The 57,279-nt window shown below is 60.7% G+C and carries 50 protein-coding genes (1 of these 50 only partly in view); 21 read left to right on the forward strand and 29 right to left on the reverse strand.

The features are described 5' to 3' along the window. Both rsmD and ACK59H_RS13655 read left to right on the forward strand, forming a co-directional pair. On the forward strand, positions 1-528 hold a 528-nt coding region (gene rsmD, locus ACK59H_RS13650), incomplete at its 5' end, for a 16S rRNA (guanine(966)-N(2))-methyltransferase RsmD (protein WP_409264556.1). A 146-nt stretch (positions 529-674) separates the two neighbouring features. Then, a complete protein-coding gene (locus ACK59H_RS13655) occupies positions 675-1,667 on the forward strand; it encodes a hydrolase (RefSeq protein ID WP_060480085.1) in 993 nt (330 codons plus the stop codon). Positions 1,668-1,680: 13 nt separating this feature from the next. Here the strand turns inward: ACK59H_RS13655 and ACK59H_RS13660 are convergent, their stop codons facing one another. Both ACK59H_RS13660 and ACK59H_RS13665 read right to left on the reverse strand, forming a co-directional pair. Further along, positions 1,681-2,535, reverse strand: a complete 855-nt coding sequence (locus ACK59H_RS13660; protein ID WP_060480072.1) for a sulfurtransferase — start codon at positions 2,533-2,535, stop codon at positions 1,681-1,683. 34 nt (positions 2,536-2,569) lie between these two features. Then, on the reverse strand, positions 2,570-3,235 hold the full coding sequence (locus ACK59H_RS13665) for a TetR/AcrR family transcriptional regulator (protein ID WP_060480071.1): 666 nt from the start codon (positions 3,233-3,235) through the stop codon (positions 2,570-2,572). A 151-nt stretch (positions 3,236-3,386) separates the two neighbouring features. Between ACK59H_RS13665 and ACK59H_RS13670 the strand changes: the two genes are divergently transcribed. The 5 genes from ACK59H_RS13670 (at position 3,387) to ACK59H_RS13690 (ending at position 7,869) form a co-directional block, all read left to right on the forward strand. Further along, positions 3,387-4,817 (forward strand): coniferyl aldehyde dehydrogenase, encoded by a 1,431-nt coding sequence (locus ACK59H_RS13670; protein WP_060480084.1) that lies wholly within the window; start codon positions 3,387-3,389, stop codon positions 4,815-4,817. Continuing rightward, positions 4,817-5,302: a hypothetical protein gene (locus ACK59H_RS13675; protein ID WP_060480070.1), complete on the forward strand. Its 486-nt coding sequence runs from the start codon at positions 4,817-4,819 to the stop codon at positions 5,300-5,302. The genes ACK59H_RS13670 and ACK59H_RS13675 overlap by 1 nt, the downstream gene beginning before the upstream one ends. A 17-nt stretch (positions 5,303-5,319) precedes the next feature. Then, positions 5,320-6,918, forward strand: a complete 1,599-nt coding sequence (locus ACK59H_RS13680; protein ID WP_060480069.1) for a GMC family oxidoreductase — start codon at positions 5,320-5,322, stop codon at positions 6,916-6,918. 111 nt (positions 6,919-7,029) lie between these two features. Further along, on the forward strand, positions 7,030-7,509 hold the full coding sequence (gene coaD / locus ACK59H_RS13685) for a pantetheine-phosphate adenylyltransferase (RefSeq protein WP_060480068.1): 480 nt from the start codon (positions 7,030-7,032) through the stop codon (positions 7,507-7,509). Positions 7,510-7,617: 108 nt separating this feature from the next. After that, a complete protein-coding gene (locus ACK59H_RS13690; protein ID WP_060480067.1) occupies positions 7,618-7,869 on the forward strand; it encodes a YfhL family 4Fe-4S dicluster ferredoxin in 252 nt (83 codons plus the stop codon). 152 nt (positions 7,870-8,021) lie between these two features. Here the strand turns inward: ACK59H_RS13690 and mutM are convergent, their stop codons facing one another. Together mutM and ACK59H_RS13700 are read right to left on the reverse strand one after the other, a co-directional pair. Next, positions 8,022-8,834 carry a bifunctional DNA-formamidopyrimidine glycosylase/DNA-(apurinic or apyrimidinic site) lyase gene (gene mutM, locus ACK59H_RS13695; RefSeq protein WP_060480066.1) on the reverse strand — a complete coding sequence of 271 codons (813 nt, stop codon included), beginning with the start codon at positions 8,832-8,834 and terminating at the stop codon, positions 8,022-8,024. A gap of 3 nt (positions 8,835-8,837) precedes the next feature. Further along, on the reverse strand, positions 8,838-9,656 hold the full coding sequence (locus tag ACK59H_RS13700; protein ID WP_186476459.1) for an HDOD domain-containing protein: 819 nt from the start codon (positions 9,654-9,656) through the stop codon (positions 8,838-8,840). Positions 9,657-9,834: 178 nt separating this feature from the next. On the opposite strand from ACK59H_RS13700, the gene ACK59H_RS13705 reads away from it, so the two are divergent. Continuing rightward, positions 9,835-11,031: a class I SAM-dependent rRNA methyltransferase gene (locus ACK59H_RS13705; protein WP_060480064.1), complete on the forward strand. Its 1,197-nt coding sequence runs from the start codon at positions 9,835-9,837 to the stop codon at positions 11,029-11,031. A 270-nt stretch (positions 11,032-11,301) separates the two neighbouring features. Further along, the gene (ilvD, locus tag ACK59H_RS13710) at positions 11,302-13,143 is read left to right on the forward strand and encodes a dihydroxy-acid dehydratase (protein WP_060480063.1); all 1,842 of its coding nucleotides are present in this window, start codon (positions 11,302-11,304) and stop codon (positions 13,141-13,143) included. Positions 13,144-13,626: 483 nt separating this feature from the next. Here the strand turns inward: ilvD and ACK59H_RS13715 are convergent, their stop codons facing one another. Then, positions 13,627-14,682: a phosphorylcholine phosphatase gene (locus tag ACK59H_RS13715; protein WP_060479633.1), complete on the reverse strand. Its 1,056-nt coding sequence runs from the start codon at positions 14,680-14,682 to the stop codon at positions 13,627-13,629. Positions 14,683-14,922: 240 nt separating this feature from the next. Here ACK59H_RS13715 and ACK59H_RS13720 point away from each other — a divergent pair, with 240 nt between their 5' ends. After that, positions 14,923-16,314 (forward strand): L-cystine transporter, encoded by a 1,392-nt coding sequence (locus ACK59H_RS13720; RefSeq protein WP_186476246.1) that lies wholly within the window; start codon positions 14,923-14,925, stop codon positions 16,312-16,314. Between the two features lie 34 nt (positions 16,315-16,348). Here the strand turns inward: ACK59H_RS13720 and ACK59H_RS13725 are convergent, their stop codons facing one another. Continuing rightward, positions 16,349-16,864 (reverse strand): dihydrofolate reductase, encoded by a 516-nt coding sequence (locus ACK59H_RS13725; protein ID WP_060479631.1) that lies wholly within the window; start codon positions 16,862-16,864, stop codon positions 16,349-16,351. A 54-nt stretch (positions 16,865-16,918) separates the two neighbouring features. On the opposite strand from ACK59H_RS13725, the gene ACK59H_RS13730 reads away from it, so the two are divergent. Further along, complete coding sequence (locus ACK59H_RS13730) at positions 16,919-18,310, forward strand: DUF2868 domain-containing protein (protein ID WP_409264557.1); 1,392 nt, start codon at positions 16,919-16,921, stop codon at positions 18,308-18,310. After that, positions 18,303-19,667, forward strand: a complete 1,365-nt coding sequence (locus ACK59H_RS13735; protein ID WP_261744343.1) for a GTPase/DUF3482 domain-containing protein — start codon at positions 18,303-18,305, stop codon at positions 19,665-19,667. The genes ACK59H_RS13730 and ACK59H_RS13735 overlap by 8 nt, the downstream gene beginning before the upstream one ends. A 135-nt stretch (positions 19,668-19,802) precedes the next feature. Here ACK59H_RS13735 and ACK59H_RS13740 read toward each other — a convergent pair whose 3' ends face one another. Beyond that, positions 19,803-22,016, reverse strand: coding sequence for a heavy metal translocating P-type ATPase (locus ACK59H_RS13740; RefSeq protein WP_409264558.1), 2,214 nt, complete (start codon positions 22,014-22,016; stop codon positions 19,803-19,805). An 82-nt stretch (positions 22,017-22,098) separates the two neighbouring features. Between ACK59H_RS13740 and cadR the strand changes: the two genes are divergently transcribed. After that, positions 22,099-22,542, forward strand: a complete 444-nt coding sequence (gene cadR / locus ACK59H_RS13745) for a cadmium resistance transcriptional regulator CadR (RefSeq protein ID WP_261744345.1) — start codon at positions 22,099-22,101, stop codon at positions 22,540-22,542. 81 nt (positions 22,543-22,623) lie between these two features. Here the strand turns inward: cadR and ACK59H_RS13750 are convergent, their stop codons facing one another. The 3 genes from ACK59H_RS13750 to ACK59H_RS13760 are packed head-to-tail and all read right to left on the reverse strand — an operon-like array spanning position 22,624 to position 25,252. After that, complete coding sequence (locus ACK59H_RS13750; RefSeq protein WP_060479626.1) at positions 22,624-23,595, reverse strand: thymidylate synthase; 972 nt, start codon at positions 23,593-23,595, stop codon at positions 22,624-22,626. Between the two features lie 51 nt (positions 23,596-23,646). Next, positions 23,647-24,453, reverse strand: coding sequence for a prolipoprotein diacylglyceryl transferase (lgt, locus tag ACK59H_RS13755; RefSeq protein ID WP_060479625.1), 807 nt, complete (start codon positions 24,451-24,453; stop codon positions 23,647-23,649). A gap of 16 nt (positions 24,454-24,469) precedes the next feature. After that, complete coding sequence (locus ACK59H_RS13760; protein ID WP_060479624.1) at positions 24,470-25,252, reverse strand: sulfite exporter TauE/SafE family protein; 783 nt, start codon at positions 25,250-25,252, stop codon at positions 24,470-24,472. Positions 25,253-25,381: 129 nt separating this feature from the next. Here ACK59H_RS13760 and ACK59H_RS13765 point away from each other — a divergent pair, with 129 nt between their 5' ends. Continuing rightward, positions 25,382-26,128, forward strand: a complete 747-nt coding sequence (locus tag ACK59H_RS13765; RefSeq protein ID WP_409264559.1) for an NRDE family protein — start codon at positions 25,382-25,384, stop codon at positions 26,126-26,128. A 110-nt stretch (positions 26,129-26,238) separates the two neighbouring features. Here ACK59H_RS13765 and ptsP read toward each other — a convergent pair whose 3' ends face one another. The 4 genes from ptsP to ilvA form a co-directional block, all read right to left on the reverse strand. Further along, complete coding sequence (ptsP, locus tag ACK59H_RS13770) at positions 26,239-28,518, reverse strand: phosphoenolpyruvate--protein phosphotransferase (protein WP_060479622.1); 2,280 nt, start codon at positions 28,516-28,518, stop codon at positions 26,239-26,241. Positions 28,519-28,540: 22 nt separating this feature from the next. Continuing rightward, complete coding sequence (locus ACK59H_RS13775; protein ID WP_060479637.1) at positions 28,541-29,020, reverse strand: RNA pyrophosphohydrolase; 480 nt, start codon at positions 29,018-29,020, stop codon at positions 28,541-28,543. Positions 29,021-29,260: 240 nt separating this feature from the next. Continuing rightward, the gene (locus tag ACK59H_RS13780; RefSeq protein ID WP_060479621.1) at positions 29,261-29,686 is read right to left on the reverse strand and encodes a DUF2269 domain-containing protein; all 426 of its coding nucleotides are present in this window, start codon (positions 29,684-29,686) and stop codon (positions 29,261-29,263) included. 38 nt (positions 29,687-29,724) lie between these two features. Continuing rightward, complete coding sequence (gene ilvA, locus ACK59H_RS13785; protein WP_060479620.1) at positions 29,725-31,239, reverse strand: threonine ammonia-lyase, biosynthetic; 1,515 nt, start codon at positions 31,237-31,239, stop codon at positions 29,725-29,727. 132 nt (positions 31,240-31,371) lie between these two features. Here ilvA and rpiA point away from each other — a divergent pair, with 132 nt between their 5' ends. After that, positions 31,372-32,046 (forward strand): ribose-5-phosphate isomerase RpiA, encoded by a 675-nt coding sequence (gene rpiA, locus ACK59H_RS13790; protein ID WP_186476236.1) that lies wholly within the window; start codon positions 31,372-31,374, stop codon positions 32,044-32,046. 130 nt (positions 32,047-32,176) lie between these two features. Here rpiA and ACK59H_RS13795 read toward each other — a convergent pair whose 3' ends face one another. From ACK59H_RS13795 to ACK59H_RS13810, 4 genes are all read right to left on the reverse strand, one after another. Then, a complete protein-coding gene (locus ACK59H_RS13795; protein WP_060479618.1) occupies positions 32,177-33,079 on the reverse strand; it encodes an SdiA-regulated domain-containing protein in 903 nt (300 codons plus the stop codon). A 78-nt stretch (positions 33,080-33,157) separates the two neighbouring features. Beyond that, the gene (locus ACK59H_RS13800) at positions 33,158-34,084 is read right to left on the reverse strand and encodes an SdiA-regulated domain-containing protein (protein WP_409264560.1); all 927 of its coding nucleotides are present in this window, start codon (positions 34,082-34,084) and stop codon (positions 33,158-33,160) included. A 175-nt stretch (positions 34,085-34,259) separates the two neighbouring features. Next, entirely contained in the window at positions 34,260-34,925 is a 666-nt protein-coding gene (locus ACK59H_RS13805) for a fumarylacetoacetate hydrolase family protein (RefSeq protein WP_060479616.1), read from the reverse strand. A 24-nt stretch (positions 34,926-34,949) separates the two neighbouring features. Beyond that, a complete protein-coding gene (locus tag ACK59H_RS13810; protein WP_409264561.1) occupies positions 34,950-36,347 on the reverse strand; it encodes an FAD-binding oxidoreductase in 1,398 nt (465 codons plus the stop codon). 171 nt (positions 36,348-36,518) lie between these two features. Between ACK59H_RS13810 and serA the strand changes: the two genes are divergently transcribed. Further along, positions 36,519-37,748, forward strand: coding sequence for a phosphoglycerate dehydrogenase (gene serA, locus ACK59H_RS13815; RefSeq protein ID WP_060479614.1), 1,230 nt, complete (start codon positions 36,519-36,521; stop codon positions 37,746-37,748). A gap of 135 nt (positions 37,749-37,883) precedes the next feature. Here serA and ACK59H_RS13820 read toward each other — a convergent pair whose 3' ends face one another. Continuing rightward, positions 37,884-38,360, reverse strand: coding sequence for a DUF4399 domain-containing protein (locus ACK59H_RS13820; protein ID WP_261744351.1), 477 nt, complete (start codon positions 38,358-38,360; stop codon positions 37,884-37,886). 224 nt (positions 38,361-38,584) lie between these two features. On the opposite strand from ACK59H_RS13820, the gene ACK59H_RS13825 reads away from it, so the two are divergent. Beyond that, a complete protein-coding gene (locus ACK59H_RS13825) occupies positions 38,585-39,100 on the forward strand; it encodes a transporter substrate-binding domain-containing protein (protein ID WP_060479612.1) in 516 nt (171 codons plus the stop codon). A 30-nt stretch (positions 39,101-39,130) separates the two neighbouring features. Here ACK59H_RS13825 and ACK59H_RS13830 read toward each other — a convergent pair whose 3' ends face one another. Further along, entirely contained in the window at positions 39,131-39,763 is a 633-nt protein-coding gene (locus tag ACK59H_RS13830) for a 2OG-Fe(II) oxygenase (RefSeq protein ID WP_060479636.1), read from the reverse strand. 113 nt (positions 39,764-39,876) lie between these two features. On the opposite strand from ACK59H_RS13830, the gene ACK59H_RS13835 reads away from it, so the two are divergent. Next, entirely contained in the window at positions 39,877-40,629 is a 753-nt protein-coding gene (locus ACK59H_RS13835; protein WP_186476230.1) for a DUF2059 domain-containing protein, read from the forward strand. Here the strand turns inward: ACK59H_RS13835 and ACK59H_RS13840 are convergent, their stop codons facing one another. Further along, positions 40,630-41,556 (reverse strand): alpha/beta hydrolase, encoded by a 927-nt coding sequence (locus ACK59H_RS13840; protein WP_409264562.1) that lies wholly within the window; start codon positions 41,554-41,556, stop codon positions 40,630-40,632. Positions 41,557-41,847: 291 nt separating this feature from the next. On the opposite strand from ACK59H_RS13840, the gene ACK59H_RS13845 reads away from it, so the two are divergent. Further along, a complete protein-coding gene (locus tag ACK59H_RS13845; protein ID WP_409264569.1) occupies positions 41,848-42,408 on the forward strand; it encodes a DUF6436 domain-containing protein in 561 nt (186 codons plus the stop codon). Here ACK59H_RS13845 and ACK59H_RS13850 read toward each other — a convergent pair. After that, positions 42,387-42,953 carry a sugar O-acetyltransferase gene (locus tag ACK59H_RS13850; RefSeq protein ID WP_060479609.1) on the reverse strand — a complete coding sequence of 189 codons (567 nt, stop codon included), beginning with the start codon at positions 42,951-42,953 and terminating at the stop codon, positions 42,387-42,389. The genes ACK59H_RS13845 and ACK59H_RS13850 overlap by 22 nt on opposite strands. An 87-nt stretch (positions 42,954-43,040) precedes the next feature. On the opposite strand from ACK59H_RS13850, the gene ACK59H_RS13855 reads away from it, so the two are divergent. Both ACK59H_RS13855 and ACK59H_RS13860 read left to right on the forward strand, forming a co-directional pair. Further along, entirely contained in the window at positions 43,041-45,407 is a 2,367-nt protein-coding gene (locus ACK59H_RS13855; RefSeq protein ID WP_409264563.1) for a penicillin acylase family protein, read from the forward strand. Between the two features lie 71 nt (positions 45,408-45,478). Further along, a complete protein-coding gene (locus ACK59H_RS13860; protein WP_409264564.1) occupies positions 45,479-46,297 on the forward strand; it encodes an alpha/beta fold hydrolase in 819 nt (272 codons plus the stop codon). A 431-nt stretch (positions 46,298-46,728) separates the two neighbouring features. Here ACK59H_RS13860 and ACK59H_RS13865 read toward each other — a convergent pair whose 3' ends face one another. The 7 genes from ACK59H_RS13865 to cysW all read right to left on the reverse strand — a co-directional run. Next, the gene (locus tag ACK59H_RS13865) at positions 46,729-48,462 is read right to left on the reverse strand and encodes an RHS repeat-associated core domain-containing protein (protein WP_409264565.1); all 1,734 of its coding nucleotides are present in this window, start codon (positions 48,460-48,462) and stop codon (positions 46,729-46,731) included. A 146-nt stretch (positions 48,463-48,608) separates the two neighbouring features. Further along, a complete protein-coding gene (locus tag ACK59H_RS13870) occupies positions 48,609-52,040 on the reverse strand; it encodes a hypothetical protein (RefSeq protein ID WP_409264566.1) in 3,432 nt (1,143 codons plus the stop codon). Positions 52,041-52,560: 520 nt separating this feature from the next. Continuing rightward, positions 52,561-53,346 (reverse strand): MetQ/NlpA family ABC transporter substrate-binding protein, encoded by a 786-nt coding sequence (locus tag ACK59H_RS13875; RefSeq protein WP_186476224.1) that lies wholly within the window; start codon positions 53,344-53,346, stop codon positions 52,561-52,563. 173 nt (positions 53,347-53,519) lie between these two features. Then, positions 53,520-54,350 (reverse strand): sigma 54-interacting transcriptional regulator, encoded by an 831-nt coding sequence (locus tag ACK59H_RS13880; RefSeq protein WP_409264567.1) that lies wholly within the window; start codon positions 54,348-54,350, stop codon positions 53,520-53,522. Positions 54,351-54,414: 64 nt separating this feature from the next. Next, positions 54,415-54,996 carry an alpha/beta hydrolase gene (locus tag ACK59H_RS13885; RefSeq protein WP_409264568.1) on the reverse strand — a complete coding sequence of 194 codons (582 nt, stop codon included), beginning with the start codon at positions 54,994-54,996 and terminating at the stop codon, positions 54,415-54,417. Between the two features lie 586 nt (positions 54,997-55,582). Continuing rightward, the gene (locus ACK59H_RS13890; protein ID WP_060477147.1) at positions 55,583-56,572 is read right to left on the reverse strand and encodes a sulfate/molybdate ABC transporter ATP-binding protein; all 990 of its coding nucleotides are present in this window, start codon (positions 56,570-56,572) and stop codon (positions 55,583-55,585) included. Positions 56,573-56,575: 3 nt separating this feature from the next. Beyond that, a protein-coding gene (gene cysW, locus ACK59H_RS13895) for a sulfate ABC transporter permease subunit CysW (protein WP_060477148.1) crosses the window boundary here: on the reverse strand, positions 56,576-57,279 show its 3' portion. Its footprint extends 169 nt past the window's final position; the window shows 704 of its 873 coding nt (coding positions 170-873); its start codon lies beyond the right edge, outside the window; its stop codon occupies positions 56,576-56,578.

The raw sequence follows: 57,279 nt of genomic DNA on the forward strand, positions 1-57,279 counted from the left end.
GGCGAGTGGCGCAGCCGCCGCCTGGCGGTGCCGGATGGCGAAGGCCTGCGCCCTACCCCGGATCGTGTGCGCGAAACGGTCTTCAACTGGCTGGCGCCACATATCGAAGGCGCTCGCGTGCTGGATGCCTTCACCGGCAGTGGCGCTTTGGTACTCGAAGCCTTGTCCCGTGGGGCCGAAGATGCGGTGGCGCTGGACAGCAATCCGGCCGCCATCGCCAACCTGAAGAACAACCTCGAGATTCTGCGCTGCCCGCGCGGCCAAATATTGCAGACCGACGCGTTGCGGTACCTACACAACCCGGCAAAACAACAGTTCGATGTGGTGTTCCTCGACCCACCGTTCCATCAGGACCTACTGGCCAATACCTGTAACCTGCTGGAGCAGAACCAGTGGCTAGGGGAGCAGGCCTGGATCTACACCGAAAGCGAGGCGGCGCCGTCTACGCTGCCGATGCCCGCCAACTGGCGCCTGCACCGCGAAAAGAAAACCGGCCAGGTGTACTACGCGCTCTGGCAGCGGGGCTGAGGCTGATCTAATTCCTCACGTCGCCACGCAATGCCATTTCGGCCTACGCTAAAAACATGAGGTCAACGCGTACCCTCACCAATGGCGAGGGTACAACGGCGGGGGCCGATGGCACGTTCCAGCAGGCCTATTTCGAGTCGCCCAGCATGCCCAGTCTCAACGTCACGTTCCGCCCGGCCATCGGTCTGTCCAACCCCCACTTGCAAACCCTGTGGGGGCCGTTGTGGCGCAAACTGCCTGCGTTGCAGCGCACCCGCGAACGTTTGTGGCTGGCCGATGGCGACTTTCTCGACCTCGACTGGCACGGGCCGCACAGCCCGGATACACCGCTGGTGCTGGTGCTGCATGGTTTGACCGGCTCCTCCCACTCGCACTATGTCAAAGGCTTGCAGCAAACGCTGCAAGCCCGCGGCTGGGCTAGCGTTGCATTGAATTGGCGCGGCTGCTCCGGCGAGCCCAACCTGCTGCCGCGCAGCTACCATTCCGGTGCCAGCGAAGACTTGGCTGAAGTCGTCGCGCACCTGCATGCCCAACGCCCTTTGGCGCCGCTGTACGCCGTGGGGTACTCCCTGGGCGGCAATGTGTTGCTCAAGTACCTGGGGGAAAGTGGTTCGGCCAGCCAGTTGCAGGCGGCTGTGGCGGTTTCCGTGCCGTTTCGCCTCGACCAGTGCGCCGACCGTATCGGCCAAGGGTTTTCCAAGGTTTACCAGGCACACTTCATGCGCGAGATGATGGCCTACGTTCAGGTCAAACACCGGCATCTGCGCGACCTTGGCGACCACGAGGGGCTGGCCGCGCTGGACCGACTCGGGCCGCTGGGCAGAATGAAAACGTTTTGGGACTTCGACGGCAAAGTCACCGCACCGCTCAATGGCTTCAACGATGCCCACGATTATTATCGCCGCTCATCGAGCCGCTTCTATTTGGCCGAAAACCGCACGCCGACCCTGATCATCCAGTCCACCGATGACCCGTTCGTGTTTGACCACAGCCTGCCCACCGCCAGCGAACTGGCACCACAAACCCAGTTCGAGCTGCATACACGCGGTGGGCATGTGGGCTTCGTCGACGGCAGCCTGCGCAACCCTGGCTATTACCTGGAGCGGCGTATTCCACAATGGCTCGTCGACGGCCAGTGATGCTGACTGCGGCCTAGTCGCCGGTCGCTATGCCATGACCGGGGTCGTTGATCCACTCGCTCCAGGACCCGGCGTACAGCCTGCCCATCGGGTAGCCTGCCAACGCCAGTGCAAACAGGTTGTGGCAGGCGGTCACCCCAGAGCCGCAGTATGCGACCAGTTGCTCTGGCGAACGCCCCGAAAGCTTTTCGGCAAAACGCTGCCGTAGCTGCTCGGGTGCCAGGAAGCGGCCGTCCGCTGCGAGGTTTTCGGTGAAGGCCGCGCACTGAGCGCCCGGAATATGACCGCCAACCGGGTCGATCGGCTCTACCTCACCGCGAAAGCGCGGCAACGCACGGGCATCGATCAGGGTCAGGTCAGGGCTGCCCAGACGCTTGGCCAGGTGCTGTGCATCGATCAGCAAGCTGGCATCCGGTTCACCGCTGAACGTACCCTCGCGCCTGGCAGGCGCATCCAGGCTCAGCGGCAGGTGGGCCGCATGCCAGGCCTTGAGGCCCCCGTCGAGGATCGCCACGTCACTGCGCTTGCCCAGCCACACCAACAGCCACCACGCCCTGGCCGCGAACGCGCCGGGGCCATCGTCGTACAGCACCACCTCACTGTCGTCGTCCAGGCCCCATTCGCGCAGGCGCTCGACCAACCGCTGTGGGTTCGGCAGCGGGTGGCGACCGGTACGGCCCTTGCTCACCGGCCCGCTCAGGTCTCTTTCCAGATCGGCAAAATGCGCCCCAGCGATGTGCCCTTGGGCATAGCTGCGCTGACCGTAGTCCACGTCTTCCAAAGCGAAACGACAATCGAGAATCACCAGCTTGGGCGAGCCTAGGCGCTCGGCCAGTTGTTGCGGGGTGATCAATTGCGCAAGCGGCATGACAATCTCCTGATCGATGGCACGACGGCCCGGGCTAGAGTTCAAGGGCCTGATTGAACGGTACGTGGAATTCCTGGCACAGCGCGTCCACTGCGCCGCGGGCATTGCTGGTGACGAAACCCAGTTCAAGCACCAGCACCTGATAGACGCCACGCTTGAAGGCTTCTTCACTCAGGTGCGCGGCATGTTCACGGGTGGTGCTGAGAAAGCGTACCCAAGAAGTCAGCACGATCCAGGCATTGATGGTCAGTGACTCGATCTGCGCCGCTTCCATGGTCAGGATCCCTGCCTCGACGAAGCCACGATAGATCGCCTGGGCTTGGCGCAGGCAACGCTCGGAAAAGCGCCGATAACGCGCCGCCAGCTCCGGGTCGCTTTCCAGCAAATGCTCAAGATCACGGTGCAGAAACCGGTAGTTCCACATCGCCGCAAGCAACGCTTTGAGGTAGAAGCGCTTGTCTTCGACCGTGGCTGCACGGCCTTGGGGCGGGCGCAGGAAGCTGTCTACCAGTTCTTCGTACTGGCTGAACAAGAGGGCGATGATCGCCTGCTTGTTGGGGAAGTGGTAGTAAAGGTTGCCGGGCGAAATCTCCATGTGCGCGGCGATATGGTTGGTACTGACGCTGCGTTCGCCCTGCTGATTGAACAGCTCGAGGCTGTTCTGCACGATGCGCTCTCGAGTCTTCATGCGCGGGGCCATGCTCAGTTCCCATTCTGCAGGCGTTGGATAGTGGACCATCTTACGGTGAATCGCCGCCCTGTTGCACCGTTGCTGCCCCTGAAAAAAGTCGCACCAGCGCACTGATTAGAGTATAGGCTCTAGTAACTTCGCGCCCGAATGGATGAACCTCGTGACCTCGCCCATCGCCCTATCGACTGCGCTTTGCGACACTGCTTTGCAGGCCACATTCGCCGCTCAGCGCCTGGCCTTTGCTGGTAACCCGATGCCGTCGGCGGCGCAGCGGCGGCAGTGGTTGAAAAGCCTTCGCGAGGCATTGCTGGCACAACAGCAAGCGCTTATCGAAGCCATCGACCAAGATTTCGGCGGCCGCAGTACCGACGAAACCCTCCTGGCCGAACTATTGCCGTCGGTGCAGGGCATTCGCCACGCCGAGCGCCACCTGCAACGCTGGATGCGCCCCGCAAGGCGCGCGGTAGGCATGGCATTCCAGCCGGCCAGTGCGCGCGTGCTGTACCAACCGTTGGGAGTGGTGGGCATCATCGTGCCGTGGAACTACCCACTGTTCCTGGCCATTGGCCCATTGACCGGCGCGCTGGCGGCCGGAAACCGTGTCATGCTCAAGTTGAGTGAATCCACCCCAGCCAGCGCCCAAGCGCTGAAAGCCTTGCTGGAGAAGGTGTTCCCCGAGGACCTGGTCAGCGTGGTCCTTGGCGAAATCGAAGTCGGCCAAGCCTTCGCCCGCCTGCCCTTCGACCACCTGCTGTTCACCGGCGCCACCAGCATCGGCCGCCAGGTCATGCTGGCCGCTGCGCACAATCTGACGCCGGTGACCCTGGAGCTGGGCGGCAAGTCCCCGGCCATCGTTTCGGCCGATGTACCGCTGGGCACCGCTGCCGAGCGCATTGCATTCGGCAAGACCCTCAACGCCGGCCAGACCTGCGTCGCCCCCGATTACGTGCTGGTGCCGCGTGAGCGCTTGAACGACTTCGCCGATGCCTACCGTAGCGCCGTGCAACGCATGTACCCACGCATAGCTGACAACCCTGACTACAGCGCCATCATCAACCCTCGGCAGTTGCAACGCCTGCAGCACCTGCTGGATGACGCGCGCAGCAAAGGTGCCCAGGTCATCGACTTGTATCCCGCGGAGCCGCGCCAGGGCCGCCGCCTGCCGCCGCATCTGCTGACCCGGGTCAACGACAGCATGCAGGTCATGCAGGACGAAATCTTCGGCCCTTTGCTGCCCTTGGTACCCTACGATCACCTCGACGATGCGCTTGCCTACATCAATCAGCGCCCGCGCCCCCTGGCGCTTTACTACTTCGGTTACGACCGTAGCGAGCAGCAACATGTTCTTCAGCACAGCCATAGCGGCGGTGTGTGCCTGAACGATACCCTGCTGCATGTGGCCCAAGACGACCTGCCCTTTGGCGGAGTCGGGCCCTCCGGTATGGGGCACTATCATGGGCACGAGGGTTTCCAGACCTTCAGCAAGGCCAAGGCGGTGCTAGCCAAACAGCGCATCAATGCTGCTCGGCTGATCTATCCGCCTTATGGCAAGGCCTTGCAGCGCCTGATCTACAAGCTGTTCATCCGCTGATGCAGCGCCGCGACCTGCTGCGTTTGAGCCTGGGCGCCAGCCTGTTTTTAAGCAGCGTCAGCCTGATTGGCTGTAGCGCCGAAACGCCCGCTGCCAATTACCAGGCGCTGCGTGACGATGACTTGCCAGCATTGCGCGCATTGATCGCGGTGGTGCTGGCCGACACAGCAGCGAGCGACGAGTGGGTGCTGCCAAGCCTCGACCGCAAGCTGGCAGCGCTTTCCCCGCAAATGCTCAAGCTCACTCGGCAACTGTTCGATGTGCTCAACCTGCCGCTGACGCGCGGGCCCCTCACTGGAGTATGGGGTGCCTGGGAGCAGGCCAGTGCGGATCAGGTCACCGCATTTCTGCAACGGTGGCAAAACAGCTCACTGGACCTGCTGCGCATGGGCCACGCCGCGCTGCTGCAACTGCTGCAGATGGCTTGGTATGAATGCCCGCAGGCCTGGGCTGCCTGCAGCTACCCCGGCCCACCCAAGATCTGACGACAAGAGCATCGCCAATGCCTGTAACCGACCCGTTTCGCCAAGGCCTCGAGCGCGGCTGGATCACCCATGACGGCTCGCGTTTGGAGCAAGATCTCACGCTGGAGGCCGACATCGCCGTGATCGGCAGTGGTGCCGGCGGCGCCACCAGTGCGCAGATGCTCAGTGCAGCCGGCTTCAAGGTGCTATTGATCGAAGAGGGGCCGCTAAAAACCAGCAGCGATTTCCACATGCTCGAAGATCAGGCCTATGCCAGCCTTTATCAAGAGGGCCTGGGGCGCATGAGCAAGGATGGCGCCATTACCATCCTGCAAGGCCGTGCAGTGGGCGGCACCACACTGATCAACTGGACTTCGAGCTTCCGCACGCCGCCGCAAACGCTGCAGCACTGGGCTGCGACCCACGATGTGTCGGGCTTGTCCGAGCATGAAATGCAGCCATGGTTCGAGCGCATGGAGCACGAATTGGGGATCAGCCCATGGGCGCTGCCGGCCAATGCCAACAATGAAGTGCTGCGCCGCGGCTGCGAACAGCTCGGGTATCGCTGGGCGGTGATTCCCCGCAACGTGCGCGGCTGCTGGAACCTTGGCTATTGCGGCATGGGCTGCCCAGTCAACGCCAAGCAGTCGATGCTGGTCACGCGTATTCCGGCGATGCTGGACAGCGGCTCAGCGCTGCTCTACCTCGCTCGAGCAGAACGCTTCGAGCACGATGGCCAGCGCATCGCCCGACTGCACTGCCAAGCGCTGGATGCCGGAGGCGTCCACCCCACTGGTCGACAGATCAGAGTGCAGGCCCGCCACTACATCCTGGCTGGTGGCGGCATCAACAGCCCAGCCGTGCTACTGCGCTCCAAGGCCCCAGACCCGCACGGCCGGTTGGGCAAACGGACCTTTCTGCACCTGGTCAACTTCAGTGCAGCGAGGTTCGCTGAGCGCATCGACCCTTTCTACGGCGCTCCGCAATCGATTTACAGCGACCACTTCCAGTGGCAAGGCGGCATCACCGGCGCGGTGGGCTACAAGTTGGAAGTGCCGCCCCTGCATCCTGCCCTGGCCAGCACCCTGCTCGGGGGCTACGGCAGCGATAACGCCAGGCGTATGGCCGAGCTGCCCCATACCCACGTGATGCTGGCGTTGCTGCGCGACGGCTTTCATCCGCAAAGCGCCGGCGGCGAGGTGCAGCTGCGTGGTGACGGCTCGCCGGTGCTCGATTATCCGCTCACCGACTACCTGCGCGAGGGCCTGCGCCGGGCGTTTCACAGCATGGCGCAGATCCAGTTCGCGGCGGGCGCCACACAGGTCACTCCGGTGCACAGCGACGCCAGCGCTGCCGCCAGCCTGGAACAGGCGCATCGCATGATCGAGGCTCTGCGCCTGGAGCCGTTTCGCACCCGCCTGGGCAGCGCGCATGTCATGGGCGGCTGCGCGATGGGTGACGATCCACGGCACGCGGTCTGCGACAGCCTGGGCCGCCACCACCAATTGGAAAACCTTTCGATCCATGACGGCTCGCTATTTCCCACCAGCATCGGCGCCAACCCGCAATTGTCGGTCTATGCCATTAGCGCCAAGCTCTGCGACGCCTTGGCCGGCCGCCTGGCACAGAGTGCATGACAACGAATACACGCCCTGTCTATAGTGCCATCAGCCGGCCCCATGACTTGGCCGGGCGCAATCGCTGCGCTACCATCCGACTCCCCAACGCACTCCAGCCAGGATGACGCGATGAACCGAGTGTTGTACCCGGGTACTTTCGACCCCATTACCAAAGGCCACGGCGACCTGGTCGAGCGCGCTTCTCGCCTGTTCGATCACGTGATCATCGCAGTGGCCGCCAGCCCGAAGAAGAACCCTCTGTTCCCGCTGGAGCAACGGGTCGAGCTGGCCCGCGAGGTCACCAAGCACCTGCCCAATGTCGAAGTCATCGGCTTCTCCTCATTGCTGGCGCATTTCGCCAAGGAAAAGGGCGCGAACGTGTTTCTACGAGGCCTGCGCGCGGTATCGGACTTCGAGTACGAATTCCAGCTGGCAAACATGAACCGGCAACTGGCACCGGATGTCGAGAGCCTGTTCCTCACGCCGTCCGAGCGCTATTCGTTCATTTCTTCGACGCTGGTGCGCGAGATTGCCGCCCTGGGTGGAGATATCACCAAGTTCGTCCACCCTGCGGTGGCGGATGCGCTGACCGAACGTTTCAAGAAGTGATAAAGCGCACCTGATCGTCGCGCCCGCGTGCACTGCGGGCGCGAATGCGGCACAATTGTGCCCAAAGCGTTGAACATGCCCGGGCGATGCGCCCCGGCCGGAGCCCCCATGTCCCTGATCATCACCGACGATTGCATCAACTGCGACGTCTGCGAACCCGAGTGCCCGAACGAGGCCATCTCCCAAGGCGAAGAGATCTACGTGATCGACCCTAACCTATGCACCCAGTGCGTCGGTCATTATGACGAGCCGCAGTGCCAACAGGTTTGCCCGGTTGACTGCATCCCGCTGGATGAGGCGCACCCGGAAACCCACGACGAGCTGATGGCCAAGTATCAGCGGATCACCGGCAAGGCCTGATCAATCCTGGCGAGGGCTTGGCCCTCGTACGCTGAACCTGCTCCTACAGCGATTGCCCATCCATTGAGGCGAGCATCCACCTGTGTGAGCGGCTTCAGCCGCCAAGGGGCCGGCGCAGATAGCCTACGCAAAACCCTGTGAGTAGCTCCAGGTTATCGCTGGCAGCGCGGGCAGAACACGCTCGCCCGCTGCCCCAGCTTGACCTCGCGCATCAGCGTGCCGCACAGCTTGCAAGGCAACCCACCGCGCCCATAGGCGAACAATTCCTGCTGGAAGTAACCTGGCTGCCCGTCACCGCCAATAAAATCGCGCAAAGTGGTGCCGCCTCGCTCGATGGCCGCCGCCAGCACGCGCTTGATTTCGATCGCAAGCTTCAGGTAACGGGCCCGGGAAATGCCGCCAGCCTCACGGCGTGGATCGATCCCGGCGGCGAACAGCGCCTCGGTCGCGTAGATGTTGCCCACCCCCACCACCACCGCGTTATCCATGATGAACGGCTTGACCGCCATCGCACGCCCGCGCGAAAGCTGGAACAACCGCTCCCCGTCGAACAAATCGGTCAGCGGCTCAGGCCCCAGGCGCAGCAGCAATTGATGGTTGAGCGGATCCGGGCTCCAGAGCATGGCACCGAAGCGGCGCGGGTCGGTGTAGCGCAGCATCAACCCCGATTCCAGCTCGATATCGATGTGCTCATGCTTGGCCGCCGGCAAGCCCTGCTCCACCAAGCGCAGGTTGCCCGACATGCCCAGGTGGCTGATCAAGGTACCGACCTCGGCATTGATCAACAGGTACTTCGCCCGCCGCTCGACGCTGACGATACGTTGCCCGGACAGGCGCACGTCGAGATCTTCCGGCACTGGCCAGCGCAGGCGCCCGTCCCGCACGACGACACGGCTGACGCGCTGGCCTTCCAGGTGCGGCGCAATACCCCGCCGGGTGGTTTCGACTTCTGGTAGTTCCGGCATCGGTCAGTGCCCACCCAGCTCGCGAATGTTCTGCTTGAGGTTTTCGAAGTCGTACTCCGACAAACCGACGTAATCCAACACCAGGGGGCCGACCACCTGCCATTCGTGGTCCACGCTCTGGTTACCCAGCACCCGATACGAGGCGCAGATGTGCTCGGCCATCTTCAATACAGCCAGCAGGTTCTTCAACTGGCTCTGGGTATTGCGTGACGCATCTTCGCGGAAGATCGACAGTGCATTGTGATGGTTGGCAATCGCCGCACTGATGTGCTCTGGCAGGCGCCAGGACTTGGCCGTGAAGTAACCCACCACCGAATGGTTGGTATTGAAGGCTCGGTTCTCGGTATCGACCACACGCGTGTGCTCACTGGCCTTGGCGTAAGCGTCCTCCAGCACCTGCATGTAATCGGGGAAGCGTTTGAGCATCAACGGCACGCCGCAGTCGTGGAACAACCCAAGAGTGTAGGCCTCGTCAGCGGCCTGAATGCCGGTGCGCTTGGCCAGGGTCAGGCAGGTCATGGCCACGTCTTGTGCGGTATCCCAGAAACGGTTGAGGGTGACGATGGTCTCGTCGCTCATCTCACCTTTGATCGACTGTGCGTTGATCAGATTGATGATCGACCGGCTGCCCAGCAGGTTCACGGCACGCTGAATCGAGCCAATCTTGTTGGCCAGGCCGAAATGCGGCGAGTTCACCAGCTTGAGCAAAGCACCGGCCAGGCCAGGGTCCTGAGAAATCAGCTTGGCGATGGTATCCAGGTCCGGGTCGGGCATGTACTGCTCGAACTGCAGGTCGACCATGATCTGCGGTTGCGGCGGAATGGTAATGCCTTGCAAGGCTTGCTGGATCTGTTCGGCGCTGAGTTCTTGGGACATGCGTGCTTACTCGTTGGGGACGAGCGATTCTAACTCAGTTGGTGCCGCCTGCGCTTTGTCGCAGCCCGAACCGAAAAGGCGGTCAACAAGGTATACTCCCGCTCTTTTTTCCCGGAGCGACGTCATGTCCCTGCCCAGCCTTCGCCTCAAAGCCAATGCCGACCGCCGCCTGCGCGCCGGCCACCTGTGGGTCTACAGCAACGAAGTCGACGTTTCTGCGACCCCGCTGCAAGGCTTTCAGGCCGGCCAGCAGGCTGTGCTCGAAGCGGCCAACGGCAAGCCCCTGGGTATTGTCGCGCTGAGCCCGAACAACCTGATCTGCGCCCGCCTGCTGTCGCGCGACATCAAGCTGGCTTTGGACAAGTCGCTGCTGGTCCACCGCCTGAACGTCGCACTGTCCCTGCGCGAGCGCCTGTTCGACCAGCCGTGCTATCGCCTGGTGTACGGCGATTCCGACCTGCTGCCGGGCCTGGTGGTCGATCGTTTCCATGACATCCTCGTCGTGCAGCTGGCCTCGGCCACCATGGAAGCGCACAAGGACGACGTGATCGCTGCGCTGATCCAGGTGCTCAAGCCCAGCGGCATCCTGTTCAAGAACGACTCCGCCGCCCGCGACGCCGAAGGCCTGCAGCGCTATGTCGAGACGGTCTACGGTGAAGTGCCAGACTGGGTGGCTCTGGAGGAAAACGGCGTCAAGTTCGAGGCCCCGGTACGCGAAGGCCAGAAAACCGGCTGGTTCTACGACCACCGTATGAACCGCGCCCGCCTGGCCCCGTACGTCAAAGGCAAGCGGGTGCTCGACCTGTTCAGCTACATCGGTGGTTGGGGTGTACAGGCCGGCGCATTCGGTGCCAGCGAAGTATTCTGCGTGGATGCTTCGGGCTTCGCCCTGGATGGTGTCGAGCGCAACGCAGCGCTGAACGGCATCAGCGAGAAGATGACCTGCATCGAAGGCGATGTGTTCGAGGCCCTGCGCGAGCTCAAGGCCGCTGAAGAACGCTTCGACGTGATCATTGCCGACCCGCCCGCCTTCATCAAGCGCAAGAAAGACCTGAAAAACGGTGAAGCCGCTTACCGCCGCCTCAACGAACAGGCCATGCGCATGCTGAGCAAGGACGGTATTCTGGTCAGCGCCTCGTGCTCGATGCACCTGCCCGAGGATGATCTGCACAACATTCTGCTGACCAGCGCCCGCCACCTGGACCGCAACCTGCAGCTATTGGAGCGCGGTGGCCAAGGCCCTGACCACCCGGTGCACCCGGCAATCGCCGAGACCCGCTACATCAAGAGCATCACCTGCCGCTTGTTGCCCAACAGCTGATATCTGCCAAAAAGGGCCGCCGCGCGGCCCTTTCCTGCTGCAATTGCCCCGCCAACCATCCACATCTGCATTCCCTCGCCGCGCCAGCGGTGTAGAATCGGCCTATCCATCGCCAGTCATCCCCGGCGGGTTTATGAGCTCTGGCCAAGCACGCGGCGATCCCGCGCGGTCTTCGGCCCCATCCGTGCAGTGGCAACCGGCCTGCGGCACAAAGGACAAGAGAAGCTCACTCCCCTTTTTGTGACCTGATTAAGCCGCCAGGAGTGTTTCATGCCTGATTATCGTTCCAAGACTTCAACCCAAGGCCGCAACATGGCCGGCGCCCGCGCCCTGTGGCGTGCTACCGGGATGAAGGACGAAGACTTCAAGAAACCGATCATCGCCATCGCCAACTCGTTCACCCAGTTCGTCCCAGGCCACGTACACCTGAAGGACCTGGGTCAACTGGTAGCCCGCGAGATCGAACGCGCCGGTGGCGTGGCCAAGGAATTCAACACCATTGCGGTCGATGACGGCATCGCCATGGGCCACGACGGCATGCTGTATTCGTTGCCAAGCCGCGAGATCATCGCCGACGCTGTCGAGTACATGGTCAACGCCCACTGCGCCGACGCCATCGTCTGCATCTCCAACTGCGACAAGATCACCCCCGGCATGCTGATGGCTGCCCTGCGCCTCAACATCCCGGTGATCTTCGTTTCCGGCGGCCCTATGGAAGCCGGCAAGACCAAACTGGCCAGCCACGGCCTGGACCTGGTCGACGCGATGGTCATCGCCGCCGACTCCACAGCTTCCGACGAAAAAGTCGCCGAGTATGAGCGTAGCGCCTGCCCTACCTGCGGTTCGTGCTCGGGCATGTTCACCGCCAACTCGATGAACTGCCTGACCGAAGCCTTGGGCCTGGCCCTGCCAGGCAACGGCTCGACCCTGGCCACCCACGCCGACCGCGAGCAGCTGTTCCTCACTGCCGGTCGCACCATCGTCGAGCTGTGCAAGCGTTACTACCAGGAAAACGACGAGTCGGTACTGCCGCGCAGCATCGCCAACTTCAAAGCGTTCGAGAACGCCATGATGCTCGACATCGCCATGGGCGGTTCGACCAACACCATCCTGCACCTGCTGGCCGCAGCCCAGGAAGGCGAGGTAGCGTTCGACCTGCGCGACATCGACCGCCTGTCGCGCAAGGTGCCGCAGCTGTGCAAAGTGGCGCCGAACATCCAGAAGTACCACATGGAGGATGTGCACCGCGCCGGCGGCATCTTCAGCATCCTCGGCTCGCTGGCCCGCGGCGGCCTGCTGCACACCGACCTGCCGACCGTGCATAGCCGCAGCATGGAAGAGGCCATCGCCAAGTGGGACATCACCCAGACCGATGACGAAGCCGTGCACACCTTCTTCAAGGCAGGCCCGGCCGGCATCCCGACCCAGACCGCGTTCAGCCAGTCGACCCGCTGGGACACCCTGGACGACGACCGTGAAAACGGCTGCATCCGCAGCTTCGAGCACGCCTACTCGCAAGAGGGTGGCCTGGCTGTGCTGTACGGCAACATCGCGGTAGACGGCTGCGTGGTGAAAACCGCCGGGGTCGACGAGTCGATCCACGTGTTCGAAGGCACCGCCAAGATTTTCGAAAGCCAGGACAGCGCCGTGCGCGGTATCCTCGCTGACGAAGTGAAGGCCGGCGACATCGTCATCATCCGTTACGAAGGCCCTAAAGGCGGCCCGGGCATGCAAGAGATGCTCTACCCGACCTCGTACCTGAAGTCCAAAGGCCTGGGCAAGGCATGCGCGCTGCTCACCGACGGTCGCTTCTCCGGTGGTACCTCGGGCCTGTCGATCGGCCACGCCTCGCCGGAGGCTGCCGCTGGCGGCGCCATCGGCCTGGTACGCGACGGCGACAAGGTGCTGATCGACATCCCGAACCGTGCGATCAACCTGCTGGTCAGCGACGAGGAACTGGCTCACCGCCGTGTCGAGCAGGACAAAAAAGGCTGGAAACCGGCTGAGGTGCGCCCACGCAAGGTGACTACCGCGCTGAAGGCTTACGCCTTGCTGGCCACCAGTGCCGACAAGGGTGCCGTGCGTAACAAGGCGATGCTCGAAGGGCTGTGAGGCTCTGAAGGGCTGAAAGAACAACCGGCGCCTCAGGCGCTAATGCTGTTCACTCAAGCCTTAGAGCCCAGGCTTGCGGTCGAAAAATCCGATACCAGTGATCTGGTTTCGGATTTTTTTTGGGGTTCAATTTGAGCCTTTTAGCGCCTGGGAGATCGAGCGCCGCCCGCGCGGCGCATCGCGAGCTTTGCTCGCTCCTACGTTTGTTTCGGGCCAATTATGCCTGCGGAATTTGCGCGCGGACGCCTTTGTGCATGGCGCGGTATCGCGTCGTATGAACCAGGCGGTCGCGCGCGTCTGCCACAGGCGTTACTGGCCCGAAACAAACGTAGGAGCGAGCGCAGCTCGCGATGCGCCGCGCGGGCGGCGCTCGATCTGCGCTCCACCGAAGAGCTCCCGCCGAGCCTCTAGGCTTAAATCAACAGCATTAGCACCCCTGGCGCCGGTTTTATCGCCTGCGCCGTGGCGCAACGAACACCCGGCCTACTGAATCTGCTCCGGTGTGACGATCACCCAGTTCTTGTCCGCCGTCACCGGCAACCCTTCCTTTGCCTGAGCGGCTGCGTTCTTGGCAATCATGCCGTTGAGCTGATCCATGTACTTGGCCTTGCGATTGATCCACAGGTGAATGCCACCCTTGTTCACATCTACCCCGTGGAACTGCATGTAACCATCGCTGGTGGGTGTATCGCCGCCCACCAGCACCGGCTTTTTCCATTCATCGATGTAAGTGAGGATGGCCGCTTGCTTGCCTGCCATCCAGGTAGCCGGTGTCCACAGGTAAGGGGTGAGCTCCAGCCCTTCGTTGGCTTTGGGGTCATAGTGCCCGGCACTGATTTGCTTGCGGGCGGTGGTCAGCTCGCCATTGGCGCGGTCCTTCAGCAGCAGGCTAACGCCTATCACATTCTGCGGTTTGACGTTGTAGCCGTACTTGGGGTCGGAAGCGACCATGCGCACCAGCTCCTCGGAGGCCGCCGACACCACGTACACCTCAATACCGTTCTCCATCAGCTTGTTATACAGCTCGGCCTGGCCAGTGAAGACCTTCGGCGGCTGCACCTCGATGGCTTTTACCTGGTCGCCTTCGAAATAAGTGCTGGGGATCGGCTTGGCCGAGGCCATCAGCTCGTCGACCTGAGCCTTCAGCTCCTTGAGCGTGAAACCTGCAAACACCTGTGCCACCCACGGGTAGCAGACCATGTCGTCGATCTCGCACAGGCGGTAGTAGTAGCTGAACAGGCTTTCCTTGTGCTCGGCAGTGTCTTTGAAGGGGATCAGCTTCAGCGACGGGTCGAGCTTTTCGCGCGTCAGCAAACCCTTGTTCTCCATGAACGGCAGTAACGCTTCTTCGAGATCGAAGCGGTAGCTGGTGTTGTCCATATCGAACACTGCGTAATTACCCTTGTGGGCATTGGCGGTGATCATGGTATCGAGTTGCTTGGCCGCTTCGGCGGGCCAGTGCTTGAGCTCGGTGGCGAAGCTTTGGACAGAAAACAATAGCGACACACCTAGAGCGATGGTTTTCGGCGCGAACTTCATGGGGGATCTCCTGAAATGACCTGGAAACGCTAGTCCATCATGCCCAACCCTTGGACCCTGACAGCGACCCATATAAAACCGTAAACGTCCTGTTCATTGCCAGGAGCGACCTTGTGTTATTCCATAAGCGACTAAGCAAATTACCTTTGGGTATAAATTCGTTTGTTTTCAGACTGTTAGCATTTGCTTTCGTAATCGCTCACAGAGGCGATGCCTCGTATGCTTTTTCCTGGAGCTTCAATGAATCTGCCGCTATCTCTTAACCTGCTGGCATTCCTGGCCTTGCTGCTGGGCCTGGCACAAACCCGCCGCACCCAGTGGACCCTGGCCAAAAAAGTGCTGCTGGGCCTGGCACTGGGGGTGGCATTCGGCTTGGTGCTGCACACCCTCTACGGCGCAGGCAACCCAGTACTCAAGGCCACCATCAGCTGGCTCGACCTGGTCGGCAACGGCTATGTCGGCCTTTTGCAGATGATCGTCATGCCGCTGATCTTCGCCTCGATCCTCAGCGCCGTGGCCAGGCTGCACAATGCCTCCTCCCTGGGCCGCATCAGCGTGCTCACCATCGGCACGCTGCTGCTGACCACTGCCATTGCCGCGCTGATCGGCATTGTTCTGACCAACCTGTTCGGCCTGAGCGCCCAGGGCCTGGTGGCCGGCGCTCAGGAAAGCGCCCGCATGCAGGTTATCCACAGCGACTACGCGGGCAAGGTCGCCGACCTGAATGTCCCACAGCTGCTGCTGTCGTTCATCCCCAGTAACCCCGTGGGCGACCTGGCCAGAGCCAAGCCCACCTCGATCATCAGCGTGGTGATCTTCGCGGTATTCGTTGGCCTGGCTGCGCTGCAATTGATCAAGGACGATGCCCAGAAGGGTGAGCGCGCCCTGACGGCCATCGATACCCTGCAGGCTTGGGTGATGCGCCTGGTACGGGTGGTGATGAAGCTCACGCCCTACGGCGTGCTGGCGCTGATGGCCAAAGTGGTAGCCAGTTCGAACCTGCAAGACATCCTCAAGCTCGGCAGTTTCGTGCTGGTGTCATACCTTGGCCTGGCGCTGATGTTTGTGGTTCACGGCATCATCCTCGCCGCTACCGGCGTGAGCCCATTGCGCTTCTTGCGCAAGGTCTGGCCAGTGCTGACCTTTGCCTTCACCAGCCGTTCCAGCGCTGCCAGCATCCCGCTGAACATCGAGGCGCAAACCCGCCGGCTGGGTATACCCCAATCGATCGCCAGCTTCAGCGCGTCGTTCGGCACCACCATTGGCCAAAATGGCTGCGCTGGCCTCTACCCTGCCATGCTGGCCGTGATGGTGGCTCCGGCGGTGGGTATCGACACCTTCGACCCGCTGTGGATCGCGACCCTGGTGGCGATCGTGACGTTGAGCTCGGTGGGGGTTGCCGGCGTGGGTGGCGGTGCGACCTTCGCCGCGCTGATCGTACTGCCGGCCATGGGCCTGCCGGTCGAGCTGGTAGCCCTGTTGATTTCGGTGGAGCCGCTGATCGACATGGGCCGCACGGCGTTGAACGTCAATGGCTCGATGACTGCGGGCGTGGTGACCAGCCAGTTGCTCAAACAAACCGACAAGGCCGTGCTGGCCGACGATGAGCATGCCGAACTGAGCCACACCTAAGAACACGCGGGGCCGTCAGGCGGCCCCTAGCCTTTCACTTCTTGTCCCAGACCTCGAAATGATAAGCAGGCTTGCCTTCCTCAGCCTGCTCGTCACTGGAAATGCGCTGCCACTGGCTTTCACTGAACTCAGGAAAAAAGGCATCCCCCTCAGGCGCCAGTTCGACACGTGTGAGGTACATGCGGCTCACCAGCCCCTTTTCCAGAGCCTGCTGGTACAACTGTGCCCCGCCAATCAGCATCAGCTCATCAACGCCTTGCTCGAGCGCCCATTGCTCGGCCCGCGCCACAGCGGCTTCGAGGGAAGTGAACACTTCAGCCCCCGGCAGCTCCAAATCAGGCTGGCGAGTGACCACGATATTCAACCGCCCCGGCAACGGCCGGCCCAGCGAATCCCAGGTCTTGCGCCCCATGATGATGGGCTTGCCCAGGGTGGTGGCCTTGAAATACTTGAAGTCCCCCGGCAGGTGCCAGGGCATGGAGTTGTCGATGCCGATCACACGGTTCTGAGCGTGCGCCGCGATCAGGCTGAGGGGGAGTGATGTATTCATGCCAGCGAGGATAGCACCGGCTGTGTGGGTTATGCTTCTGCCCTGAACCATGCGATGGAAGACGTTGTGACTGCACCGACTGCATTGGACAAGCGCTGGCTCACCGAAGCGGTGCGCCTGCGCGAAGAACACGCAGGCCTGCTGGACGATCAGGAGGCCAACCGCCACGCCCGCCAACTGGGTGGCGACCTGGCAACGCGCATCGAAACCCGCGCGTTGTGGCTGGCAGAACGCGATGGCATGAGAACTGCCTTGAGCCACTGGAAACAAGGCGCACGCCTGGCGTTGCTGGCCTTGATGCTGATGGCTATTTTCAGCGGTGCCGGCCTTGCCTTCGCTGCCTTGGGCGACGGCCTACGCCCGGTCAACGTGTTCTGGGCGCTTGGCAGCCTGCTTGGGCTGAACCTACTGACGCTGCTGGGTTGGGCCGTGGGTTTTACCGTGAGCGGCGAACACGGCGCCAGCCTCGGCCGCCTGTGGTTGTGGTTGAGCGAACGCTTCGCCCGGGATGCCAAGGCTGCGCACCTGGCGCCAGCGCTCTTGGTGCTGCTGCAACGCCAGCGCCTGAACCGCTGGTTGCTCGGTGCACTGGTGCACAGCTTGTGGCTGCTGGCGATGCTGGCCGCCCTGGCCATGCTGTTGGCGTTGCTGGCTACCCGACGCTACGGCTTTGTCTGGGAAACCACGCTGCTGGCCGCCGCGCCATTCATCCACCTCACCCAAGCGCTGGGCGCGCTTCCGGCATTGCTGGGTTTCGCTGTACCCAATGAAGCCATGATACGCGCCAGCGGCGACAGCCTGCCTGCTCTGGATATCGCCCGCCAGGCCTGGGCCAGCTGGTTGCTTGGGGTCGTCCTGGTGTACGGCCTTCTCCCGCGGCTGCTGCTGGCCGCGCTGTGCCTGTGGCGCTGGCGCCAAGGCCGCGAGCGGCTGACGCTTGACCTGAGCCTGCCCGGCTATGCGCAGTTGCAGGACAGCCTGATGCCCCGCAGCGAGCGCTTAGGCGTCCAGGATGCCGCGCCGGATGCCTTGCCGCAGTTCCAAGCAGGGGGCCTGGAAAACGCCAGCAGCGGCGCCGTGCTGGTAGGCCTGGAACTGGACGAGCAGCGCGCTTGGCCTCCAGCACTTGCTGAGGCAGTGACCGATGCGGGTGTGCTCGACAGCCGCGCATCACGCAACAAGCTGCTCGAACAGTTCAGCCGCTTCCCGCCGGCACGCCTGGCCATTGCCTGCGACCCGCGGCGCTCGCCTGACAGGGGCAGCTTGGCACTACTCGCAGAGCTGGCACGCCATGCCGGTGCAACGCGGATCTGGCTGCTCCCGGCAGCGCCTGGTCAAGCCCTGGACGGCGCGCGCCTGGATGACTGGCACGATGCGCTAGAGCGCCTGGGCCTCCCCTATGCTGACACATCGCCCCTTGGCTGGCTGGAGCATGGCCATGACTGAGCCGCTGAAATTGGCCGTGGTCGGCCACACCAACGTCGGCAAGACGTCGCTGCTACGCACCCTCACCCGCGACGTGGGCTTCGGTGAGGTTTCGCACCGCGCCAGCACCACGCGCCACGTCGAAGGGGCAAGACTGTCGGTGGATGGCCAAGCGCTGCTGGAGCTCTACGACACCCCTGGCCTGGAAGACGCCATCGCGTTGCTCGACTACCTCGAGCGCCTGGAACGCCCCGGTGAACGCCTGGACGGCCCAGCCCGGGTTGAACGCTTCCTGCAGGGTAGCGAAGCCCGCCAGCGCTATGAGCAGGAGGCCAAAGTGCTACGCCAGCTGCTGGCCAGCGATGCCGGCCTGTATGTGATCGACGCCCGCGAACCGGTGCTGGCCAAGTACCGCGACGAATTGGAAGTGTTGGCCGGTTGCGGCAAACCGTTGCTGCCGGTGCTCAACTTCGTCGCCAGCAGCCAGCACCGTGAGCCGCAATGGCGTGAAGCCCTTGCCAGGCTTGGGCTTCACGCATTGGTGCGGTTCGACAGCGTAGCCCCGCCGGAGGATGGTGAACGGCGGCTGTACGAAAGCCTCGCGCTGCTGCTCGAAGGCGCCCGGCCAGCCCTGCAACGGCTGATCGATGACCAGCAGGCCCAGCGCTTGGCACGCCGCCACAGCGGCAAACGCCTGATTGCCGAACTGCTGCTCGACTGCGCCGCCTGCCGGCGCAGCGTCGAAGCGCAACCGGCGGCCGAAGCCCGTGCCATCGAGGCTTTGCGCGATGACGTGCGCCAACGAGAGCAGCGTTGCGTGCAAGCGCTGCTCAAGCTATATGCCTTTCGCCGGGAAGATGCCGATGCCGGGGACTTGCCATTGCTTGACGGGCGTTGGGGTGATGACCTGTTCAATCCCGAAACCCTGAAGCTGCTAGGGGTACGTTTGGGCAGCGGTGTGGCCGCCGGCGCTGCTGCCGGTGCCGGGGTCGACCTGCTGGTGGGGGGCCTGACCCTCGGCGCAGCTGCGCTAGCAGGTGCGATTGCCGGCGGCGCACTGCAAACGGCGCGTAATTATGGGTCGCGGCTGATGGGCAAACTCAAAGGCCAACGTGAACTGACGGTGGACGACACCGTGCTGCGGTTGCTGGCGCTGCGTCAACAGCAGTTGATGGTGGCATTGGAGCGCCGCGGGCATGCCGCGCAAGGCAGCATCCAGCTGGGCGAGCTGGATGAAAAGGCCTGGCGCGAGGGCAAGCTGCCCGAAGCATTGAACAGGGCACGTGCCCACCCGCAGTGGTCGACCCTAAACCCTGGGGCCAAGCTCAATCAGGCCGAGCGGCAGGAGCAGCTGGAGGCGCTGGTTTCACAGATCTGATTCGACAGTGCCGGCCTCTTCGCGGCGCCTTAAGCCACCAGGCCAAGGTCGTAGTACGGCGCCGTAGGTGCTACGCGCAAACTGCCCTTTTGCTGCAGCAAGGCCCTGCCCCTCGGCACTGAGCGTTGCAGGGCCTCATTTGCGCAGCAGCCGCAGACCGTTGAACACCACCAGCAGGCTCACGCCCATATCGGCGAATACCGCCATCCATAGGGTGGCCATGCCGGCAAAGGTCATGGCCAGGAACAGTGCCTTGATGCCCAGCGCCAGAATGATGTTCTGCTTCAGGATCGTCGCACTCTGGCGCGACAGCCTGATAAACGCTGGGATTTTGCGCAAGTCATCGTCCATCAACGCCACATCGGCAGTCTCGATGGCAGTGTCGGTGCCGGCCGCCGCCATGGCGAAGCCGATTTCGGCCCGGGCCAGGGCTGGCGCGTCGTTGATACCATCGCCCACCATGCCCACGCGATGCCCCTCGGCGTACAACTGTTCGATGCTCTGCAGTTTGTCGGCCGGCAACAGGTTGCCTTCTGCGCGGTCGATTCCTACTTGCGCGGCGATGGCCTGGGCGGTGTGGGGGTTGTCGCCGGTCAGCATGAGCGTCTTGATGCCCAGCGCGTGCAGTTCGGCGATGGCCTGGCGGCTGCTGTCCTTGACGGTGTCGGCCACCGCGAACAGTGCCAACGGCCCGGAACGGTCAAGCAACAGAACCACTGTCTTGCCCTGGCGCTCCAGGGTGTCGAGCTGTGCCTCCAGCGCAGGAGAGCAAAGGCCCAGCTCCTCGACCAAACGGTGGTTGCCCAAGTGATACATTTCGCCGTCGATCACGCCACGCACACCGCGCCCGGCCAGGGCCGCAAACTCGCGGACTTCGCTCAGCAATACATCCTGCGCCTTGGCGAACTGGGCGATGGCCCCCGACACCGGGTGATCGGAACGGTCGGCCAAGCTTGCCGCCAACCCTTGAGCGCGGCCCTCGAACAGCGGGTCGAGCACTTTGGCATCGGTTTGCACCGGTTTACCGTGGGTCAGAGTGCCGGTCTTGTCCAGAGCCAAAAAGTCCAGCTTGCGCCCTCCTTCCAGGTACACCCCGCCTTTGATCAGGATACCTTTGCGTGCGGCTGCGGCCAGGCCGCTGACGATGGTCACCGGCGTGGAAATCACCAACGCACAGGGGCAGGCGACCACCAGCAGCACCAGCGCCCGGTACACCCAATCCATCCAGGCCCCCGCCATGAAAAGCGGTGGGACCACGGCCACAGCCAAGGCAATGATGAATACCGAAGGTGTATAAATGCGTGAGAATCGATCGACGAAGCGCTGAGTGGGCGCACGTGCACCCTGGGCCTGCTCGACGGCCTTGATGATACGCGCCAGTGTCGACTGCCCGGCGGCAGCGGTTACGCGGTATTCCAAGGCGCCGGCCTGGTTGATGGTGCCCGCGAACAACTTGTCGCCGGCTGCTTTTTCCACGGGCAAGCTTTCGCCTGTGATCGGCGCCTGATCGACACTCGATTGCCCGCTGACCACTTCGCCATCCAGGCCGATGCGCTCGCCAGGGCGTACCCGCACCAGGCTACCGAGCGCCACCTCACGCACCTCTACCTCACGCCATTGGCCGTCGGCCTGCTGCACGGTAGCCATGTCCGGCGCCAGTTGCATCAGCCCGCCGATGGCATTGCGCGCTCGATCGAGGGACCGGGCTTCGATCAGTTCTGCGACGTTGAACAGCACCATGACCATCGCAGCTTCCGGCCATTGGCCAATCAGCACGGCGCCAGTCACTGCGATGCTCATCAGCGCATTGATGTTGAGATTGCGGTTCTTCAGGGCAATCCAGCCCTTTTTGTAAGTGCCCAGGCCACAGCCGAGAATCGCTGCGAGCGCAAGCATGGCGACCAACCACTGCGGTGCAACACCAGCGAAATGCACAATTTCCGCGGCGATGGCGGCCACACCCGACAAAGCCAGTGGCCACCAGTGCGCCTTATGCGGTTGAACCGCCATGGCGCTGCCATCGTCATCGGCCTGAAGTGGCTCGGCCTGCATACCGAGGCTGGCGATGGCCTGCTCGATTTGACCCGTGCCGTCCAAGGTATGGCGCACACCAAGGATGCGGTTGATCAGATTGAACTCCAGCTGCTCGATGCCTGGGAGCTTGGCGAGTTTGTCCTGGATCAGGGTCTGCTCGGTTGGGCAATCCATGGCGTCGATGCGAAAACGGCTGAGCCGAGCATGGCTGCTGGCCTCGGGGCGCAATTGCACCTTGGCTGGCGCTGCTTCGGCGCCGCAGCAGCTATGGCTATGGTGATCGTGCGGGTGGTCATGACTGACAGGCTGGTTCATGGGGCATCCTTAACTTGGGCCTGTTGCCAATTGAACACCCTGTAGCCACTATAGGGTCAAGCCACCGCTTGGAGATTGCCTGATGAAGATTGGAGAACTGGCCAAAGCCACCGATTGCGCCGTGGAAACCATCCGATATTACGAGCGCGAGCAACTGCTGCCGGCCCCGGCGCGTAGTGAAGGCAACTACCGGCAATACACCCAAGCCCACGTCGAACGGCTGACCTTCATCCGCAACTGCCGAACCCTGGACATGACCCTGGAGGAGATTCGCAGCCTGCTCCAGCTACGCGACAGCCCCGAGGATGCGTGCGGCAGCGTCAATGCGCTGATCGATGAGCACATCGTGCATGTGCAGGCGCGGATCGATGGTTTGGTGGCATTGCAGGAGCAGTTGGTGGAGCTGCGGCGGCGCTGCAACGCGCAGGGGACGGAATGCGCGATCCTGCAGCGATTGGAGACGAACGGGGCGGTATCGGTGCCGGATACGGAGCATTCACACGTAGGGCGCAGCCACGGGCATTGAGCCATGAGCGTCGCGGGTAGACCCGTTTGCACAGGGCAACGGGTTTAGCCACGAACAGGCCCATCAGGCGATGAAGACCTGTTAGACCGCCATGGGCGCGGTCATCGGCGCATGGTGCTCATACCCTTCCAGGCTGAAGTCGCTCGGCTCGATCAATTCCAGCCACTGCGGCTCGTACTTGCCGGTCTTGGCGAACTCCGGCACGCGATCGCTGATTACCAGCCTCGGCGCTTGCAGCGGCTCGCGCTTGAGCTGCTCGTTGAGCATGTCCAGATGGTTCTCATACACATGGGCATCGCCGATGAAATAGGTGAACCAGCGTGGGGTGTAACCAGTCAGGCGGCCAAACAGCGACAGCAGCGCCGCGCCCTCGGTGAGGTTGAACGGCGTACCGAGGCCAAGGTCGTTGGAGCGAATGTACAGGGTCAAGGAGATTTCCTTGGTCTCGACATTCGGGTGGAATTGGTAAAGCAGGTGGCACGGGGGTAAGGCCATTTCGTCCAGCTGCGCGCAGTTCCAGCCGTGGAACAGGATGCGCCGGCTACCCGGATCGTTGGCGATGGTGTCCAGGCACTGGCGCACCTGGTCGATGGCCTTGTACAGCACCACGAACGCCTGGCCGTCTTCTTCATCCTGGGCGATACGGCGGAAACCGGCCTTTTCGGCCATTTCGATGGCAGCCAGGTTGCTCAGCGCAATACGCTTGTAGCCCGGCCACTGGCGCCATTGCACGCCATAGATTTCGCCAAGGTCGTCATGGCCCTGGCGGAACGGGTTGGCCAGCCACTGAGCGTTTTCGTTGGCGTTCTGATCCCAGACCTTGCAGCCCAGCTCGCGGAACTCTCCGGCGTTTTTCACGCCACGTAGAAAGCCCACCATCTCGCCAATCGCCGACTTGAACGCCAGCTTGCGCGTGGTGACGGCCGGGAAACCCTTCTGCAGGTCGAAACGCAGCATCGCGCCCGGCAGGCTGATGGTACGGATACCGGTACGGTTGCCTTGCAGCGTACCGTTTTCGATGACGTCGCGGACCAGGTCCAGATACTGTTTCATGGCTTACCTGTAGCAAAAACGGCAGGGGGATCACCCCTGCCGTGGGAATAATCAGGCGGGTTTCGCCGTGGGTTTGCGATTATAAGCCCACCAGATGAGGCCAAGGCCAGCCAGGATCATCGGCACGCAAAGAATCTGACCCATGGTCAGCCAGCCCCAGGCGATGTAACCGAGCTGCGCGTCCGGCACCCGGACGAATTCCACGATGAAGCGGAAAATGCCGTAGAACAGCGCGAACATACCGGAAACAGCCATGGTAGGCCGCGGTTTACGCGAGAACAGCCAGAGAATGACGAACAGCGCTACGCCTTCCAGGGCGAACTGGTAGAGCTGCGACGGGTGACGCGGCAACTGCGCTGGGTCGCTGAACGGCGGGAAGATCATCGCCCACGGTACATCGGTGGGCTTGCCCCATAGCTCGGCGTTGATGAAGTTGCCGATACGCCCAGCGCCCAGACCGATCGGCACCAGCGGCGCGACGAAGTCCATCAGTTCGAAGAACGACTTGTTGTTACGTTTGCCAAACCACAACGCAGCCAGCATCACCCCGATGAAGCCACCGTGGAACGACATGCCACCCTTCCACACTTCGAAGATCAGCGTCGGATTGGCCAGGTAGGCGTGCAGATCGTAGAACAACACATACCCCAGGCGCCCACCGACGATCACCCCCATCGACAGCCAGAACACCAGGTCGGACAGTTTCTCCCGGCTCCAGGTTGGGTCAAAGCGGTTGAGCCGGCGAGAAGCCAGTAGCCAGGCGCCACCAATGCCAACCAGGTACATCAGGCCGTACCAGTGGATTTTCAGCGGCCCGAGGGCAACGGCCACGGGGTCTATCTGCGGGTAAGGCAGCATGCAAGTTCCTCTTGATTCAAATCAGAAAGCTGAGGCCGACGCAGAACAGCAAGGCTGCGAACAGGCGTTTCAAAAGACGGGGCGACAGCTTGTGCGCCAGGCGTGCGCCAAAGCGCGCGAAAAACATACTGGTCACGGCAATGCCAACTAGCGCCGGTAGGTATACGAAACCCAGGCTGTGGGGCGGCAAGTGCGGGTCGTGCCAGCCCAGCAGCATGAAGCTCAGCGCACTGGCTAAAGCGATTGGCAGACCGCAGGCCGATGAAGTTGCCACTGCCCTCTGCATCGGCAGGCCGCGCCAGGTCAGAAACGGCACGGTCAGCGAACCGCCACCAATGCCGAAGATCGCCGATGCCCAGCCGATCACCCCACCGGCACCGATCAGGGCTGGCTTGCCAGGCAGAGCACCACTGGCTTTGGGCTTGAGATCCAGAGCCATCTGCGCAGCGATGATCAAGGCGAACACACCGATGATCTTCTGCAACTGCGGGCCCTGGATCAGCGAAGCGGTCTTGGCGCCGACGCCGGCTCCCAAGAGGATGCCGAGCGTCATCCAGGCGAATATCGGCCACTGTACCGCGCCCTTGCGATGGTGCTCGAGCACGGCGTTGATCGAGGTGAAGACGATGGTAGCCAGCGAAGTGCCGACTGCCAGATGTGTCAGCACCGAGGCGTCGAAGCCTTGCAAGGTGAAGCTGAACACCAGCACTGGCACGATGATGATGCCGCCGCCCACGCCGAACAGCCCTGCCAATACCCCAGCACAGGCGCCCAACAGTAGATAGAGCACGAATTCCATTCGTCTTTCCCGAGAAAACAATCCGGCATGGTAACGGAAGCCGGGCACGGGGCTCTAGTGAACTCTGTGACAGGATGGCTCGATATCCGCGCAGCCGGTACAGTGGCCGAAAACACAGAGGCTCAACCGATGTGCCTGATCATATTCGCCTGGCGCCCAGGGCATGCCCTGCCGCTGGTCGTCGCCGCCAACCGCGACGAGTTCTATGCCCGCCCGGCCCAGGCCTTGGCGGCCTGGGAAGATGCACCTGGGGTGTACGCTGGGCGCGATTTGCAGGCCGGTGGCACATGGCTGGGTGTCGGCCCTCAGGGGCGCTTTGCTGCGTTGACCAACATTCGCGACCCCGGGCAGGTGCCGGGGCCACGCTCGCGGGGCGAATTGGTAGCGGCGTATCTGCAAGGCGAACTGGGAGTGCAGAGCTACCTCGACCGGGTTGCCAGCCGCAGCGGGCAGTATTCAGGTTTCAACCTGCTGGTGGGGGATGCCCAGCATCTGGGCTACCTGAATGCCCGAGACATGGCGCCCCGCTTGCTGCAGGCCGGGGTTTACGGGCTTTCCAATGCCGGGCTGGATACGCCGTGGCCGAAACTCGTCAAAGCACGTACAGGGCTGCAGGGGCTGCTTGATAGAGCCGACCCCCAGCGCCTGCTGACGTTACTGGCAGACCAAGAGCAGCCGCCGGACGCTGAACTACCGGAAACCGGCGTGGGGATCGCGACAGAGAAGTTGCTGTCGAGCGTATTCATCGCCAGCCAAACCTATGGCACACGGGCAAGCACGGTGTTGATCGTGGATGATCGAGGGAGAAGGCGGCTGGTGGAGCGCAGTTTCGGGCCCTTTGGTGGGCATCTCGGGGGAGTCAGCTTGCACGTGTGAGGCTGTTGGCGCCGGCCTCTTCACGGGCGTGCGTTCACAGGCAACGCATCGTGTCTGAAGGCTGCGCTCGAACTACGCAAGCAGGCGTGCCCGCGAATCACCACCTGCGGTTAAAGAGGTTTGTTGGTCCCAGGCCCGATCATGCGCGCCAGGCCGAGGTTTTTCAGGGCCAGTTGCAGCGAACTGTGGATGACTTGCGGGTTGTCATGGCTCAAGGCCTCGGCCAGCAGCTCCTTGGCCTTGCCCAGGTTCACCTGGCGCAGCATCCACTTCACCTTAGGCAAGTTGGTGGCGTTCATCGACAGGCTGTCGAAGCCCATGGCCATCAACAAAATGGCCGCCGCCGGGTCACCGGCCATTTCGCCGCAGATGCTCACAGGCTTACCCTCGCCATGGGCATCGCGCACCACGGTATTGAGCGCTTGCAGTACCGCCGGGTGCAGGTAGTCATAAAGGTCGGCGACCCGCGGGTTGTTGCGGTCCACCGCCAACAAGTACTGGGTCAGGTCGTTGGAACCAACCGACAGGAAGTCCACCTGCCGCGCCAGCTCCTTGGTCTGGTACACCGCCGCCGGGATTTCCACCATCACGCCAACTGGCGGCATAGGGACGTCGGTGCCTTCGTCGCGCACCTCGCCCCAGGCACGGTGAATCAGGTGCAGGGCTTCTTCCAGCTCGTGAATGCCGGAAATCATCGGCAGCAGAATGCGCAGGTTGTTCAGGCCCTCGCTGGCCTTGAGCATGGCGCGCGTCTGCACCAGAAAAATTTCCGGATGGTCGAGGGTGACACGAATGCCGCGCCAGCCAAGAAACGGGTTTTCTTCCTTGATGGGGAAGTAGGAAAGCGCCTTGTCGCCACCAATGTCGAGGGTACGCATGGTCACCGGCAGCGGGTGGAAGGCCGCCAGTTGCTCGCGGTAGATCGCCAACTGCTCCTTCTCGCTGGGGAAGCGCTGGTTGATCATGAACGGCACTTCGGTGCGGTACAGGCCAACCCCTTCGGCCCCGCGCTGCTGAGCACGGGCCACGTCAGCAAGCAAGCCGGTGTTGACCCACAGCGGCATACGATGGCCGTCCGGGGTTACACACGGCAGTTCGCGCAAGGCATCAAGGCCCTGCGCCAGCTGGCGCTCTTCCTCGACCACGTCACTGTATTGCTTGCGCAGCACGTCGCTGGGGTTGGTGAACACCTCGCCCTTGTAGCCGTCGACGATCATCTCGATGCCGTCGACCTTCGAATACGGCAGGTCGACCAGACCCATCACCGTTGGAATGCCCATGGCACGGGCAAGGATGGCGACGTGGGAGTTGCCCGAGCCCAATACCGACACCAGGCCAACGAGCTTGCCTTCGGGCACTTCGCCGAGCATCGCCGGGGTCAGCTCTTCACTGACCAGGATGGTGTTGTCGGCATACACCAACGATTGCGCGCGCGCTTGTTGCAGATACGCCAGCAGACGACGCCCAAGGTCCTTGACGTCCGAGGCGCGCTCGCGCAGGTAGTCGTCGTCCATCAGCTCGAAGCGGTTGACGTGCTCGCCGACCACCTGGCGCAGAGCGCCCTGTGCCCACTGGCCAGTCTTGATCACTTCGATCACTTCACCACCCAGGGCGGCGTCTTCGAGCATCATCAGGTACACATCGAACAGCGCGCGCTCTTCCGGGCGTAGCTGGGTCGCCAGCTTGGCCGACAGCTTGCGCATGTCTTCACGCACACCCTCCAGGGCATTGTGGAACAGCTTCAGCTCGGCATCGATATCCTCGACGGTCTTGTCTGGCACCACCTCCAGGTCAGCCGGTGGCAGCATCACCACGGCCCGACCGACCGCGGCGCCCGGCGAGCCCGGCACCCCGACGAAGCGTGCTTCCTGAATACCTTTGCCCTGGCGCCCCAGGCCACGGATCGAGCCGGTGGCCTCGGCATGGGCGATGACGCCAGCGAGCTGGGCACTCATGGTGACCAGGAAAGCTTCTTCGCCTTCGTCGAACTGACGGCGCTCTTTCTGCTGGATGACCAGTACACCGACGACGCGGCGGTGGTGGATGATCGGCGCACCGAGGAACGAGGCGAATCGCTCTTCACCGGTTTCGGCGAAATAGCGATAGCGTGGGTGGGCGGCAGCGTCTTCCAGGTTCAGCGGCTCTTCGCGGGTACCGACCAGGCCAACCAGGCCCTCATTGGGTGCCATGCTAACTTTGCCGATGGAGCGCTTGTTCAGGCCTTCGGTGGCCATCAGCACGAAACGGTTGGTTTCCGGGTCGAGCAGGTACACCGAGCAGACCTGGCTGCCCATGGCCTCCTTGACGCGCAAGACAATGATCCCCAACGCCGTCTTGAGATCTTTGGCGGAGTTCACTTCCTGGACGATCTTGCGCAGCGTATTGAGCATGGCTCGGGGTCGAACTCCGTCGTCAGTCGCGCGTCAAAAGACGCGGTGCAAGCTCTTTCAGGGCTCGGCGGTAGACTTCACGCTTGAACGTCACCACCTGGCCCAGCGGGTACCAATAGCTGACCCAACGCCAGCCGTCGAACTCAGGCTTGCCGGTCAGGTCCATCCGCACCCGTTGTTCATTGCTCACCAGGCGCAGCAAAAACCACTTTTGCTTCTGGCCAATGCACAGCGGTTGGCTGTGCGTGCGGACCAGCCGCTGGGGTAAACGATAACGCAACCAGCCGCGGGTGCAGGCAAGAATTTCCACATCATCGCGTTCAAGGCCAACTTCTTCGTTCAGCTCGCGGTACAGGGCATCTTCCGGCGACTCATCAGGGTTGATGCCACCCTGGGGAAATTGCCAGGCATCCTGGTTGATCCGTCGAGCCCATAGCACCTGCCCGGCATCATTCGTGAGAATGATTCCGACATTGGGGCGAAAACCATCCGGGTCGATCACGGCAGCAACCTCGCAAACGCATGTCACCGCATTGTTCCACAAAGCCTGCGAGCGCAGCAACGCGCCCGCCAAGCTTATCTGCAGCGCGGTGATAACTACGTATTCTGTATTCTGCGGGCTGACTATGAAGGATTGAGCATTGATGCTCTGGCCGCTTGGCGAGTAAACCGGCTCCTACGGGCGCTGCAGCGCAGATATGCCTGCAGGAGCGGGTTTACCTGGGAAGAAACCGGCGGCCCGTCAGACGGGCTTGGCGCCCATCAGGCCGGCGATGGACAGCAAGCACACTCCACTGAACACGGCCAAGGCCAGGGTAAACCGAAGCCCCGTCACCTCAGCCTTGCGCAGGCGGTTGAGCCGTACCAGCAACCACCAAACGGCAAAGGCACCGAGGGTATATAGAACACTGGAGGCCAGCAGCCACGTCTGCCCCAGCGGCCAACCCACAAGATGCACCAGCCACCAGCCGGTGAACGGCATGCTCAGCAAGCAAACGCCCATCACCAGCCAGACGAACACCAGCGGCCGGCGCAGCAACCTGGCATAGGCTTGGGCGTCGCCGCGGCGGCGCGCACGCACGGTCCAGATCGCCAGGCCCAAGGCGCAGAGCAGTAACACTGCAGTAGCGGCGATGTGCAAGGCCTTGAGGGTAGTCAGGTGTTCCATGGGTTCACATCCTTGAGCGATAAGCCAAGCTTAGCCGCTCAACCCAGGAACAGCTTGTACGCCGGGTTGTCGGTTTCGTCCCAATACGGATAGCCAATCTTGGCCAGTGCCGCCGGCACCAGGTGACGCTCCTCCTCCGGCACCTGCAGGCCAGCGACCACCCGCCCGTCTGCCGCGCCATGGTTGCGGTAGTGGAACATCGAGATGTTCCAGCGCCCGCCCAACTTGGTCAGGAAGTTGAACAGCGCCCCTGGGCGCTCAGGGAACTCGAAGCGCAGCACCATCTCGTCACTGGCACCCGCTGAGTGCCCACCGACCATATGGCGGATGTGCAGCTTGGCCAGCTCATTGTCGGTCAGGTCGGTCACTGGGAAGCCCTGGTCGATCAGGTTCTGCACCAGCGCCGCTCGCGGGTCGTTTTCTGGATGGGTCTGCACGCCAACGAAGATGTGCGCCTCGTCGGAGGTATGCTTGCGGTAATTGAATTCGGTGATCTGGCGCTTGCCAATGGCCTCGCAAAAGGCTTTGAAGCTACCTGGGCGCTCAGGGATGGTCACGGCGATGATGGCTTCGCGCTTCTCGCCAAGCTCGGCACGCTCGGCCACGTGGCGCAGGCGATCGAAGTTGACATTGGCGCCGGAATCGATGGCCACCAGCGTCTGCCCAGTCACGCCCTTGAGTTCGACGTACTTTTTGATGCCCGCTACCCCCAATGCACCGGCAGGTTCGGTGATCGAGCGGGTATCGTCATAGATATCCTTGATAGCCGCACAGATTTCATCGGTGCTGACCGTCACCACCTCATCCACGTGATGGCGGCAGATATCGAAGGTGTGCTGGCCGATCTGCGCTACCGCCACGCCATCGGCGAACAGCCCCACCTGCGGCAGCACCACGCGCTCACCAGCCGCCATGGCAGCTTGCAGGCAGTTGGAGTCGTCCGGCTCCACGCCGATCACCTTGATTTCCGGGCGCAGGTACTTCACATAGGCCGCGATACCGGCAATCAGGCCACCGCCGCCCACTGGCACGAAGATCGCGTCCAGTTGCCCTGGGTGCTGACGGAGGATTTCCATCGCCACCGTGCCTTGCCCGGCAATCGTATGCGGGTCGTCATAGGGATGGATGTAGACGAAGCCCTTTTCCTCGACCATTTTCAGCGAATAGGCAAGCGCCTCAGGGAAGGAGTCGCCATGCAGCACTACCTTGCCGCCGCGCGAGCGTACACCTTCAACCTTGATTTCCGGGGTGGTCTTGGGCATCACGATGGTGGCTTTGATGCCCAGCTCACGGGCCGCCAAAGCCAGGCCTTGGGCATGGTTGCCAGCCGAGGCGGTGACCACGCCACGGGCCAGTTCTTGCGGGGTGAGCTGCGCCAGCTTGTTGTACGCGCCACGGATCTTGAACGAGAACACCGGCTGCAGGTCTTCGCGTTTGAGCAGAATCTGGTTGCCCAGGCGTTTGCTCAACTGCCCAGCGCTGTGCAGGGGTGTTTCCACAGCGACGTCGTAGACGCGCGAGGTGAGGATCTTCTTGACGTACTGTTCGAGCATCGGAGCATCACTGGCCGCGGGACAAGGCCTGCGAGTCTACCCCAGCGCTACGTCGGGCGACCACAGCAAAGCCGCCCGAGCCGTTATACTAGGCTCCTTTCATTACCGCCCCCGCCCCCTCTCGGAGCCCGCATGACCCAGGACCAACTCAAACAGGCCGTCGCCCAGGCCGCTGTCGACTTCATTCTGCCGAAGCTGGATGAAAAAAGCGTCGTCGGCGTCGGCACCGGTTCGACCGCCAACTTCTTCATCGACGCCCTGGCCCAGCACAAGAGCGCATTCGATGGCGCGGTGGCCAGCTCCGAGGCCACGGCCCAACGCCTGAAAGGCCATGGCATCCCGGTCTATGAGCTGAACAGCGTCAGCGAGTTGGAGTTTTATGTCGACGGTGCCGACGAGAGCGATGCCCACCTGAACCTGATCAAAGGTGGCGGTGCGGCCCTGACCCGCGAGAAAATCGTAGCGGCGGTGGCCAAGACCTTCATCTGCATCGCCGACGGCAGCAAGCTCGTGCCAGTGCTGGGTGCCTTCCCGCTGCCGGTCGAGGTAATCCCCATGGCGCGCAGCCATGTGGCCCGTCAGTTGGTCAAGCTCGGCGGCGACCCTGTGTACCGTGAGGGCGTTGTGACCGACAATGGCAACGTCATCCTCGACGTGCACAACCTGCAAATCACCAATCCAGTAGAGCTCGAAGCCCAGATCAACGCCATCGTCGGCGTGGTGACCAACGGCCTGTTCGCCGCGCGCCCGGCAGACCTGCTGCTGCTGGGTACTGCCGAAGGGGTGAAAACGCTCAAGGCCGATTAACCGCTGAGCGGATGTCTTCGCCATCCTTTGGCGGCCGCTTCGTGACTAAAGCCGCTCCTACACGCTAGTGCTCGCCTCTGGCGCACTACTAGAGGGGCGGCTCTACCCGCAAAAAGGCCCGAACAGGCAATCAGTCAGCGGGCTGCTTGAACACGTAAAAAAGGTTCGGCTCGCTGACCAGGTACAAAGTGCCGGCCTCGTCCATGGCAATTCCCTCAGCCTGAGGCACTGATGCCTTCAGCCCCTGCAGCCCCCTGTGCAAAGACAGCGTACTTAGCGGCTGCCCATGGGCATCGAGCTCAAGCACCAGGCGCGATTCGTCCGAGAGCGCCAGTAGGTGGCCACTGCGCTCATCGAACTGCAAGCTGGAAAGGTCGCGCACGAACAACCGCGCATCACGCTTGCGGTCCTGCACCACATGCACCGCATAAGGGCGCTCCGGGTTCTGATGCGGAAAGCCATGTATCTCATAGATGAGCATGGGGTCGCGTTCCTTGGCCACGAACAAGCGCTGGCCTGCAGAATCGTACGCCAGCCCCTCAAAGCCCTTGTTGCCATTGAGGCCGATTCCCAGGCTCATCTGTTCGGCATCGGCCGCATCCAGAAACGGCGTGTCATCGTCAAGGCGGACCCGGATCAACCGCTGCTGGCGCTCATCGGAGATCACGTAGCTGCCAGGCCCTACATACTCCACGGCCTCGGGATCACCAAAGCCGGTCAACGGCACCCGGCGCAGAATACGCCCCTCCAGCGACAGTTCGAGCAGCTCCGAACGGGCATTGGTTACGGTGAACAGGGTTTTACGGTCAGGGTCGTAGGTCAGAGCTGAAATATCGTCGTCCAACCCCTCGATTGGCTGCGCTTCCACGGCCACTTGGTAACGATCCAAGCGCATGCCCTGCTCAGGCGGCTGCCACCAGCTTTTTACGTTGAACCAGCCGCGCTCGAACAGGCGCAACTCCTGGGCAGCCAAGCCCAGGATCAGCAGCCCAGCAAGCAGAAGGATCACTGACAGATGAAACAGGCGACGCATGGCAAGAGTCTCGACGGGGTGGTTGCGGATCAAACCATGGACGACTGAAGCGAAGCTTAATGTAGGAAGATTCCAGCTTCATTGCTGTTTTTTCTTGAACCGATAGAACAGGTTCGGCTCGCTGACCATATACAGGTTGCCCTGATCATCCAAGGTCACGCCTTCGGCACGCGGGATGGTGCTTTGCAGGCCGTTGAAGCCCCCCAGCAGCGTCATGAAACTTACCTGCCGAGCTTGTTCATCGAGTTCCAAAAGCATGTTCGAGTCAGCCGACAGCACGAGCAGGTGGCCCGTACGTGGGTCGACGGCCAAGGCTGACAGGTTGCGCAAATCGAGGTCATCGCTGGCCAGCACCTGCTTTTGGCCCTTGAGTGGGCTACGCCCATCGCTATTCCAGGTGTAAAGCTTCGGCGGGCGTTCCTCGCCGATCACCAGGCGTTGGCGCATAGGGTCCCAGGCGATACCTTCAAAGCCTTTGTTGCTCTTGACCGACTCACCCAGGTCATAACTGGGAAAATCAGCGTGGTTCAACGAAGCGGTCTGTGCATCGACCTTGACCACGGTCAGATCGTGCTGACGCTCATCGGTGATTGCGATGCCGCCATCTTCCAACACGGCAACGCCTTCCGGGTTGCTCCAGCCTGCCAGCGGGATCTTGCGCAGCACATCCCCTTGGAGGCTTAGCTCGACCAGAAACGGGTTCTTGCCCATCACTGCGAACAGCGTGCGGGTGTGCGGGCTGTAGGCCACGTCCGAAGCTTCGTCGTCCTCCATACCGGGCAACACCTTGGCATCGATGTCCACTCGATAGTTCGGCAGCCACACGCTTTCGCTGCGCTCGGCACTGGTTTCGAAGCGCTCTTTGACCCATAGCATGCCGCGGTCGTCCCAGTGCATAGCCACCGCCACGCCATAGCCAATCACCGCAGCAACCGCCACGGCGAAGGGCCAGCGGAGGTAGAAACGGCGCTTGGAGGGGGCGCTGGTGCTGACGGGTGTAGGCATTCGAAGGTCCTGCAGACAGAGGCGAAGATCCGCGCATTATCCGGATGGGGTGTGAAAAAACGGTAAACGGCGAGGGCCTCTTCGCGGCTGAGGCCGCCCCACAAGTTTGATGTCGCCCAAGATGCGACCCTAGTGGGAGCGGGCTCAGCCGCGAACGAGGTGATGAGGCCTTGCGTCAGAGCACGCGGCTCTCGAAACGGCAAACACCTGGCAGTTCCAGCACCAGTTCGTCACCCACATTGAATGGCCCGACACCGGCCGGGGTACCGGTCAGGATCACATCACCCGCCTGCAGCGAGAACTGCGCTGCCATGTGCTGGATAATCGGCACGATCGGGTTGAGCATCATCTTGCTGTTACCGTCCTGGCGCACTTCACCGTTGATGGTCAGGCGCACGGGAATATCGGTCACGTCTTCAAAGGATGCCGCAGAAACGAACGGTGGTAACACGCAGGCGCCGTCGAAGCTTTTGCACAACTCCCAAGGCAGGCCCTTTTCCTTGAGCTTGGCCTGCACGTCGCGCAGAGTCAGGTCCAGGGCTGGGGCGTATCCGGAGATGGCATCCATCACCTCTTCCTGGGAGGCGTTGGACGACAACGGCTTGCCCAACAGCACGGCGATTTCGGCCTCGTAGTGCACCGAGCCACGGTCGGTCGGGATCTTGAAGCCGCCCTCCAGCGGCACCACGCAGCTGCCCGGTTTGATGAACAGTAGCGGCTCGCTTGGGATGGGGTTATCCAGTTCCTTGGCATGCTCGGCGTAGTTGCGGCCGATGCATACCACTTTGCCCAGCGGGAAATGGATGCGCGTGCCGTCTACGTACTGGTGCTGGTAACTCATGGCCGACTCCTTTGATCACTGCTTTTATTCAGGAGCGAAGATCTTACCCGGATTCATGATGCCGTTAGGGTCGAAGACGGCCTTGATTGCCTCCATGCAGGCAATTTCATGGGCCGACCGGCTGTAACGGAGGTAGTCGCGCTTGGTCATGCCCACACCGTGCTCGGCCGAGATCGAGCCGTTGTAGCGCTGGACGATCTCGAACACCCACTTGTTGACCTTGGTGCACGAGGCAAAGAAGTCATCCTTACTCATGTGCTCAGGCTTGAGGATGTTCAGGTGCAGGTTGCCATCGCCGATGTGGCCGTACCAGACCACTTCGTAGTCAGGGTAATGCTCGCTGACGATGGCATCGATATCGCGCAAAAACGCAGGAACCTTGGAAACGGTCACGGAAATATCGTTTTTGTACGGCGTCCAGTGAGAAATGGTCTCGGACAGGTACTCGCGCAGTTTCCACAGGTTCTTGAGCTGGGTTTCGCTCTGGCTCATGACCCCATCGAGCACCCAGCCTTGCTCCACACAGTGCTCGAAGGTGGCCAGCGCCTGATTGGCCACCTCCTCGGTACTGGCCTCGAATTCAAGCAAGGCATAGAACGGGCAGTCTGTGGCGAAAGGAGCCGGCACATCACCACGGGCCATGATCTTGGCCAGGCCCTTGTCGGAGAAGAACTCGAAGGCGGTCAGGTCGAGCTTGCCCTGAAAGGCATGCAACACCGGCATGATCGAGTCGAAATCAGGGGTGCCCAGCACCATGGCGGTAAGGTTGCGCGGGGCTCGGTCCAGGCGCATGGTCGCTTCGACGACGAAACCCAAGGTGCCTTCGGCGCCAATGAATAACTGCCGTAGATCGTAGCCGGTGGCGTTTTTGATCAGGTCCTTGTTCAGCTCCAGCAGCTCACCAGTGCCGGTGACCACCTTCAGACCAGCTACCCAGTTGCGGGTCATGCCGTAGCGAATGACCTTGATACCGCCGGCATTGGTTCCGATGTTGCCGCCAATCTGACTGGAGCCACTGGAAGCGAAATCCACCGGGTAATAAAGGCCCTGCTCGTGGGCAAAGTCTTGCAACTGCCGAGTGATGACGCCTGGCTGGCATACCACGGTACGGTCGAAGGCATTGAAGCTCAGTATCTGGTTCATGTAGTCGAAGGCGACTACCACTTCGCCATTGGCTGCCACGGCACCGGCCGACAGACCGGTACGCCCGCCGGAGGGCACCAGGGCAACCCGGTGCTGATTGGCCCAGCGCACGATGGCCTGCACTTGTTCAACCGTCTTGGGCAGCACGATGGCGGTGGGTGCAGGCGGATAGTGCTTGGTCCAGTCCTTGCCGTAGGCCTGGAGCGAAGCCGGGTCGGTCAGGACCTTGCCAGGGTCGACAAGGGTCATCAGTTCTTCAATTACCGCAGAGTGGGTCATCGCTGGAACTCTCGACTTATTCATAGTCACCCTGAGCACTCTTCACCTGTCGGGATAAGCTCAGATTGGGTCGCGTATGCTAGCATAGCGCTCCCGCTGTTCATGCTATGGCTGCCCTGGCGCCTGGCATCAGTCCTCGCCATTTTTTCTCCGGGATACAGGTTTACGCAGATGAGCAAGACTTCTCTCGACAAGAGCAAGATCCGGTTCCTTCTTCTTGAAGGTGTGCACCAGAACGCGGTCGATACCCTCAAGGCCGCCGGCTACACCAACATCGAATACCTCACAGGTTCCCTGCCGGATGCCGAGCTGAAGGAAAAGATCGCCGACGCCCACTTCATCGGCATCCGTTCGCGCACTCAACTGACCGAAGAAATCTTCGACTGTGCCAAGAAACTGGTCGCCGTCGGCTGCTTCTGCATCGGCACCAACCAGGTTGACCTGGCCGCAGCCCGCGAGCGTGGTATCGCCGTATTCAACGCCCCCTATTCCAACACCCGCTCGGTGGCCGAACTGGTGCTGGCAGAGGCGATCCTGCTGCTGCGTGGCATCCCGGAGAAAAACGCATCCTGCCACCGTGGCGGCTGGATCAAAAGCGCGGCCAACTCGTTCGAGATCCGTGGCAAGAAACTGGGCATCGTCGGCTATGGCTCAATCGGTACTCAACTGTCGGTTCTGGCAGAAAACCTTGGCATGCAGGTCTATTTCTACGACCCGCTGACCAAGCTGCCACTGGGCAACGCCGTACAGGTCGCCAGCCTCAACGAACTGCTGGGCCTGGCCGACATCGTTTCGCTGCACGTGCCTGAGTTGCCATCCACCCAGTGGATGATCGGCGAGAAGGAAATCCGTGCGATGAAAAAAGGCGCGATTCTGATCAACGCTGCTCGCGGTACCGTGGTCGAGCTGGACCACTTGGCGGCCGCCATCAAGGACAAGCACCTGATCGGCGCCGCCATCGACGTGTTCCCAGTGGAGCCACGCTCCAACGACGAAGAGTTCGAAAGCCCTCTGCGTGGCCTGGACAACGTCATCCTCACCCCGCACATCGGTGGTTCCACTGCCGAAGCACAGGCCAACATCGGCCTGGAAGTGGCCGAGAAGCTGGTCAAGTACAGCGACAACGGCACCTCCATCTCGTCGGTCAACTTCCCTGAAGTGGCGCTGCCGGCCCACCCAGGCAAGCACCGCCTGCTGCACATCCACGAGAACATTCCGGGCGTGCTCAGCGAGATCAACAAGGTCTTCGCCGAGAACGGCATCAACATTTCCGGCCAGTTCCTGCAAACCAACGAGAAAGTTGGTTACGTGGTGATCGACGTTGACGCCGAGTACTCCGACCTGGCGCAGGAAAAACTGCAACAGGTCAAAGGGACCATTCGCTCGCGCGTACTGTTCTAAGCCAGGCAAGACAATGGGGGCTGCGCTGCGGCCCTTCGCGGGTACATCCGCGAGGGGCCGTGACGCAGCCCTTTTCTTTGCCTGCCAATACCCAACCCCGCAGCGCTCGACACTCCTATGGGGTGGGATCGGCGCTTACTTTACCTGGACAGTGATCTTTTCAGACTCCACGCTCGGCTTGAACGGCACGTGATACTGATCGCCCAGCACCAGTTGCAGTGTGTGCTTGCCTGGGGCGAGGGTGATGGTCGCTTCGGTCTGCGCCTTGCCGAAGTGCAGCACCTGCGGCCCGGCTGGCAACGCAGTGCCCGCAGCCGGCATCAGGCTGGTCGGCAGCGGCATGTCGGCGACCGGCTGCTTGTCCACATCCACCAGCAAATGGTGGTGGCCGGTATGCGGAGTCTGATCGCCAGCAGGCTTGAGTTCCATGCCCTCGATGCCGAATTTCACGGTGAAGGTCTTGTCCACCGTGGCGCCATCGGCCGGTGAAACGATGAAGACTTTGGCACCCTTAGGCGGCTCCTGGCTTTTGAGGGCATCCGCTGCGCCGGCAAACATCGACACCCCCAGCAGCAGGCCAGCCACGGCAGCACGGGAAAATAAGCTGTTCATCAACGTCTCCTGTGGTTCACTTGAAAACACCGCCATCAAACAATGGCCGCGATGATTCAACATAGTTGAATTACCCGTTCGCAGCGATCATGGCCCCAGGGCATAAATTTTTCAGTTAGGGTTAAACCTCGCCAAGGCTTGAAGGTCATAGGCTGCGCTCGACCGCGATGGGGAAGAAAGTCGCGGCGAAAGTTATTCATTTGCTAGATAAAAAGGGGCACGAAATGCGTTCGACCATAGGCGTACTGCTGGCAGTACTGATCACTCCGTTGGCTCAGGCCGAGCTGATAGACGAAATTGCCGACCGGGGCGAACTACGCATTGCCGTGCAAGCCGACAACGCACCCTATTCTTTCAAGCAAGACGACCGCCTGACGGGCTTTGAAGTCGAGTTGGGTCAGGACTTGGCCCGCGAACTCGACCTGCGTGCCGAGTTTCTGGAAGCCACAGCCGAGCAAGTGCTGCCGGGGGTCGAAAGCGGAAAGTACGATGTTGCCCTTACCCCCTCTAGCGAGGCGCCCAATGCCGATGGCCCGTTCGATGTAAGCCAGGCGTTCGGCGAAAAGAAGCTGGTGATCCCTTTCCAGAAAGATAACCCGGCCTTCGAAAGCGCGGTCAACAACGCCATTCAACGCCTCAAAGACAGCGGCCGTATGGCAGAACTTGAGCGCAAGTGGTTCAAGGGCATGCAGGCGGACCAAGCGACCCCTGCCGCCCTTGCTCCAACGCCCGCCAACTGAACATCCGCCGGCAGGCACTCACTCGATAGATCAGAACGGGTCGTTGCCACGGCGCCGGAACCAGCCTGTCAACGACAGGCGTTCGCGCGTAGCTGGCAACACCTCGTGCGGCACTACGCCGGAAAGAAAAATCGCCAGGCAGCCGGCCAAAGGCTGCACATCGTGCTCGACACCGCCGGCCAGGAACATGCGCAACTGCCCACCGTTCTCTGGGTGCCAGTCTTCGTTCAGATACAGCACTGCCGACACCATGCGCCGGTCATCGTCACGGAAGCGGTCCAGGTGCCGGCGATAGAACGCACCCGGTGGGTACAGGGCGAAGTGGCATTCGAAATCCTCCAGGCCCAGAAACAAGCCCTGATTCATGGCTTGACGCAATTGGTCCATGGCCGCCAGGTAATCATCGCAAGCCGGGGCCTGGCCAGGGTCGATCCACTGGATCTGGTCGCCGCGAATGCTCTCGCGCACCTCCTGGGCATCGCCGCGCCCTACAGCGGCCGGGTTGAGTTGACCTTCGGCATCACGGCGGCGGCATTCGGCCGCGAGCGCGCGCACCAGGTCGGCAGGCAGAAAGAGCGCCTGCTGCGACCAGCCATGGGTGGCCAGATCGTCAACGACGGCCGCAAACATCGGGTTTTCGGGGGAGATGTGCATGGCGCGCATCATATCCATTCACTCTGTCGGCGCACAGCGCCACTTGGCTGAGAAGCGTTAGGATTGCTCGACAAAACGGCGCCCGTCCAAGGACAATAGCCACCTGCCGACAGGAGTCCTGAATGCGCCGTTTGTTTTCCCTGCTTCTGCTGATGATCTGCACCATGCCTGTCCGGGCAGACAGCCTTGATCAACTGTACAAAGCCGCCGGCTGGCCTGACCAGCGCGCCCATTTCACCGACGCCGTGAGCGCAGCTCAGCAACGCTATCGCAATAGCTTGCCGCCTGCGGTTTATCAGGCGCTGGTCAACAACAGCAACCAGCGCTTCCAAGCCAAGGCGATGGACAGCCGTGCGTTGGCCAAACTGCGCAGCACCCTGCCCAACCCAACACCGGCCCTGGCGTTCTTCCAGTCGCCATTGGGGCGCAAGATCGTTGCCGCCGAGCTGCTCGCCACGCGCAAGGACCAGTTGGCAAAGCACGCCGAGGGCCTGCCGAAGATGCAGGCCAGCGACAACCGGATGCTGGTCATAGGCCACTTGGCCCAGGCGCTGCCGGCCCGTGAAGCCGGTGCCGAAGTCAGCCTGGCGATTGCCGGGGTGGCCGCCGACAGCCTCAGTTCGATGATCCCTGGCCTGTTCGGCCCAAGCCAAGCCCAAGGCCTGCTCGACGGCCAGCGCCAGCGGCTGATGGGGCAGATCGGCCAGGACCTGAACAACACGCTGCTGTATGTGTACCGCGACCTGTCCGACGATGAACTCGAAGAATTCGCCACGTTCGCCGAGTCGCCGGAAGGCAAAGCCTATTACCAAGCGGCTGTAGCTGCGGTGCGTGCTGGCCTTGCGGTTGGCCAGAACAGCGCTGACCTCAAGTAATCAGCCCATGCGCTGCCCGATGAAGTCAAAGTAGCGCTGGCGGATGCCTGGCAACTCGTTGGCCAAGTGGTGACGGGCTTGGGGCAGCAGCAGGATCTGCGGCTCGTCGAACTTGGCCTTGAGCACTTCAAGGTTGTAGGGCCAATCCACCGTACCATCGTCCTCCCCCTGTACGATCAGCGGCCGCCGCGGGCAATGCGGCGCCGCTTCGATGCGTTTGACCCAGGCGATCAATGCACCGACCCAAGCCGTGGGCAAGCGCCGAGGCTGGAGCGGGTCGGCTTCGAGAAACGGCAGGAACGTCGGGTCGTTGGTGTTCTCACTGAAGCGGCGCTCGATGCCATCGACAAAGTGGCGCAACACCCGATAACTGAACTTCGACCAGCGCCATGCCCGCGGCCGCACCAATGGCGCCAGCAGGATCACCTGGCCATCGACCGGGCTGCGCTCACCTTGATGCAGCAGGTGATCCACAGCGATGGCACCACCGGTGCTCTGCCCGCACAGATGCCAGGGGCGTGGCAGCCCAAGGCTACGCGCCTGCTCGAACAGAGCCTCCAGCACACGCTGATACACCGCGAAATCACCGATGCTCGCGCGCTCACCACTAGACAGGCCATGGCCTGGCAAGTCGCAGCTGATTACCGCGTACCCAAGCGCAAGTGCCCACTCGATGACATGCCGATACAGGCCCATGTGGTCGTAATAGCCGTGCAGTAGGAACAGCGTCGCTTTTGGCTTTTCAGGCAGCCAGACTTGCCCAACCAACTCGAACCCTGCCGCCTGAAAACCGCCCAGCCAGCTCTGCACCGGCAGGTTCAAGCCATAGAAGCGTTGATAGTCCTGCGCCTGGTTGGACAACGCCTGACGCGTGGCCAACGGCGCAAGGCTGGCACGCAGGGGATCGGGGCGAAAAGAGGCAGGCATCAGGTACATCCAAGGCGGATCGAGTATTGATCTGCGATATTCAGCTCTGGCCGACTCCGTGGCAAGCTTGCTCACCTCGAAGGCACCGAGATCAGCCTGTCGGAGTGACAGCATCCTCTGTCTGCGCTGGCCTCTTCAAGGCTTGAGCCGCTCCATAGGTTTGCGCTCATCTCATGGCATGTGCAGCGCCTGTAGAAGCGGGTTACAGGCCAAGCCGGTGCGCCACACCGCAACGCATTCTTCGCGGCTAAAGTCGCTCGTATAAAAGGCCGCAGGAAACTCATGAAGCCTATGAACACCAAAAAGATCCTGTCGGCGCTCGCACTGATGCTCTGCGCCCTTGTTCTCTGGCAGGCCTACATCACCTTCCAGTCCCGCTACCTGCGCCCGTTCGACAATCAGACCACGCTGTTCGACGGCAGCCAGCTACGCCTACCTGCCGGGTTAGCCGGCCCCGGGGCGATCCGCGTCGTGCACTTCTGGGACCCGGCCTGCCCCTGCAACGTGGGCAACCAGCAGCACCTTGGCGATCTGATCGCCCAGTTCGCCGACCAGGGCGTGGCATTCTACGTTGTGCAAAAGCCCGGCAGCCAAGGCCTGCTGCCCGCCAACCTCGCCAGCCTGCAAACCCTCGACAACCTGCCCGGCAGCGAACACCTGCCCGCCTCCCCTGCCGTGGCCATCTGGGACCGTCAAGGCAACCTTGCCTACTTCGGCCCCTACAGCGAAGGCGCGGTGTGCAATGCCAGTAACAGTTTCATCGAGCCGATCCTCAAAGCACTGCTGGCCGGGCGTAAGGTCAACGCCTCGAATACGCTGGCCGTAGGCTGCTACTGCCCCTGGACCGGCTGACGCACCCGCGCCGGGTTACCCACGACGGTCGCCCCCGCGGGCACATCACGGGTCACCACACTGCCGGCGCCCACGATGGCGTTGTCTCCAATGGTCACCCCCGGTAGCACGATCGCTGCACCGCCGATCCACACATTGTTGCCAATGGTCACCGGTCGCCCGCTTTCCAGCCCACTACGCCGGACCTCGGGGTCAAGCGGATGGTCAGCCGCGTAGATCTGCACGTTGGGGCCGATCTGGCAGTCATCACCGATGCGCACTGGCACCACATCAAGGATCACGCAATTGAAGTTCATGAACGTATTGCGCCCGATACTGATGTTGTAGCCGTAGTCGCAGTAGAACGGCGGGCGGATCACCGTGCCCTCGCCAACGTAGCCTAGGTGCTCGGCCAGCAGGTCGTTGCGCGCTTCGTTGAGCAGCTCGACACTGTTGTTGTAACGGTGCATCCAGTGCTTGCTGGCGATCTGTTCGGCCTGCAGCTCGGGGCAACCGGCGTGATACAGCTGACCTGTCAGCATTTTCTGTTTTTCGCTGAGTGGCATGGAAACTCCTTTCAGGGGACTATGCTCTGTTCGCGAGTCCGTCGATGATCGGACCACAGTTTCCGCTCGAATGCACAAGGAGTCCCGATGAAGCGCAGCCTGACCCTGTTGGCCGTGGCCGTTGTATCCGTGGTCGCTGGCGCCGGTTACTGGTATGTGCACGGCAAGCTGCCACAGCGTTCGGGCGAGGTGGCCATGGCTGGGCTGCAGGCGCCGGTCAGCGTGCGCTATGACGCCCGTGGCGTGCCCCACCTGCAAGCCCAGAACGAAGCGGACCTGTACCGCGCCCTGGGCTACGTGCATGCCCAGGATCGCTTGTTCCAAATGGAGATCATGCGCCGCCTGGCCCGTGGGGAACTGGCCGAAATATTCGGTAGCAAGCTGCTGCCCACCGACACTCTGTTTCGCAGCCTGCGCATCCGTGAACAGGCCGCGTTGATGGCTCAGCGCCAGGACCATCAATCGCCCGCATGGCAAGCCCTGCAGGCCTATCTAGAGGGCGTCAACGCCTGGCAGGCCAGCCACCCCAAGCCGATTGAGTTCGACCTGATCGGCATCACGCCACGGCCGTTCACCGCCCAAGACACCCTGAGCATCGCCGGCTATCTGGCTTACAGTTTTGCGGCGGCCTTTCGCACCGAACCTGCACTGACCTACATCCGCGACCAGCTTGGCCCGCACTACCTGAAAATTTTCGACCTCGACTGGCAACCGCAGGGCGCGCTCGGCACGCCGCTAGCCGCTGCCGACTGGCTAAGCCTCGAAAGCGTGGCATTTGCCAGCCACCAAGCGCTGATCGACGCCGGTATCCCGCAGTTCGAAGGCAGCAATGCCTGGGCTGTTTCCGGTAGCCGCACCCGCAGCGGCAAACCCTTGCTGGCCGGTGACCCGCACATCAGTTTCGCCGTACCTGCCGTCTGGTACGAAGCCGAGCTCTCGGCACCTGGCTTCAACCTGTATGGCTACTTCCAGGCGCTGAACCCGTTCGCGATGTTGGGGCACAACCGTGATTTCGGCTGGAGCCTGACCATGTTCCAGAACGATGACGTCGACCTGATCGCGGAACAGACCAACCCCGCCAACCCCGACCAAGTAAAAATCGACGGCCAGTGGCAGACACTGGAACAGACCGAGCAGCAGATTGCGGTCAAAGGTGAGCAACCGGTGACCATCAACCTGCGCCGCTCAAGCCACGGCCCAATCGTCAATGAAGTCATCGGCAGCGCAGCCGGGTCTCGGCCGATTGCCATGTGGTGGGCGTTTCTCGAAACCGAGAACCCGATCCTGGAGGGGTTCTACCAGCTCAACCGCGCCGACACCTTGGGCAAGATGCGCGAAGCCGCTGCCAAGGTGCAGGCGCCAGGGCTGAATTTGGTCTGGGCCAACGCACGTGGCGACATTGGCTGGTGGGCGGCGGCGAAACTGCCGATTCGCCCAGATGGAGTGAACCCGGCGTTCATTCTCGACGGTGCCAGCGGCCAGGCCGACAAACTCGGTTTCTATCCATTCAGCGTCAACCCGCAACAGGAGAACCCGACCAGCGGCTATATCGTCTCGGCCAACCACCAGCCACCGTCCCCGGTGCCAATACCCGGCTACTACAACCTCCCCGACCGCGGCCGCCAGCTCGATCGCCAGCTGGCCAACCCGCAAGTGAAATGGGACACGCACAATAGCCAGGCGCTGCAGCTCGATACGGCCAGCGATTACGGTTCGCGTACCTTGGCGCCACTGTTGGCAACGCTGCGCGAGGTCGCTAAGGGCGACGAGGAGAAGGAACTGGTCGAGCAGCTGGCAGCCTGGCGCGGCGACTACCCGCTGGATTCCACCAGCGCCACGCTGTTCAACCAGTTCCTCTACGAGCTGGCGTTCGCAGCCCTGCATGACGAGTTGGGCGATACCTGGTTCCCGATACTGATCAGCACCCGCACCATCGACGCCGCCCTGCCACGCCTGGCGGCGGATGCCGACTCACCGTGGTGGAATACCCGCGGTGGCAACCAGCGTACCGACCGTACCGCCGTCGTGCGCACAGCTTGGCAGCAAAGCCTGAAACATCTGCGCGGCACCATGGGTAGCGACCCGGCCAGCTGGCAGTGGGGCAAAGCCCATACCCTGACCCACAACCACCCTCTTGGGGTCAAAAAGCCGCTGAACCTGCTGTTCAACGTGGGGCCGTTCGCCGCGCCCGGTACCCATGAAGTGCCGAACAACCTCTCGGCAAAGATCGGCCCGGCGCCATGGCCAGTGACCTATGGGCCATCGACCCGGCGCCTGATCGACTTTGCCGATGCCGGGCAGGCACTGACCAGCAACCCGATCGGGCAGAGTGGCGTGCCGTTCGACCAGCATTTTTCGGATCAGGCCCAAGGGTATGTCGAAGGCAACTACCAGCGAGCACAGATGGGTGTGATTCCGGCGCAGAGCACGCTCAGGCTTGTACCTGGCGGATGAACAACAGCCGCAACTGCGCCACGCAGCGCACCCTCATTAACCTGCAACCGCTTATCAGCCGAGGTCCATCCATGCAAAAACACTTCATCGAAATCGACGGCGCCCGCATGAGCTATGTAGACCAGGGGCAAGGCTTCCCGGTACTGCTCGGCCATAGCTATCTGTGGTCGGCGGCCATGTGGCAGCCACAAATCGATGCCCTGTCACAGCACTTTCGTGTCATCGTCCCTGAACTCTGGGGCCATGGCGACTCCGATGCCCCACCGTCCACCACCACCGACATGAGCGCCCTGACCCGTCAACACCTGGCGCTGCTGGACGCGCTGAACATCCCGCAATGCCACCTGGTCGGCCTGTCAGTCGGCGGCATGTGGGGTGCGCAACTGGCCATCGAGCACCCCGAGCGGGTCGACCGCCTGGTGTTGATGGACACCTACCTCGGCGCCGAACCAGAAGCGACCCGGCAGAAGTACTTCGCCCTGCTGGATGCAGCGAGCGCGGCAGGCCACTTCAGCGATGAACTGCTGGATATCATCGTGCCAATCTTCTTCCATGCCGGTGGGCAGACGGTGCCGGAGATTCGCGACCAGTTTCGCGCCGACCTCAAGGCAAGCACAGCCGAAACCATTCGGCATAGCCTGGACCCAATGGGGCGAGTGATATTTGGCAGGCCGGACCTGTTGCCGCAGCTATGCGCGCTTGCCGGTGAGCGGGCCATCGTGCTCTGTGGCGATCAGGACATTCCTCGGCCGCCTGAGGAGTCCAATGAAATGGCGCGGATCATTGGTTGCCTAGCGGCACAGATTCCGTTTGCGGGGCATATCTCCAGCCTGGAGAACCCCAAGGTGGTCAGTGATTTCTTGTTGAACTGGCTACCAGGCAAGGCGTGAGTTTGCAGGGGCCGCTATGCGGCTCCATTTACACAGTCAAGCCTGGCAGCAGCAAAACGCGATGCCCAGAGTTCTGCTTTGTCCAGCGGAACAAAATCAGCTTGTATCGGGTACCGACATCGCCAAGGCCATTAACCAGCCCCTATACAGGGCTGCCGTTGGTAACGATCGCTGGACTTTCGCAAGGCCACAGGCTTGCGCTAGAGGTTCACTTTTCAACTTCGCTGGCCGGGCGCATCAGTGCGGGCAGGCTCCAGATAGCAATCAGTCGCGCAGTATGGGAGTCAGGTGAGCGCTTTGAATGTGGGGCATGGGCTGAATATCAGCCGGTCAGTTGAACATTCATCAGCAGGCGCGCGTGATGTGAAAAGCCCTCTGCCAACAATTGTGGTAGAGGGCTTTTCACACCATCTATTTCATTAATCGCTCGCTTACGACGAAGCCTGCATCTCAGCGTGTTGTTTCGCGCCGATGCCCAGGCCCAGTAGCGCCATCATGCCCATGGTTACTCCCAGCATGCGGGCCGCAGGCTGAGCAGCTATCCTGGCGAAAGCTTCAAAAAACATTCCGCTTGCCGCGCTCTGGATACCGCTTGTGACACTGGATGAACTACTAAATGCGTATCTGGAGTGGCCAACGAACTCCTGAGCCAGCGTCACCCCGGAACGGGTTATCGGGCGCGCGAGTGCCGGCGCGGTGCCTGCCGCCAGCGGTTGCATTTGAACTCCCCCCGAGACTGCATCCGTGACGGCATAGCGCGCCATTCTGCCGAGTCTCGGTGCACCGGCCCGTAGGGCGCCTATCGAAGTGCGCGCAGCGCCGGCGGCGAATCCCGCGCCTAATGTAAACCCGGCTCCGACGATCCCTACGCCAAACGACGCCCATTCCAGCTTTCTGGAAAGCTCGGGGTCGCTGTCGGACAGCGCGCCGGAGGCCACACCTAGCGCACCAGCGGCGACCGTCGCGAGGGCACCGGCGATCGCCAAGCCAACCGCCATTGTTAGCCCAACGGCTGCAAACGCAGCGATGCTTGAACCCAGCGTCACAATACCCAAAATGATGAAAGCTACGCCCATAAAAATGGCAAATAGGCCTTTCTCCGAAAGATGACCCTCCGGGTCGGGGCAGTTTACTGGGTCAAGGTAGGCGTAAGCGTTCACACCTGCCAGCCCGAATGGGCTCCAGCTATCGGGCGTTGTGAAACGGAACAGGCATGGGCTGTATTGCCGCTCTCCCAAGTGATACACACCGCTGACGTCGTCATACAGCTCTGCGAAGTACCCCGGTGTGCGGGGTGAGGCAGGATGGCCCGAAGGCGAATACTTCAGCAGATCAGTGCGGGTTCCGTTGTCCAGCGCGATCACAGGGGAGTTCAATGCGTCCGTTGCGATCAACTGAACACTGTCCGGCGTGGATGACTTGCCAGACTGGGCCACTGTCGCCGCGACGTGCTCGCCAATTCGAGTGATTCGCGTGATGACGTCTCCCTCAATCTTGTTGCTCAACAACGGGTATCGCCCTCCTGGCTGGTACAGCCACTCGCTGCGTACCGTGAGTTTCGTGCGTGAGGTAAGTTTGCCCTTAGGGTCATAATGATAGAGATAGGTGTCTTTTCCCTCCTTCAGGCTTGAAAGGCGATTGAGGGCGTCATAGGTTAGCGTTTGGCCTCGCTCATTCTTCGTCATGCGGCCATTGGCGTCATAGGCCAGAACTATGCTTGTGGGGTAGTCCTTATGGGAATGGGTGACTTTGCTCAACTGACACGGATCTTTGTCATTTTCGTAAAGAAAACTGGCGGTGTCACTTTCTTTACCGAAATCAGTCACACACTGCGTGATATTGCCCAATGCATCGTATTTGAAAGTCAGCTTTGAGATGGGCTTATTGTAGCCGTCCAAGGGAAGATCATTGCCGGTACAAGTATAAGTCTCCAGCAAATCCACAGACGTGTAAGTGAAGCGTTCATCCCGAAGTGTTTTCTTGCCCTGCATGATCTGGCGCGATTCGAGTTGGCCATTTTTTTGGTGGACCTGCTTGATGACCAACGCCTCCGATTGGTCAGGTATTTCGATGGTACGAGAGGTTTCGTTGCCTAATATGTCATAGCTATATTTAACGATCAAAGACTTCTTATTCTTTTTATCGGTGATTGTCTGCTTATGCACCCGACCGAATGCACCGTACTCATACTGCACTTTGGTACTGGCATCTTCCGAGACGCTGATATGGTCATTGTCGAAAGCGAAGCTTTGCTTGTCGTTGGTCGCATCTGTGAAGTCTTGACGTTGCCCCGTCGATGAAAACGATTGAGTCAGAGTCCTGCTCGCATTGCCACTGCCGGAAACAATATCCTCTTTAATGATATTACACTGTTTGTCATAGGCGAGGGTTGATGAATAGCCGCTTTGATCGCCGTATTTTTTAATAGGCCAGAGCCTGGCAAATAGTCGAATGTATGGGCAAGCCCGGTTGCCTTGATCGACTTAACGACCCCACCCAGTTCCGCAATCACTTCGTACGTCAGCGCAGTTCCGTCCGGGGAAGTTATTTTTTGCGGGGACTGTGTGGCGCCTTGATACTCATACGTGTGTTTGCGCCCGCCGCTGACAGATTCTTTAAGGCGCTCGAGCGAGTCAAACAACTGAGTGCCGATGATCGTTTTCTTGCCCCCAGATGTAATGCTGACCTCGGTGGCGAGGGGTTTTTCGGTGCCGGCGGCATAGGCGTAACTAATCGTGCTTCCGTCAGGGCGGGTGATGGCCGTCAGCCTGTTGAGGTCGTCATATTGCAGTGACGTGATGTTACCGCGCTCATCCGTGAAAGACGTATTGGCATTGTGCCAGTTGTAGCTATAGCGTCTTGATGAATGGAGTGTGGGTTGCAGGACGGATGTTTTGGCCTCCTCGGAGCTCGACGCAATTTTTTCGTCAGCATCCATGGTATAAATTCGAGTCTCTGTCACATTGCCATTGGCATCTAGGTATTCCACCCGCGACCAACACACATTTTTCTTCGGTTTGAATTGGAATCTTGGCACCAGGTAGGCTTTCAGATCACCCTCCGAGTGATCTATCTCACCTAGAATCGGAGAGATGGGGTCCGTAGGCGAACCTTCTTGCGCTGGAAACTCGGTTAAATTGTCCGAATCGATATAGGTGATGATACGAGATTGATTAGCCTCGTCGAGCAGTACGTGCGTAATATCAAATTTTGATGACGCTCTTTCGATGTATGACCAGTAACAGTTTGGGAGGTCATAGACGGTATGGGAAGTTACTGCATCGCTCTCAGTGTGTTTTGTATGACTCGCTAACCGGCCAAAATTGTCATACAGCTTGGTCTGTGTCCTAATCCAGCTCGCGGGCGGATTGTTTTTAGGGCCCGCTTCACGATACAGGAAGGTTGCTACCTCTCGAGCGCTATTGTCGTGAACAGACAGGATGACTCTGTTTGCAGTGTCTGAGTGAAGGACGTAGCCATGATAGTCAACACGAAGAGTACTGGGAATCACCGCGGAAAGCGCTTTGGCTTCATCCTTGTTGTTGATGATTTTATGGGTGAACTTCTCTTCGGTCTCGTAGGGTGTACCCGAGTTGTTTACGGTCCTGGTGAGTCTGGATAACGCATCCCATGTATAAGCCGATGAATTACCGTCAAAGTCTTTTTCGCTCAGGACAACACCACTCAGCGTCGATGTAGTTCTTTCGCTAGTTGCACTACAACCATCGCTACCAGTGGTGACGGCGGTAGTTTTAAGCGTGTGCTTGTTTAGTTCATAAGTGAAGACGGTAGTGTGGTAGGGTTTGTGGCCGCGGGATACGTCATCGACGCTGCCGTCTACTTTTATGCTGGCTGCGGGGATGCTGAACGCTGTTTGTTGCTTTAATCTGCCGCGGTCAAAACCGTCAGTTTTGACAGCTTCGCTCTTGTAGACTTGATAATCTCCGTTCTTGCCGTGAGTTAGCGTTTTTCGGCGCAACCCCGATAGTATATAGCAGGTTTGCTTTGGGATGGCTTTCAATGCATAGGCACGCCCTTCTAGTTTTTCGTAGGCATACAGGGTCGACGTGTGAGTAGACTGTTTCACATCGGGGGTGAGTAATTCGTGGTGGACGAGTTCATTGGTTCCTTCACTATCAGTGTAAGAGTACTCTGCAGTACTGCCATCTTCATTGGTTTTTTTGAGTAGCCGCCCATGGTCGTCCCAGCTGTAGCGCTTGATGTGAATAGTAGATTTGGCGGGATTAGCAAGAACCTCAAGATCTTCACTGAAATTAGTAATGCTGTAATATCGAGTATCCTCTTGAATTGGTAGCTTTGGATGAGTTGGGGAATATTGGATTATGGACTCCCGTTGAGGATTAAGGTAGGGCCTAAGAACAGTTTTATCTCGCGAGAACACTTCACCCAGCGCTAGGATACTGCTCGGAGAGCTAAGGTCAGGCTTAATAACCTCTGGCTTTAATAGACCAGTCTGAGGATCAAGATCGGACTTGACATCATTACTGTCTGACGAAAAGAATTTGTCTGATATTAATAGACTATTGTGATGATCCCAGAGGTTTCTGATGTCGTCAGAAAGTTCGAACTGTAAGTCTTCAAAACTTAGAGAGAGGTCAGCAGGAGAGCACAGCAGCTCGGCTGAATAAATTGGCATGAACGTGTTTTTGTCATATGCAGATAAAGTGTGTTCGAGTTGTCTACTCCAACCGGGTGGATTTGAAGAGGCTGGCAGCACATCTGGTGAGAGTTTAAATGAAAGCATGCGTCTGGATTTACCAAGAGAAAGATCCGCCAGGGAGTGTGAAAGTCTGCGAGTACATACAATCAGGTTTCCAGCCTCAAATTTTTCAGTGCTGTTGTTTTTTATAGGCCGAATCCAGTAACCGTATACGGTAACTGAATCAGACTTATAAATCTTAACTCTAGGTGGTGCCCCAGAATATAAGGGCTCGTCATTTGAATATTGTGCACTCTCACGCTTTCCGGAAGGGCTTACAACCGCGTTCAAAATAGAAGGAGATACTGAACCGTCATATTCAAATTTCCAATTCAAGGCAGGCTCAAAAGACTTATTATCCATGCTCTCAAGGTAATTCTCATCGAGACTCAATGAAAAAGTACGCGCTTCATCTGTTTTTGGCCATATCTCAATCTTGGGCTTAAGGGCATCCATAGTAATTGAGAGCAAAACGGTTTTTTCGATGCCTTCGTCATCTACTGAATTGAACGCAGTGGTGGACTTAAAGGCTTCTTTCAGGTGAATCTTAGGATTTTTGCTGTCCTCGACAACTTGCCAGACAAAATACAGGGCGTCGCCGATTGGCGTTGTCCGAGCAATACAGGCATACCAGTGGCTCTTTTTCTCAAGCCATTCGATAATGCCGGTGTCTCGATAGGTAACTTTCAAACGGTCTGGAGAGGTGATCTTTTCTAGCTTGACCTCACCCGTGCTGTCTTTAAGTTTCAGTTCTGCTCCCTTTGTTTCTACGTCATACAAACGCCCGTCCGCCAAGGAAAGCAAGTGGCTTTTTGTGTTGTAAATGGTTACAGGGATACGCCATCCATGCCCGAAACCGAAGTCTTTCTGATTGAGAGGGGAGTAAGTGAGCCTGACGTCAAAATTCGGCTCAATCAGGGTGGCCAACAAAATATTCGTGGAAAAGGTGCCAGTGCGCAAGTCCACGCCACTGTCAATGTAACTGTGGAAATTAACGACGCCGTTGTGTGTACTGGTGCTCATGGTACATGCCTCTGGTCAGGAATGTGAAACAACAGAACTGCCCCTCCACCTGGTGGTAGTTGGCGCGTGTTTGGCATGTAGGCAACAGGTATTACTGGTTGGCCGGGGGGGGGGCCGAACGTCCTAGAATCCCCTTCTCCAGAGGTAGGACTGAGTGCTCGATCGGGCGTACAGCGCTGAACTTCGTGTATTTTTCACCATGCTGCCCGCGAGCAAAAAACACGTAGAAGCATGCAACTCAATCGATGAACGAACACGACCCAGTTCGACCAGTAGCACCCAGTAAAGTCTGATATCTACCTCGAGTCATTCCCCCTGTTGGAAATGGTGTTCAGTTGCCCTGCCTGTTCCCTCTGCACTCATAATGCATCGTCAGCAGATGGAACTTTATTGAACATCCCACGCAGTAAACTGACAACTGACAAAAATGATAGGTAACGGACAGTTGCTTACCTGTGCCGTACTTGAAAGGCGAAAAAAAACCGGCGCGTTTGCGCCGGTTTTTTCACCGCAGTTAGATTCAGAACGCAGGCAACACCGCACCCTGATACTTCTTGGCAATGAATTCCTTCACCTCAGGGCTGGTCAGGGCCTTGGCCAGCTTCTGAATCGCGTCGCTGTCTTTGTTGTCTGGGCGCGCCACCAGGAAGTTCACGTATGGCGAGTCGCTACCCTCGATCACCAGCGCATCCTTGGCCGGATTCAGGCCGGCTTCCAGGGCGTAGTTGGTATTGATCATGTCCAGGTCGACCTGATCCAGCACGCGAGGCAGCATGGCCGACTCGAGTTCGCGGAATTTAAGCTTCTTCGGGTTCTCGGCAATGTCTTTAGGGGTTGCCAGAGCGTTCTTCGGGTCTTTCAGGGTCAGCAGGCCGGCTTTCTGCAGCAGCAGCAAGGCGCGGCCGCTGTTGCTGCCCTCGTTAGGGATGGCAACGGTGGCGCCTTCCTTGAGCTCGTCCAGGCTCTTGACCTTCTTCGAGTAACCACCGAACGGCTCGACATGCACGCCGACCACGGTAACCAGGTGAGTACCCTTACCTTCGTTGAAGTTCTGCAGGTATGGCAGGGTCTGGAAGTAGTTGGCGTCCAGGCGTTTTTGATCAACCTGCACGTTGGGCTGCACATAGTCGGTGAACACCTTGATCTGCAGGTCCACACCTTCCTTGGCCAAGGTCGGCTTGATCAGCTCGAGGATCTCGGCGTGAGGTACAGGCGTGGCAGCAACCACCAATTTCTCGGCAGCCGATGCCAGGCCAGCGAACGACAGGGTAGCGGCCAGGGCCGTGGTCAGCAGGGTCTTTTTCATGGTGTTCCTTATTCTGGATCTGAGCCATCGAGGATGGCGAAGTCGGGGCCCAACCGTTTAAGCAGTGGGCGTGGGTCGGACGATACCGAGATTTTTTATACCTTAACAATATCTTTTAATTCGCCGCTTATTCCAAAAGCAAAATGCCACCACTGACTTCGCTATTAGCCCATCTAAGCTGCTGGCCCTGGCAGATCGAGGTCTTGAGGCAACAGTTCATCCCCGTCGTTCACCAGCAGCGCAAAATGGATCACGTTCTCCAGCTCGCGGGTATTACCAGGCCAGGCATGCGCCTCCAATGCCTGCTGCGCCGCTTCGCTGATCAACGCCAGAGGCCGCTGCAGGCGAACGCTGTAGATGCCCACGAAATACTCGGCCAAGGGCAGGATGTCCCCCGGGCGTTCGCGCAGCGGCGGCAATAGAAGCGCGCCTTCGTTCAGGTACTGGTACAGCCGTTCATTGAAGCGGCCGGCATTCACCACCCGCGCCAGGTCGATGCTGCTGGCCGCTACCAGACGCACATCCACAGGCTGGGGCTGCTGTGCGCCAACACGGGTCACCTCGCGGTTTTCCAGGGCCGCTAGCAACTTGCCCTGGATGGCCAAGGGCAGGTCGGCGATCTCGTCCAGATACAAAGTGCCGCCATTGGCCGAGCCGAACCAGCCAGCGCGGCTACTGGCGGTGCCGCCCTGGCTGCCTGCGCTATAGCCGAACAGCTCCGCGTCGGCATAGGTCGGGCTTATGGCCGCGCAGTTGACCGACACGAACAACCCAGGCCGATCACTGGCGCGATGAATTTGCCGAGCCAGCAGCTCCTTGCCGGTACCGGTCTCGCCGCGAATCAGCACTGGCACAGGCAGTGGCGCAAGCCGCTCCAGCGCCTCACGCAACTGTTGCGAGCGCGGGTCGATGAACACCAGCGCCTTGGCACGTATGCTCAGCGGGCTCTTGTCCAGCTCCGGAAAGGTCAGCAGGGGCTGGCCGAATGGGTTTTGAATGGTCATGACAAACTCCCGCCCCATACCGTCGTTGGCTGGGCGTCAGGCAAGGGTGAACGTACGTGGTCGATCAGGCGCGGCGCAGCGCGCGCTGCTCGACTCGGCTTTGCAAGCGGTACAAATAGGCGAAGCCCTGTTCCCAGCGTTCGTGGCCGGACTTGACATTGATATGCCCGGCATTGCTCAACAGGCCCGCCTCGGCGCCCCAGGCCTGGGCGAGGTACAGGGCCCGGGTTACGCTGACTGCCGGGTCGTTGTCGGAGCTGACGACTTGGCTGGGGAAGGGCAGCACCTGCAACGGGATCGGCGCAAAGTTGCGCAAAGCCTCCGCGCAGGTAGGCCGCTCGACATCCGCCGGCGCCACAAGCAACGCCCCACGTACCTGACGCAGCAATGCCGGGTTAGCGTGTGCGGCCCAATGGGCGACAGCGATGCAACCCAGGCTGTGGGCGATAAGGATCACGGGTGTGGGTTCGGCGGCTATTGCCTGCTCCAACGCCTTTACCCAGTCTCGGCGCTGAGGTGTAAGCCAGTCATGCTGCTCGACTCGGGCGCTGTTGGGCAGCGTGCGCTGCCAGTGGCTCTGCCAATGGTTGTCTGGCGATCCTTGCCAGCCCGGCACAATCAGGTAACGAATCAGCTCATTGCGCATGGGACGCCTCCAACTAGTTTGCGTGTTTGAAGATCAGTATAGGGAACTAGTTATATGCGTAAAGGAATAAGAAGATATTTATCAATAACCAAAAGTTAGATTGATAGTTATCGTTCCGTTCGCGGCCACCTTGCAGTCGTAAAAAAGCCCGGGACTGAGCGCTGATGCTGTTCACTTAAGCCTAGAGGCTCGGCTTGAGCTCTTCGGTGGAGCGCAGATCGAGCGCCGCCCGCGCGGCGCATCGCGAGCTGCGCTCGCTCCTACGTTTGTTTCGGGCCAATTATGCCTGCGGGATTTGCGCGCGGACGCCTTGGTGCATGGCGCGATATCGCGTCGTAAGAACAAGGCGGTCGCGCGCGTCTGCCACAGGCGTTACTGGCCCGAAACAAACGTAGGAGCGAGCGCAGCTCGCGATGCGCCGCGCGGGCGGCGCTCGATCTCACAGGCGCCAAAGGGCTCAAATTGAACCCCAAAAAAATCCGACACCAGATCACTGGTATCGAATTTTTCGACCTCAGCCTGGACTCAAATGCTTAAGTCAACAGCATTAGGGACTGGGCCCGGGCTGTTCATTCACTGATGACACTCAGATATCTGTCACCTTCTGCCAAACCTTCGGCCGGAAGAACAGTGTCTCCCCGCGCGCCAACCCAGTCAGACTGTCGTGGTCCTTGACCACCTCGGCTTCGATCAGCTCGCTCTGCCCTTCTACCTTCAAGGTCACCCGCGTGGTCGCCCCTAGCGGGCGGATGTCACGCACTTCGGCCGCGTGGTGCCCCTCGGTTTCATGGCGCGAGAGCGACACTTCGTGCGGGCGGAACAACACATGCTGCCCCTCGCTCAAGGCCAGACGGTTCGAATCACCCAGGAAGTGGTACACGAAATCGTTGGCCGGCTGCTCATACACCTCCCCCGGCGAGCCGATCTGCTCGATGACACCCTTGTTCATCACCACGATGCGGTCGGCCACTTCCATGGCTTCTTCCTGATCGTGAGTCACGAACACCGAGGTGAGGTTGATATCCTCGTGCAGCCGGGCCAACCAGCGGCGCAGCTCCTTGCGCACCTTGGCATCGAGCGCACCAAAGGGCTCATCGAGCAGCAGCACCTTAGGCTCCACTGCCAAGGCGCGGGCCAGGGCGATGCGCTGGCGCTGGCCACCGGATAGCTGCTCTGGGTAGCGATCGGACAGCCAATCCAATTGCACCATGTTCAGAAGCTCATGGACCTTTTCAGCGATCCTGCTCTCGCTCGGACGCTCACCCTTGGGCTTCATGCGCAGGCCAAAGGCGACGTTGTCGAACACGCTCATGTGGCGGAACAGCGCATAGTGCTGGAACACGAACCCAACATTGCGATCGCGCACGTCGTGGCCGGATACGTCCTCGCCGTGGAACACGATATTGCCCTGATCTGGGGTTTCCAGGCCGGCGATGATACGCAGCAGGGTGGTCTTGCCGCAGCCCGACGGGCCGAGCAGCGCTACCAGTTCGCCGCTGTTGATGTCCAGGTTGATGTCGTTGAGGGCCTGGAAGCTGTTGAAGCGCTTGCTGACGTTACGAACTTCGATCGACATGAATCATTCCTCCGCGGCGCTGTGGCGCAGGCGGTTAATACGGTTCTCGCTCCACTGCTTGAGCAGCAGGATGAAGAGCGCCAGGATCAGCAACAGGCTGGCCACGCTAAAGGCCGCGACATGGTTGTACTCGTTGTAGAGGATCTCCACGTGCAACGGCAAGGTGTTGGTCACGCCACGGATGTGGCCCGACACCACAGACACCGCGCCGAACTCGCCCATCGCCCGCGCGGTACACAGCACCACGCCGTAGATCAGGCCCCATTTGATGTTCGGCAAGGTCACGTGCCAGAACATCTGCCAGCCATTGGCACCGAGTAGACGTGCAGCCTCCTCTTCTTGAGTACCCTGCTCCTGCATCAGCGGGATCAGCTCACGGGCCACGAATGGCACGGTGACGAAAATGGTCGCCAGGACGATACCCGGCAGGGCAAACACGATCTGGATGTCGTGGTCCTGCAACCAGGGGCCGAACAGCCCCTGCGCGCCGAACATCAGCACGTACACCAGGCCCGCGATGACCGGCGAAACCGAAAACGGCAGGTCGATCAGGGTCACCAGCACGCTCTTGCCACGGAAGTTGTATTTGCTGACGCACCAGGCGGCGCTGACACCGAACACCAGGTTGAGCGGCACCGAGATGACCACGGCGAGCAAGGTTAGCTTCAATGCTGACAAGGCATCGGGTTCGAAGATCGCTTCGAAAA

The sequence above is a fragment of the Pseudomonas sp. KCJK9000 genome (assembly GCF_046230725.1).
Lineage (GTDB): Bacteria > Pseudomonadota > Gammaproteobacteria > Pseudomonadales > Pseudomonadaceae > Aquipseudomonas > Aquipseudomonas promysalinigenes.

Coding starts and splice junctions, on each gene's coding strand:
- ACK59H_RS13730 (WP_409264557.1), top strand. CDS start 16,919: ATGGAAGACGTTGTGACTGCACCGACTGCATTGGACAAGCGCTGGCTC.
- ACK59H_RS13690 (WP_060480067.1), top strand. CDS start 7,618: ATGTCCCTGATCATCACCGACGATTGCATCAACTGCGACGTCTGCGAA.
- ACK59H_RS13830 (WP_060479636.1), bottom strand. CDS start 39,763: ATGCGCGCCATGCACATCTCCCCCGAAAACCCGATGTTTGCGGCCGTC.
- ACK59H_RS13715 (WP_060479633.1), bottom strand. CDS start 14,682: ATGAAGTTCGCGCCGAAAACCATCGCTCTAGGTGTGTCGCTATTGTTT.
- ACK59H_RS13655 (WP_060480085.1), top strand. CDS start 675: ATGCCCAGTCTCAACGTCACGTTCCGCCCGGCCATCGGTCTGTCCAAC.
- ACK59H_RS13735 (WP_261744343.1), top strand. CDS start 18,303: ATGACTGAGCCGCTGAAATTGGCCGTGGTCGGCCACACCAACGTCGGC.
- ACK59H_RS13780 (WP_060479621.1), bottom strand. CDS start 29,686: ATGGAACACCTGACTACCCTCAAGGCCTTGCACATCGCCGCTACTGCA.
- ACK59H_RS13765 (WP_409264559.1), top strand. CDS start 25,382: ATGTGCCTGATCATATTCGCCTGGCGCCCAGGGCATGCCCTGCCGCTG.
- coaD (WP_060480068.1), top strand. CDS start 7,030: ATGAACCGAGTGTTGTACCCGGGTACTTTCGACCCCATTACCAAAGGC.
- ACK59H_RS13720 (WP_186476246.1), top strand. CDS start 14,923: ATGAATCTGCCGCTATCTCTTAACCTGCTGGCATTCCTGGCCTTGCTG.
- ACK59H_RS13740 (WP_409264558.1), bottom strand. CDS start 22,016: ATGAACCAGCCTGTCAGTCATGACCACCCGCACGATCACCATAGCCAT.
- ACK59H_RS13840 (WP_409264562.1), bottom strand. CDS start 41,556: ATGCCTGCCTCTTTTCGCCCCGATCCCCTGCGTGCCAGCCTTGCGCCG.
- cadR (WP_261744345.1), top strand. CDS start 22,099: ATGAAGATTGGAGAACTGGCCAAAGCCACCGATTGCGCCGTGGAAACC.
- ACK59H_RS13825 (WP_060479612.1), top strand. CDS start 38,585: ATGCGTTCGACCATAGGCGTACTGCTGGCAGTACTGATCACTCCGTTG.
- ACK59H_RS13855 (WP_409264563.1), top strand. CDS start 43,041: ATGAAGCGCAGCCTGACCCTGTTGGCCGTGGCCGTTGTATCCGTGGTC.
- mutM (WP_060480066.1), bottom strand. CDS start 8,834: ATGCCGGAACTACCAGAAGTCGAAACCACCCGGCGGGGTATTGCGCCG.
- ACK59H_RS13750 (WP_060479626.1), bottom strand. CDS start 23,595: ATGAAACAGTATCTGGACCTGGTCCGCGACGTCATCGAAAACGGTACG.
- ACK59H_RS13820 (WP_261744351.1), bottom strand. CDS start 38,360: ATGAACAGCTTATTTTCCCGTGCTGCCGTGGCTGGCCTGCTGCTGGGG.
- serA (WP_060479614.1), top strand. CDS start 36,519: ATGAGCAAGACTTCTCTCGACAAGAGCAAGATCCGGTTCCTTCTTCTT.
- ptsP (WP_060479622.1), bottom strand. CDS start 28,518: ATGCTCAATACGCTGCGCAAGATCGTCCAGGAAGTGAACTCCGCCAAA.
- ACK59H_RS13845 (WP_409264569.1), top strand. CDS start 41,848: ATGAACACCAAAAAGATCCTGTCGGCGCTCGCACTGATGCTCTGCGCC.
- ACK59H_RS13760 (WP_060479624.1), bottom strand. CDS start 25,252: ATGGAATTCGTGCTCTATCTACTGTTGGGCGCCTGTGCTGGGGTATTG.
- ACK59H_RS13795 (WP_060479618.1), bottom strand. CDS start 33,079: ATGCGTCGCCTGTTTCATCTGTCAGTGATCCTTCTGCTTGCTGGGCTG.
- ACK59H_RS13850 (WP_060479609.1), bottom strand. CDS start 42,953: ATGCCACTCAGCGAAAAACAGAAAATGCTGACAGGTCAGCTGTATCAC.
- ACK59H_RS13805 (WP_060479616.1), bottom strand. CDS start 34,925: ATGAGTTACCAGCACCAGTACGTAGACGGCACGCGCATCCATTTCCCG.
- ilvA (WP_060479620.1), bottom strand. CDS start 31,239: ATGCTCGAACAGTACGTCAAGAAGATCCTCACCTCGCGCGTCTACGAC.
- ACK59H_RS13665 (WP_060480071.1), bottom strand. CDS start 3,235: ATGGCCCCGCGCATGAAGACTCGAGAGCGCATCGTGCAGAACAGCCTC.
- ACK59H_RS13675 (WP_060480070.1), top strand. CDS start 4,817: ATGCAGCGCCGCGACCTGCTGCGTTTGAGCCTGGGCGCCAGCCTGTTT.
- rpiA (WP_186476236.1), top strand. CDS start 31,372: ATGACCCAGGACCAACTCAAACAGGCCGTCGCCCAGGCCGCTGTCGAC.
- ACK59H_RS13705 (WP_060480064.1), top strand. CDS start 9,835: ATGTCCCTGCCCAGCCTTCGCCTCAAAGCCAATGCCGACCGCCGCCTG.
- ACK59H_RS13835 (WP_186476230.1), top strand. CDS start 39,877: ATGCGCCGTTTGTTTTCCCTGCTTCTGCTGATGATCTGCACCATGCCT.
- lgt (WP_060479625.1), bottom strand. CDS start 24,453: ATGCTGCCTTACCCGCAGATAGACCCCGTGGCCGTTGCCCTCGGGCCG.
- ACK59H_RS13810 (WP_409264561.1), bottom strand. CDS start 36,347: ATGACCCACTCTGCGGTAATTGAAGAACTGATGACCCTTGTCGACCCT.
- ACK59H_RS13860 (WP_409264564.1), top strand. CDS start 45,479: ATGCAAAAACACTTCATCGAAATCGACGGCGCCCGCATGAGCTATGTA.
- ACK59H_RS13680 (WP_060480069.1), top strand. CDS start 5,320: ATGCCTGTAACCGACCCGTTTCGCCAAGGCCTCGAGCGCGGCTGGATC.
- ACK59H_RS13660 (WP_060480072.1), bottom strand. CDS start 2,535: ATGCCGCTTGCGCAATTGATCACCCCGCAACAACTGGCCGAGCGCCTA.
- ACK59H_RS13875 (WP_186476224.1), bottom strand. CDS start 53,346: ATGAAAAAGACCCTGCTGACCACGGCCCTGGCCGCTACCCTGTCGTTC.
- ACK59H_RS13890 (WP_060477147.1), bottom strand. CDS start 56,572: ATGTCGATCGAAGTTCGTAACGTCAGCAAGCGCTTCAACAGCTTCCAG.
- ACK59H_RS13880 (WP_409264567.1), bottom strand. CDS start 54,350: ATGACCATTCAAAACCCATTCGGCCAGCCCCTGCTGACCTTTCCGGAG.
- ilvD (WP_060480063.1), top strand. CDS start 11,302: ATGCCTGATTATCGTTCCAAGACTTCAACCCAAGGCCGCAACATGGCC.
- ACK59H_RS13885 (WP_409264568.1), bottom strand. CDS start 54,996: ATGCGCAATGAGCTGATTCGTTACCTGATTGTGCCGGGCTGGCAAGGA.
- ACK59H_RS13870 (WP_409264566.1), bottom strand. CDS start 52,040: ATGAGCACCAGTACACACAACGGCGTCGTTAATTTCCACAGTTACATT.
- ACK59H_RS13800 (WP_409264560.1), bottom strand. CDS start 34,084: ATGCCTACACCCGTCAGCACCAGCGCCCCCTCCAAGCGCCGTTTCTAC.
- ACK59H_RS13725 (WP_060479631.1), bottom strand. CDS start 16,864: ATGAATACATCACTCCCCCTCAGCCTGATCGCGGCGCACGCTCAGAAC.